52 protein-coding genes (2 of these 52 running past the window's edge) are annotated in these 55,877 nt (G+C 69.0%); 27 read left to right on the top strand and 25 right to left on the bottom strand.

The genetic code is table 11. The features are described from left to right. Window positions 1-350, bottom strand: the 5' end (the start) of a protein-coding gene (gene gpmA, locus P6166_RS09485; protein ID WP_057646566.1) for a 2,3-diphosphoglycerate-dependent phosphoglycerate mutase. The gene continues 400 nt to the left of window position 1, outside the view; the window shows 350 of its 750 coding nt (coding positions 1-350); its start codon is at window positions 348-350; the stop codon falls past the left edge of the window. A gap of 105 nt (window positions 351-455) precedes the next feature. On the opposite strand from gpmA, the gene nfi reads away from it, so the two are divergent. The 4 genes from nfi (at window position 456) to aqpZ (ending at window position 3,681) form a co-directional block, all read left to right on the top strand. Next, window positions 456-1,154 (top strand): deoxyribonuclease V, encoded by a 699-nt coding sequence (nfi, locus tag P6166_RS09480; protein ID WP_277764214.1) that lies wholly within the window; start codon window positions 456-458, stop codon window positions 1,152-1,154. Window positions 1,155-1,247: 93 nt separating this feature from the next. Continuing rightward, window positions 1,248-2,138 (top strand): pirin family protein, encoded by an 891-nt coding sequence (locus P6166_RS09475; protein WP_277764213.1) that lies wholly within the window; start codon window positions 1,248-1,250, stop codon window positions 2,136-2,138. Between the two features lie 231 nt (window positions 2,139-2,369). After that, the gene (locus tag P6166_RS09470; protein ID WP_277764212.1) at window positions 2,370-2,822 is read left to right on the top strand and encodes a hypothetical protein; all 453 of its coding nucleotides are present in this window, start codon (window positions 2,370-2,372) and stop codon (window positions 2,820-2,822) included. Between the two features lie 115 nt (window positions 2,823-2,937). Beyond that, entirely contained in the window at window positions 2,938-3,681 is a 744-nt protein-coding gene (aqpZ, locus tag P6166_RS09465; RefSeq protein WP_277764211.1) for an aquaporin Z, read from the top strand. Window positions 3,682-3,745: 64 nt separating this feature from the next. Here aqpZ and P6166_RS09460 read toward each other — a convergent pair whose 3' ends face one another. Continuing rightward, the gene (locus tag P6166_RS09460; RefSeq protein WP_277764210.1) at window positions 3,746-4,147 is read right to left on the bottom strand and encodes an OsmC family protein; all 402 of its coding nucleotides are present in this window, start codon (window positions 4,145-4,147) and stop codon (window positions 3,746-3,748) included. Beyond that, a complete protein-coding gene (locus P6166_RS09455) occupies window positions 4,147-5,007 on the bottom strand; it encodes a pirin family protein (protein WP_277764209.1) in 861 nt (286 codons plus the stop codon). The genes P6166_RS09460 and P6166_RS09455 overlap by 1 nt, the downstream gene beginning before the upstream one ends. Window positions 5,008-5,213: 206 nt before the next feature. Here P6166_RS09455 and P6166_RS09450 point away from each other — a divergent pair, with 206 nt between their 5' ends. Both P6166_RS09450 and P6166_RS09445 read left to right on the top strand, forming a co-directional pair. Further along, on the top strand, window positions 5,214-7,286 hold the full coding sequence (locus tag P6166_RS09450; RefSeq protein ID WP_277764208.1) for a carbon starvation CstA family protein: 2,073 nt from the start codon (window positions 5,214-5,216) through the stop codon (window positions 7,284-7,286). Further along, the gene (locus P6166_RS09445) at window positions 7,286-7,510 is read left to right on the top strand and encodes a CstA-like transporter-associated (seleno)protein (protein WP_057646572.1); all 225 of its coding nucleotides are present in this window, start codon (window positions 7,286-7,288) and stop codon (window positions 7,508-7,510) included. Before P6166_RS09450 ends, P6166_RS09445 begins: the two co-directional genes overlap by 1 nt. Before the next feature lie 18 nt (window positions 7,511-7,528). Here the strand turns inward: P6166_RS09445 and P6166_RS09440 are convergent, their stop codons facing one another. From P6166_RS09440 to P6166_RS09425, 4 genes are all read right to left on the bottom strand, one after another. Continuing rightward, on the bottom strand, window positions 7,529-7,789 hold the full coding sequence (locus P6166_RS09440; protein ID WP_277764207.1) for a hypothetical protein: 261 nt from the start codon (window positions 7,787-7,789) through the stop codon (window positions 7,529-7,531). Between the two features lie 11 nt (window positions 7,790-7,800). Next, complete coding sequence (locus P6166_RS09435; RefSeq protein WP_277764206.1) at window positions 7,801-8,652, bottom strand: oxidoreductase; 852 nt, start codon at window positions 8,650-8,652, stop codon at window positions 7,801-7,803. 163 nt (window positions 8,653-8,815) lie between these two features. Then, a complete protein-coding gene (locus tag P6166_RS09430) occupies window positions 8,816-9,802 on the bottom strand; it encodes an AraC family transcriptional regulator (RefSeq protein ID WP_277764205.1) in 987 nt (328 codons plus the stop codon). A 272-nt stretch (window positions 9,803-10,074) separates the two neighbouring features. Continuing rightward, entirely contained in the window at window positions 10,075-10,836 is a 762-nt protein-coding gene (locus P6166_RS09425) for an SDR family oxidoreductase (RefSeq protein ID WP_277764204.1), read from the bottom strand. Window positions 10,837-10,947: 111 nt separating this feature from the next. On the opposite strand from P6166_RS09425, the gene P6166_RS09420 reads away from it, so the two are divergent. Further along, window positions 10,948-11,862 carry a LysR family transcriptional regulator gene (locus P6166_RS09420; protein WP_277764243.1) on the top strand — a complete coding sequence of 305 codons (915 nt, stop codon included), beginning with the start codon at window positions 10,948-10,950 and terminating at the stop codon, window positions 11,860-11,862. A 23-nt stretch (window positions 11,863-11,885) separates the two neighbouring features. On the opposite strand, the gene P6166_RS09415 is transcribed toward P6166_RS09420, so the two are convergent. Beyond that, window positions 11,886-13,034 (bottom strand): serine hydrolase domain-containing protein, encoded by a 1,149-nt coding sequence (locus P6166_RS09415; protein WP_277764203.1) that lies wholly within the window; start codon window positions 13,032-13,034, stop codon window positions 11,886-11,888. Window positions 13,035-13,181: 147 nt separating this feature from the next. Between P6166_RS09415 and P6166_RS09410 the strand changes: the two genes are divergently transcribed. The 4 genes from P6166_RS09410 (at window position 13,182) to P6166_RS09395 (ending at window position 17,024) form a co-directional block, all read left to right on the top strand. Further along, window positions 13,182-13,610 carry a nuclear transport factor 2 family protein gene (locus tag P6166_RS09410; protein WP_277764202.1) on the top strand — a complete coding sequence of 143 codons (429 nt, stop codon included), beginning with the start codon at window positions 13,182-13,184 and terminating at the stop codon, window positions 13,608-13,610. A gap of 137 nt (window positions 13,611-13,747) precedes the next feature. Next, window positions 13,748-14,782 carry an ROK family protein gene (locus tag P6166_RS09405; RefSeq protein WP_277764201.1) on the top strand — a complete coding sequence of 345 codons (1,035 nt, stop codon included), beginning with the start codon at window positions 13,748-13,750 and terminating at the stop codon, window positions 14,780-14,782. Window positions 14,783-14,853: 71 nt separating this feature from the next. Beyond that, the gene (locus tag P6166_RS09400; protein ID WP_277764200.1) at window positions 14,854-16,518 is read left to right on the top strand and encodes a DUF6438 domain-containing protein; all 1,665 of its coding nucleotides are present in this window, start codon (window positions 14,854-14,856) and stop codon (window positions 16,516-16,518) included. Window positions 16,519-16,688: 170 nt separating this feature from the next. Then, a complete protein-coding gene (locus P6166_RS09395) occupies window positions 16,689-17,024 on the top strand; it encodes a carboxymuconolactone decarboxylase family protein (protein ID WP_057646584.1) in 336 nt (111 codons plus the stop codon). Window positions 17,025-17,066: 42 nt separating this feature from the next. Here P6166_RS09395 and P6166_RS09390 read toward each other — a convergent pair whose 3' ends face one another. From P6166_RS09390 to P6166_RS09380, 3 genes are all read right to left on the bottom strand, one after another. After that, on the bottom strand, window positions 17,067-18,317 hold the full coding sequence (locus tag P6166_RS09390; protein ID WP_277764199.1) for a DUF819 family protein: 1,251 nt from the start codon (window positions 18,315-18,317) through the stop codon (window positions 17,067-17,069). A 64-nt stretch (window positions 18,318-18,381) separates the two neighbouring features. Then, a complete protein-coding gene (locus P6166_RS09385) occupies window positions 18,382-20,445 on the bottom strand; it encodes a S9 family peptidase (protein WP_277764198.1) in 2,064 nt (687 codons plus the stop codon). A 278-nt stretch (window positions 20,446-20,723) separates the two neighbouring features. After that, window positions 20,724-22,694: an oligopeptide transporter, OPT family gene (locus P6166_RS09380; RefSeq protein WP_277764197.1), complete on the bottom strand. Its 1,971-nt coding sequence runs from the start codon at window positions 22,692-22,694 to the stop codon at window positions 20,724-20,726. A 159-nt stretch (window positions 22,695-22,853) separates the two neighbouring features. On the opposite strand from P6166_RS09380, the gene P6166_RS09375 reads away from it, so the two are divergent. Further along, window positions 22,854-24,614: a peptide MFS transporter gene (locus tag P6166_RS09375; protein WP_277764196.1), complete on the top strand. Its 1,761-nt coding sequence runs from the start codon at window positions 22,854-22,856 to the stop codon at window positions 24,612-24,614. Window positions 24,615-24,712: 98 nt separating this feature from the next. Here the strand turns inward: P6166_RS09375 and P6166_RS09370 are convergent, their stop codons facing one another. The 6 genes from P6166_RS09370 to P6166_RS09345 form a co-directional block, all read right to left on the bottom strand. After that, on the bottom strand, window positions 24,713-26,686 hold the full coding sequence (locus tag P6166_RS09370) for a S9 family peptidase (RefSeq protein WP_277764195.1): 1,974 nt from the start codon (window positions 26,684-26,686) through the stop codon (window positions 24,713-24,715). 84 nt (window positions 26,687-26,770) lie between these two features. Further along, entirely contained in the window at window positions 26,771-28,738 is a 1,968-nt protein-coding gene (locus tag P6166_RS09365) for a S9 family peptidase (protein WP_277764194.1), read from the bottom strand. 157 nt (window positions 28,739-28,895) lie between these two features. Next, on the bottom strand, window positions 28,896-30,518 hold the full coding sequence (locus P6166_RS09360; RefSeq protein WP_277764193.1) for an ABC-F family ATP-binding cassette domain-containing protein: 1,623 nt from the start codon (window positions 30,516-30,518) through the stop codon (window positions 28,896-28,898). Window positions 30,519-30,720: 202 nt separating this feature from the next. Next, window positions 30,721-31,863: an MFS transporter gene (locus tag P6166_RS09355; protein WP_277764192.1), complete on the bottom strand. Its 1,143-nt coding sequence runs from the start codon at window positions 31,861-31,863 to the stop codon at window positions 30,721-30,723. Between the two features lie 453 nt (window positions 31,864-32,316). Next, the gene (locus tag P6166_RS09350) at window positions 32,317-32,802 is read right to left on the bottom strand and encodes a single-stranded DNA-binding protein (RefSeq protein ID WP_277764191.1); all 486 of its coding nucleotides are present in this window, start codon (window positions 32,800-32,802) and stop codon (window positions 32,317-32,319) included. A 214-nt stretch (window positions 32,803-33,016) separates the two neighbouring features. Beyond that, entirely contained in the window at window positions 33,017-33,430 is a 414-nt protein-coding gene (locus tag P6166_RS09345; RefSeq protein ID WP_277764190.1) for a g-type lysozyme inhibitor, read from the bottom strand. 280 nt (window positions 33,431-33,710) lie between these two features. On the opposite strand from P6166_RS09345, the gene P6166_RS09340 reads away from it, so the two are divergent. After that, on the top strand, window positions 33,711-34,709 hold the full coding sequence (locus P6166_RS09340; protein ID WP_277764189.1) for a polyprenyl synthetase family protein: 999 nt from the start codon (window positions 33,711-33,713) through the stop codon (window positions 34,707-34,709). Between the two features lie 133 nt (window positions 34,710-34,842). Here P6166_RS09340 and P6166_RS09335 read toward each other — a convergent pair whose 3' ends face one another. The 4 genes from P6166_RS09335 to P6166_RS09320 form a co-directional block, all read right to left on the bottom strand. Then, window positions 34,843-35,643 (bottom strand): dienelactone hydrolase family protein, encoded by an 801-nt coding sequence (locus P6166_RS09335; protein WP_277764188.1) that lies wholly within the window; start codon window positions 35,641-35,643, stop codon window positions 34,843-34,845. Window positions 35,644-36,001: 358 nt separating this feature from the next. Then, entirely contained in the window at window positions 36,002-37,420 is a 1,419-nt protein-coding gene (murD, locus tag P6166_RS09330; RefSeq protein ID WP_277764187.1) for a UDP-N-acetylmuramoyl-L-alanine--D-glutamate ligase, read from the bottom strand. Beyond that, complete coding sequence (gene murL / locus P6166_RS09325; protein WP_277764186.1) at window positions 37,401-38,756, bottom strand: UDP-N-acetyl-alpha-D-muramoyl-L-alanyl-L-glutamate epimerase; 1,356 nt, start codon at window positions 38,754-38,756, stop codon at window positions 37,401-37,403. Before murL ends, murD begins: the two co-directional genes overlap by 20 nt. Before the next feature lie 84 nt (window positions 38,757-38,840). Next, entirely contained in the window at window positions 38,841-41,450 is a 2,610-nt protein-coding gene (locus P6166_RS09320) for a bifunctional aspartate kinase/diaminopimelate decarboxylase (RefSeq protein ID WP_277764185.1), read from the bottom strand. Between the two features lie 82 nt (window positions 41,451-41,532). Between P6166_RS09320 and P6166_RS09315 the strand changes: the two genes are divergently transcribed. Together P6166_RS09315 and P6166_RS09310 are read left to right on the top strand one after the other, a co-directional pair. After that, window positions 41,533-42,384: a PhzF family phenazine biosynthesis protein gene (locus P6166_RS09315; RefSeq protein WP_277764184.1), complete on the top strand. Its 852-nt coding sequence runs from the start codon at window positions 41,533-41,535 to the stop codon at window positions 42,382-42,384. A 33-nt stretch (window positions 42,385-42,417) separates the two neighbouring features. Beyond that, entirely contained in the window at window positions 42,418-43,305 is an 888-nt protein-coding gene (locus tag P6166_RS09310) for a PhzF family phenazine biosynthesis protein (RefSeq protein ID WP_277764183.1), read from the top strand. A 6-nt stretch (window positions 43,306-43,311) separates the two neighbouring features. Here the strand turns inward: P6166_RS09310 and P6166_RS09305 are convergent, their stop codons facing one another. Further along, window positions 43,312-43,935 carry a glycine zipper 2TM domain-containing protein gene (locus tag P6166_RS09305; RefSeq protein ID WP_277764182.1) on the bottom strand — a complete coding sequence of 208 codons (624 nt, stop codon included), beginning with the start codon at window positions 43,933-43,935 and terminating at the stop codon, window positions 43,312-43,314. 442 nt (window positions 43,936-44,377) lie between these two features. Here P6166_RS09305 and P6166_RS09300 point away from each other — a divergent pair, with 442 nt between their 5' ends. Beyond that, entirely contained in the window at window positions 44,378-44,680 is a 303-nt protein-coding gene (locus tag P6166_RS09300; RefSeq protein ID WP_277764181.1) for a hypothetical protein, read from the top strand. A 170-nt stretch (window positions 44,681-44,850) separates the two neighbouring features. Here the strand turns inward: P6166_RS09300 and P6166_RS09295 are convergent, their stop codons facing one another. Continuing rightward, a complete protein-coding gene (locus P6166_RS09295; RefSeq protein WP_130318931.1) occupies window positions 44,851-45,288 on the bottom strand; it encodes an OsmC family protein in 438 nt (145 codons plus the stop codon). 185 nt (window positions 45,289-45,473) lie between these two features. Here P6166_RS09295 and fusA point away from each other — a divergent pair, with 185 nt between their 5' ends. From fusA to P6166_RS09265, 6 genes are all read left to right on the top strand, one after another. Beyond that, window positions 45,474-47,507 carry an elongation factor G gene (gene fusA, locus P6166_RS09290; RefSeq protein WP_277764180.1) on the top strand — a complete coding sequence of 678 codons (2,034 nt, stop codon included), beginning with the start codon at window positions 45,474-45,476 and terminating at the stop codon, window positions 47,505-47,507. Window positions 47,508-47,672: 165 nt separating this feature from the next. Next, a complete protein-coding gene (locus P6166_RS09285; RefSeq protein WP_277764179.1) occupies window positions 47,673-48,071 on the top strand; it encodes an HU family DNA-binding protein in 399 nt (132 codons plus the stop codon). A gap of 129 nt (window positions 48,072-48,200) precedes the next feature. Then, window positions 48,201-48,758: a M23 family metallopeptidase gene (locus tag P6166_RS09280; protein WP_277764178.1), complete on the top strand. Its 558-nt coding sequence runs from the start codon at window positions 48,201-48,203 to the stop codon at window positions 48,756-48,758. A gap of 104 nt (window positions 48,759-48,862) precedes the next feature. Then, window positions 48,863-49,159, top strand: coding sequence for a DUF3861 family protein (locus tag P6166_RS09275; RefSeq protein WP_277764177.1), 297 nt, complete (start codon window positions 48,863-48,865; stop codon window positions 49,157-49,159). 53 nt (window positions 49,160-49,212) lie between these two features. Beyond that, window positions 49,213-49,743, top strand: coding sequence for a hypothetical protein (locus tag P6166_RS09270; protein ID WP_277764176.1), 531 nt, complete (start codon window positions 49,213-49,215; stop codon window positions 49,741-49,743). 71 nt (window positions 49,744-49,814) lie between these two features. Beyond that, on the top strand, window positions 49,815-50,408 hold the full coding sequence (locus P6166_RS09265) for a DUF1439 domain-containing protein (protein WP_277764175.1): 594 nt from the start codon (window positions 49,815-49,817) through the stop codon (window positions 50,406-50,408). Between the two features lie 8 nt (window positions 50,409-50,416). On the opposite strand, the gene P6166_RS09260 is transcribed toward P6166_RS09265, so the two are convergent. Together P6166_RS09260 and P6166_RS09255 are read right to left on the bottom strand one after the other, a co-directional pair. Further along, the gene (locus tag P6166_RS09260; protein ID WP_277764174.1) at window positions 50,417-50,959 is read right to left on the bottom strand and encodes a type 1 glutamine amidotransferase domain-containing protein; all 543 of its coding nucleotides are present in this window, start codon (window positions 50,957-50,959) and stop codon (window positions 50,417-50,419) included. Window positions 50,960-51,045: 86 nt separating this feature from the next. Beyond that, window positions 51,046-51,513: an SET domain-containing protein-lysine N-methyltransferase gene (locus P6166_RS09255; RefSeq protein ID WP_277764173.1), complete on the bottom strand. Its 468-nt coding sequence runs from the start codon at window positions 51,511-51,513 to the stop codon at window positions 51,046-51,048. Between the two features lie 176 nt (window positions 51,514-51,689). Here P6166_RS09255 and P6166_RS09250 point away from each other — a divergent pair, with 176 nt between their 5' ends. The 5 genes in view from P6166_RS09250 to sufD are tightly spaced (at most 42 nt apart) and all read left to right on the top strand, a layout consistent with a single transcriptional unit that may run on beyond the window. Further along, the gene (locus P6166_RS09250) at window positions 51,690-52,148 is read left to right on the top strand and encodes an SUF system Fe-S cluster assembly regulator (protein WP_130318923.1); all 459 of its coding nucleotides are present in this window, start codon (window positions 51,690-51,692) and stop codon (window positions 52,146-52,148) included. A 16-nt stretch (window positions 52,149-52,164) separates the two neighbouring features. After that, window positions 52,165-53,628 carry a Fe-S cluster assembly protein SufB gene (gene sufB, locus P6166_RS09245; protein ID WP_277764172.1) on the top strand — a complete coding sequence of 488 codons (1,464 nt, stop codon included), beginning with the start codon at window positions 52,165-52,167 and terminating at the stop codon, window positions 53,626-53,628. Then, entirely contained in the window at window positions 53,628-54,035 is a 408-nt protein-coding gene (locus P6166_RS09240) for a lysozyme inhibitor LprI family protein (protein WP_277764171.1), read from the top strand. The genes sufB and P6166_RS09240 overlap by 1 nt, the downstream gene beginning before the upstream one ends. 42 nt (window positions 54,036-54,077) lie before the next feature. After that, window positions 54,078-54,839 (top strand): Fe-S cluster assembly ATPase SufC, encoded by a 762-nt coding sequence (gene sufC / locus P6166_RS09235; protein WP_277764170.1) that lies wholly within the window; start codon window positions 54,078-54,080, stop codon window positions 54,837-54,839. Further along, on the top strand, window positions 54,839-55,877 hold the 5' portion of the coding sequence (sufD, locus tag P6166_RS09230; RefSeq protein ID WP_277764169.1) for a Fe-S cluster assembly protein SufD. The gene runs 224 nt beyond the window's last position; only the first 1,039 of its 1,263 coding nucleotides appear in the window; it begins with the start codon at window positions 54,839-54,841; its stop codon lies off the right edge, out of view. The genes sufC and sufD overlap by 1 nt, the downstream gene beginning before the upstream one ends.

The raw sequence follows: 55,877 nt of genomic DNA, 5'->3' as shown, positions 1-55,877 counted from the left end.
GAGCGGCGCCAGACCTTGACCTGCTCCTCGCCGTGCTTGGCGGCGGTCTCGGCCTTGTCCAGACCCTGCAGGCCGCCGTAGTGGCGTTCGTTGAGGCGCCAGCTCTTGTAGACCGGGAGCCAGTCCTGGTCCATCTCCTTCAGCGCGCCCTGCAGCGTGTGGATCGCCCGCTTGAGCACCGAGGTGTGGGCGACGTCGAACTGCAGCCCCTCGTCCTTCATCAGCTTGCCGGCGGCGGCGGCTTCGGCGCGCCCCTGGTCGGTGAGATCCACGTCCACCCAGCCGGTGAAACGGTTGTCCAGGTTCCATTGGCTCTGGCCATGGCGCAGCAGTACGAGTTTGCGGGTCACTACGGGTTCTCCGGCAACAAGGGGAAGACCCGCCGATTGTAGGCCAACCCCGCACGGGTGACGCCCTGCACGCCCGGTATGCGGCGGCTGCGCCATGCTTGGCGCATGGATGCACCACACGATGCCGTACTGCCGCCCTGGGACGGGAACCTAGCCGCCGCGCGCGCCCTGCAGGCGCGCTTGTCCCGCCACGTGCGGCTGGAAGACGACTTCCCGCGGCCGCTGCGCTGGATCGCCGGCTTCGACGTCGGCTTCGAGCAATCGGGCACGCTCACGCGCGCGGCCGCGGTGCTGCTCGACGCCGCCACGCTGGCGCCGCACCAGGCGGTGGTCGCGCGCATTCCCACCGTGATGCCCTACGTGCCCGGGCTGCTGAGCTTCCGCGAATTGCCAGTGCTGCTGGCCGCGCTGGCGCAGCTGGAGCGCGAACCGGACCTGGTGTTCGTCGACGGGCACGGCATCGCGCACCCGCGCAGGCTGGGCATTGCCGCGCATTTCGGCGTGGTGACCGGCCTGCCCAGCATCGGGGTGGCGAAGAAGCGGCTGGCGGGCGAGGCCGGCACGCCGGGGCCGGCGCGGGGCGATCACGTACCACTGCGGCTGCGCGGCGAACACGTCGGCTGGGTGCTGCGCAGCAAGCCGGGTTGCCTGCCGCTGTACGTCTCGCCGGGGCATCGCGTTTCGGTGGACACGGCGCTGGCACGCACGCTGGCGTGCCTGCGCCACTACCGCCTGCCCGAGCCCACGCGGCTGGCCGACCGCCTCGCCTCGCGGCGCGGCGAGGTGCCACTGGCCTGCGGATGAGCACAACGATGCATGTCGCCGATGGCGCTGCCGCTGCCATCCTCGCCATGCGATGCTCCCGCGCATCCCCGCTTTCGCCAGGAACCTGCCGCCATGACCACGATCATCGCCCCACGCGTCCACGACATCGGCGGCCTGCAGGTGCGCCGCGCCGTGCCCACCCTGCAGGCACGCAGCGTCGGCCCGTTCGTGTTCGTCGACCACATGGGCCCGGCGATCTTCGAACCCGGCCAGGGCATCGACGTGCGCCCGCATCCGCACATCGGCCTGGCGACGGTGACGTTCCTGTGGTCCGGCGAGATCGGCCATCGCGACACGCTCGGCTCGGAGCAGGTGATCCGCGCCGGCGACGTGAACTGGATGACCGCCGGACGCGGCATCGCCCATTCCGAGCGCACGCCGCCGCCCGAGCGCGGGCGCGAGCATGCGTTGCACGGCATGCAGACCTGGGTCGCGCTGCCGCGTAATTTCGAGGAAACCGACCCGGCCTTCTACCACCACGGCGCGGCAACGCTGCCGCAGCAACGCCGCCCGGGCGCGTGGCTGCGGGTGATCGCCGGGCGCGCATATGGCGAGGAGTCGCCGGTGAAGGTGTTCGCCGATACGCTCAACGTGGCGATCGACCTGGACGCGGATGCCGAGATCGACCTGGACACCGGCCACGTGGAGCGCTCGCTCTACATCCTGGAAGGCCAGGCGCAGCTGGATGGCGTGGACGTGCCCGAGCGCCACCTCATCATCCCCGAGCCCGGCGCGCGCGGCCGCCTGCGCGCCAAGACGCCGCTGAAGGCGATGCTGATGGGGGGCGAACCGCTCGATGGCCCGCGCCACCTGTGGTGGAACTTCGTCTCCAGCTCCAAGGAGCGCATCGAGCAGGCCAAGGACGATTGGCGCGAGGGCCGCTTCGGCACGATTCCCGGCGACGACAAGGAGTTCATCCCGCTGCCGGAAACGCCGGCCCCGCCGACGCCCAACTACCCCTGAAAGCCATCTGGCACAAAGGTTTCCGATGGAACCATCCGCCGGCGCACGGTGGATTTGATCCGGCGCCCACCCTTGGTTATGGTGGGGGCGTCTACCCGCATCTTGTGACGGGTGGCACGCCGGGGTCGCGCATGGGGATGCGCCTGGCGGGCGGTCGGGAGGCGCCCGTTGGCGGACCAACCCAGGCGATGCGCGTCCACCGCATTGCATTCCACTGCCAGGGGAAAACCGATGAAGTCCGCACGCTGCCTGTTTGGCCTGTTGCTGTTGTCCGCCGGCGGAACCGCCGCCGCGCAGCAGGCGCCCACCTGCCCCACCCTGCCTCCGGCCGCCGGCCTGGAATGGAAGCAGCTGGCGGGCGCCGATTATCTTTCTTGCAAGGCGCTCACCGCCGACGGCCGCGAGGTGCTGGGGGTGATGTTCACCACCCGCGACCCCGGCCTGAGCCTGCCGCGTGACCGCCGCGAGGAAAAAGGCCAGCTCGCCGAGGAAGCCTTCTACTGGTACCGGCCCGACCTGGGCGGGCGCGAGCTGGTGAACCGCCGCGTGGCGGTGATCGAGCTGGGCAAGAAGCGCTATGCGCAGGTGTGGATCGACGCCGGCGACACCCAGGAGCTGGGCAGCCTGCAAGGCCTCACCCAGCGCCTGGACCTGCAGCCGGCCAGCCTGGCCCTGGGCCGCTGACGGCCGGGGCCGGCACGCCCGGCCCTAAGCAAAACTACCGTTGCCAAGCCGCCACGGCGGGCATTGAATGCCGCCATCCCGCCCTTCCCGGGCGGGCATGCGCAGGAGGTGCGTCATGTCACTGGCGAAGCGATTGACGGCGGAGTTCCTCGGTACGTTCTGGCTGGTGCTGGGCGGCTGCGGCAGCGCGGTGATGGCGGCCCATTTCGGCGGCGATGGCAATCCGCTGGGGATCGGTTTCCTCGGCGTCTCCCTGGCCTTCGGCCTGACCGTGCTGACCGGCGCCTACGCGTTCGGGCATATCTCCGGCGGGCATTTCAATCCAGCGGTCAGCCTGGGCCTGGTCGCCGGTAGCCGTTTCCCCGCGCGCGACCTGCTGCCGTACTGGGTCGCGCAGGTGCTCGGCGGCCTGCTGGCGGCGGCGGTGCTTTTCCACATCGCGCACGGGCAACCGGGTTTCTCCATCGACCACACCGCGGCCGGCGCGTTCGCCAGCAACGGCTACGGCGCGCTGTCGCCGGGCGGCTATTCGCTGGCCGCCGCGTTCCTGTGCGAGGTGGTGCTCACCGCGGTGTTCCTGCTGGTGATCATGGGCTCGACCCACGCCAGCGCGCCGGTGGGCTTCGCGCCCATCGCCATCGGCCTGGCGCTCACCTTGATCCACCTCATCAGCATCCCGGTCACCAATACCTCGGTGAATCCGGCACGCTCCACGGCCGTGGCGGTGTTCGCCGGGGCCGGCGCGCTCGGGCAGCTGTGGCTGTTCTGGGTGGCGCCGCTGATCGGCGGCGCCATCGGCGGGGCGATCTACCAGGTGCTGGGGCGCCCGGATCCCAGCATCGTGGGCACCGGGCGCTGAGGCCATCGCACGCCTGGGCGAGGCGTGGCCGCGCCGCTGGCAGGCGCGGCCACGCACACAGCGGTCATTCGCTGGCGCCGGCCGCTTCGATCAACACTTCGCCGGTCAACAGCCGGTGGATCGGGCATTTGTCGGCGATTTCCAGCAGGCGCGCGCGTTGCGCCTCGTCCAGCGCGCCAGTCAGCACCACTTCGCGGGCGATGGTGGTGCCGGTGCCGTCGCGCCGCGTGTAGTGCAGGCGCACGTCCACTGCTTCCAGCGGCCATTGCTTGCGCGCGGCGTACATGCGCACGGTGATCGCGGTGCAGGCGCCAAGCGCGCCGAGCACCAGCGATTCGGGATCCTCGGCGGCATCGGCGCCGCCGTTGGCCGGCGCCGTGTCCGAACGCCAGAAGTGCACCCCATCCGTCAATTCGGTGAGATACGGCACACCCGCGCTGCGCGCGATTACCTGCCTGTCGGCCATCAGAAGCGTCCTTCCTGGAAATCGACGAACGCCTGCATGATCTCCTGCTTGGTGTTCATCACGAACGGGCCGTGGCGCACCACCGGCTCGCGCAGCGGGCGGCCGCCGACCAGGATCAGGCGGGCGCCGCGGCTGCCGGCGCGCAGCTGCAAAGCGTCGCCTCCGCCGAGGATGCCCAGCTGCTGCGCCTCCAGCGGCCGCGCCTCATCGCCCTCGCCCACCGTGAGCGCGCCTTCGAAAGCGTAGGCGAAGGTGTTGTGGCCCTCGGGCACGGCGTAGTGCCAGGCAGTGTTCGGCGCCAGTTCGATGTCCAGGTACAGCGGCTCGGTGGCGGGCTGCACGATCGGGCCGACCACCTCGCCCACGCGCCCGGCGATCACCTTCACCGTCACACCGGCGGCCGGCGTGGTGGCGGGAATCTGCTCCGGCGGATATTCCTGGTACTTCGGCTCGGTCATCTTCTCGCGCGCGGGCAGGTTCACCCACAGCTGGAAGCCGCGCATGCGGCCGGATTCCTGCTCGGGCATCTCCGAGTGCACCAGGCCGCGGCCGGCGGTCATCCATTGCACGCTGCCCGGGGTCAGCAGGCCCTCGTTGCCGTGGTTGTCCTTGTGCCGCATGCGGCCGTCGAGCATGTAGGTGACGGTCTCGAAGCCGCGGTGCGGGTGGCTCGGGAAGCCGGCGATGTAGTCCTCGGCCTGGTCGGTGCCGAACTCGTCCAGCAGCAGGAACGGGTCCAGGTCGGGCAGTTCGGGCGAGCCGATGACGCGGGTCAGCTTGACGCCGGCGCCGTCGGAAGCGGCGCGGCCACGCAGCACGCGCTGCAGGCGGGCCGGGGTAGCGGTCGGGGTGGCGCTCATGGCGATGCTCCGGTGAAGTTGCCGCACAGGATGGGTGCGCATACGTTCCGGTCCAATCCGGCCGGACGCAACCTATTGTTCCGCGAATGGCCCTCGCGCAAGCGTTTTCGGCACGCCAATGCCATTCGACCAAAGTCCTAGCGGCCACCATTGACCCCGGCCCGACGCGGGAGGAACCTTGCGGGAGTCTTCCGGGAGGAGCTTGCATGAAAGGCTTTTCGAAACTGGCCTGGGCCGCGCTTGCGCTGCTCGGTGCCTTCTGCCTCGGCACGATTGCCCTGCGCCGAGGCGAGCAGATCAACGCCTTGTGGATCGTGGTGGCGGCGGTGTCGATCTATCTGGTCGCCTATCGCTACTACAGCCTGTTCATCGCCAACAAGGTGATGCAGCTCGACCCGACCCGCGCCACCCCGGCGCAGCTCAACAACGATGGCCTGGACTACGTGCCCACCAACAAGCACGTGCTGTTCGGCCACCACTTCGCCGCCATCGCCGGCGCCGGCCCGCTGGTGGGCCCGGTGCTCGCCGCGCAGATGGGCTACCTGCCCGGCCTGCTGTGGCTGGTGGTGGGCGTGGTGTTCGCCGGCGCGGTGCAGGACTTCATGGTCCTGTTCCTCTCCACGCGCCGCAACGGCCGCTCGCTGGGTGACCTGGTGCGCGAGGAGATGGGCCAGGTGCCCGGCACCATCGCGCTGTTCGGTGCCTTCCTCATCATGATCATCATCCTGGCGGTGCTCGCCATGGTGGTGGTGAAGGCGCTGGCCGAAAGCCCGTGGGGCATGTTCACCGTCATCGCCACGATGCCCATCGCGATCCTGATGGGCGTGTACATGCGCTACATCCGCCCCGGCAAGATCGGCGAGATCTCGGTGGTGGGGCTGATCCTGCTGCTCGGCGCGATCTGGCTGGGCGGCAAGGTCGCCGCCGACCCCACCTGGGGGCCGGCCTTCACCTTCACTGCCAAGCAGATCACCTGGATGCTGATCGGCTACGGCTTCGTCGCCTCGGTGCTGCCGGTGTGGCTGCTGCTCGCCCCGCGCGACTACCTTTCCACCTTCCTCAAGATCGGCACCATCGTGGCGCTGGCGATCGGCATCCTGATCGTGATGCCGGAGCTGAAGATGCCGGCGCTGACCCAGTTCGCCAGCAGCGGCGACGGCCCGGTGTGGAAGGGCGGCATCTTCCCGTTCCTGTTCATCACCATCGCCTGCGGCGCGGTGTCCGGCTTCCACGCGCTGATCTCCTCGGGCACCACGCCCAAGCTGCTCGCCAACGAAGGCCACATGCGCTACATCGGCTACGGCGGCATGCTGATGGAATCGTTCGTGGCGATCATGGCGCTGGTGGCGGCCTCGATCATCGAGCCGGGCATCTACTTCGCCATGAACAGCCCGGCCGCGGTGGTCGGCAGCGATGCGGTGTCGGTGGCGGCCAAGCTCACCGAATGGGGCTTCAGCATCACCCCGGACATGCTCGAGGCCACCGCGCGCGACATCGGCGAGCACACCATCCTGGCCCGAGCCGGCGGCGCGCCGACGCTGGCGGTGGGCATCGCGCAGATCCTGCACCACGTGCTGCCGGGCGAAGACACGATGGCGTTCTGGTACCACTTCGCCATCCTGTTCGAAGCCTTGTTCATCCTCACCGCGGTGGATGCCGGCACGCGCGCGGGCCGCTTCATGCTGCAGGACCTGCTGGGCAACTTCGTGCCGGCGCTGCGCAAGACCGAATCGTGGGGCGCCAACCTGATCGGCACCGGCGGCTGCGTGGCGCTGTGGGGCTACCTGCTCTACACCGGCGTGGTCGATCCGTTCGGCGGCATCCAGACGCTGTGGCCGCTGTTCGGCATCTCCAACCAGATGCTGGCGGGCATCGCGCTGATGCTCGGCACCGTGGTGCTGTTCAAGATGAAGCGCGACCGCTATGCGTGGGTGACCATCGTGCCGGCGGTGTGGCTGCTGATCTGCACCACCACCGCGGGCCTGATCAAGATCTTCGACAGCAACCCGGCGCAGGGCTTCCTGGCGCAGGCGCACAAGTTCCAGGCCGCCATCGCCAGCAACACCATCACCGCGCCGGCCAAGGACGTGCACCAGATGCAGCAGATCGTCACCAATGCCTACGTCAACACCGGCCTGACCGCGCTGTTCCTGTTCGTGGTGGGCGCGGTGCTGGTGTACTCGGTGAAGACAATCGTCATCGCCCGCCGCACGCCGGTGCGCACCGACAAGGAAACGCCTTACGTGGCCTTGACGCCCGCGCAGATGGCGGACCTGTGATGGGTACCGGCCTCGTTCCCGTCGGGCAATACCAGGCGCACCGCCGCGTATGGCGGCGCCTGGTGCAGACCGCGCGGCTGTGCTGCGGCATTCCCGACTACGACAACTACGTGCGGCACATGCTGGAAAAACACCCGGACCGCCCGGTGATGGACTACCCCACGTTCTTCCGCGAACGGCAGGAAGCGCGCTACGGGGGCAAGAGCGGATTCCGCTGCTGTTGAACGCGCCACGAGGGGGCACTAGCCCCCAATAAAGCGGTTTGCCGCTGCTACGGTGGGGTCATGGAAGCCCATGACCCCACCCTCGTCCAACGGGCTTGTCGTGCAGTGATCGAAGGCCTGGTAGCTGAGCGCTTTGTTGTCGCGTGAAGCGGGCAAGACTGGACTCGGCGATCCGCCGCGCACATCCGGTTTAGCGATCAGCTTGGCCACCGCACCGCGCTCGTTCTTTCTCGGCGGCTGATCCGCCGAGGCAGTCAGGCTTGAGGTCTTACGCTTCATCACCGCCTCGTTCAATCCCCGCTTTTCTTCACCGCCTTCGAGATGCCGGTCGCAGCCCACATCATGCTGTCGAAGGCGCGATCAGAGAGAAGGCCGCGCATGAAGATCGTCGGCTTGGCCCCGAAACCGATCGCATAGCGGGTCTTGGGCTTCTTCGCTGTCACGGCTTTGGCAATGGTGTCGGCAATGAGCTGCGGCGACGACTGGCGCTTGACGCTTGCCTCGCCGATCATGGACTCCGCCATCGCATGGGCCTGCGCCGCATAAGGGCCATGACCTGAGGTCTCGCGCAGCTTGTCCGCGGCGATACCGGCCCATTCGGTCTTGATGCCGCCCGGCTCGATCACGACCACGTCGATACCGAAGGGGCGGACCTCCATGCGCATGCAGTCGCTGATCGCTTCCAGGGCGAACTTCGTGCCGTGATACCAGGCACCTAGCGGGGTGTGGATCTTGCCGCCCATCGAGGTGATATTGACGATGGTGCCCGAGTGCTGCGCCCGCATTTGCGGCAGAACCAGCTGGGTCAGCCGCACAGCGCCGAAGACGTTGACCTCGAACTGGGCGCGCGCCTCTTCCATCTGGACGTCCTCGACAGCGCCATAGGAGCCGTAGCCCGCATTGTTGACGAGCACGTCGATACGGCCCGACTCCTCGATGATGGTGTCGATCCCGGCCCGCATGGAAGCATCGTCGGTCACGTCCATAGCAAGAATCTTGATGCCGGATTTGGTCAGGTGATGCATGCGGTCAACACGGCGCGCAGCTCCGTAGACCGTGTAGCCGAGCCCCTTGAGCTTGCGAGCGGCAGATTCTCCGATGCCCGAGGAGGCGCCGGTGACGAGTGCGACTTTGTTGGCCACGATGTGATCCTCGCTTTGAAAGTGGACGCGGCCCGATAGCCGCCTTGTGCCTTCACTTTGGCGGGCCGGAGGTGCCATGTCGCTAGCGTGATGCGCCACGCTCCACGCAAAGCGCGCCACCTGCAGCCGGCGCCGCGCTCGACGGTTCGCATCTTCTCGCTTCTCAGTTCACGCTCGCCTGGATTCGAGCGCTGTCAGGCGTCTGGCCTGTCCATTCGTGAAACGCACGATAGAAGGAGTTGGGATCTTCGAACCCGAGCAGAAACGCAATCTCTCCGCCGGACATGCTCGTATTCTTGAGATAGTGCCTGGCAAGGCTCTCCCGTGTGCCATTGACCAGTGAGCGAAAGCTGTGACCTTCATCTTCCAGGCGACGCTGCAACGTTCGCTTGCTCATGCCCAGCCTCTCCGCCGTGCGTTCAATCGTCGCCGAGCTGGCGGGCAGCAATTCCAGCAAGACTGCACGCACCCGCTCGGAGGTCGTAGCAGCAGCATCGAGCTCATTGAGTCGCCGGCGAAGGTCGGGCTCGAAAACGCGCCACATCCCCTCGTTGAGCGTGAGGAAGGGGCGCCGCAGGTCGGTTGCACTGAACGCGATGCTGGGGCCCGTGCTGCCTCGCACGGCCGTACCAAAGTACTTCTCGTACTGCTGCGCATAGGCACGAGGTGGCGTGATGGGAAGACAGACGCGCAGCGCACGGACGGGCTCACGTGTGGCCAGTCTCGCCAGCTTCAAGAAGAATGCAAGTTCGGCGACCTGCAGTGAGTAGGGCACTTCGGAATGGGCGGACAACCAGCGCGGCGAGATCGTCATAGCGCCGGCCTTGTCAACCTCAACGTCCAGGCTCATGGGGGCGACCAACTGTTTGTATTTCGCCAACCGCTGGACAGCCTGCAGGAGGTTGGCGCTGCAGAGAGCCGCAAACAGAGGCGGATCAAATGACTCTGCGGACACCGTCTCTACGATTCGCAACGCGAACAACGGATCGCGAACTTCATCCTCCAAGGCGCCCCAGAACCGGAAATACTCGGCGGTCGTCAGCGCGTGGTTGTCGCGAGAGAGCGTGTCATCCGGCAGCCCGGCTTTTCGCAGGACATGACCGCCATGAACGCTCAGGTCCGACAGCAGCGCCTGCCATCCAATGTTCAAGCTAAACGTTCCGTTTCTCGCCATCTGCTGATCCTCCTGGTGCCAGACTCCCCGTGCCTGCGAGACGACGGGGCAAGTCAATTTACGACTGCAGGCGTGACACGCCACCGCAGTGTGCGCCAAGAGATATGCAAAGTGCGCCACCTTCGCAGCGCCACAGCCGGCACCCGTCCCAGCTCAGGCAAGTAAGACCTAGGGGCGGTCGAACGCGAAGAGGGCGGCCAGGTGGCCGCCCTCTCGATTCGTGCATCAAAAGATCACTCGGCGCGCGATCAGATCAGCATGCCGCCGGAGGCCTCCACGCGCTGCGCGTTGATCCACTGCGTGGCCGGGTCCAGCAGCGCGGCGATCACCGGGCCGATGTCGTCCGGCTTGCCGGGCCGCCCCAGCGCGGTAACCGAGGACACCATCGCGTTGACCTGCGCATCGTCGCGCACGCGGCCGTTGCCGAAGTCGGTGGCGATCGCGCCCGGGGCCAGTGTGTTGACGCTGATGCCGCGCGCGCCCAGCTCCTTGGCCAGGTAGCGGGTGAACACCTCGATGCCGCCCTTCATCATCGCGTAGGCCGAGCTGCCCGGCATGGCGAAGCGGGCCAAGCCGCTGGAGATGTTGAGGATGCGCCCGCCATCGGCGATCAACGGCAGCAGCGCCTGGGTGAGGAAGTACGGGCCGCGCAGGTGCACGGCGACCATCTCGTCGAACTGCGCCGGCGTGGTGTCGGCGATGGGCGAATACAGCGCGGTACCGGCGTTGTTCACCAGCGCATGCAGGTGGCTGGCCTGCCACTGCGCGAGCTGGGCGCGCAGCGCCTCGACGAAACCGGGCAGCGCGGACGCGTCCGCCACGTCGAACTGCAGAGCGGCGGCGCGGCGGCCCAGCGCCTGGATTTCGGACACCACGGCCTGCGCCTCGTCGGCATGGCCGCGGTAGGTCACGATCACGTCGCTGCCGGCCTTGGCCACCGCCAACGCGCCGTTGCGGCCCAGGCCGCGGTTGCCACCGGTGATCAGGGTGATGCGGGGGGAAGTGCTCATGAGGGTCTCCTGTCAGGCGCGATATTGCGCCTTGGGTGACACGTTATTGGTCTTGACTCGGCAGATAAACCCGGCAAACCTGAGCTGACTGTTCAAGAATCGGGAACAATGATGGACTTCGCCCAATCGCTGCGGGCATTGCAACGGGTGGTCGAGCTGGGCGGGTTCACCCGCGCCGCCGAATCGCTGGGGCTGCCCAAGGCCAGCGTGTCCACCGCCGTGCAGCAACTCGAAGCACGGGTAGGCACCCAGCTGCTCCACCGCACCACCCGCCGGGTGCAGCCCACCGCCGATGGCCGCGCCTTCTACCAGCGCAGCCGCGACGTGCTGGCCGACCTGGAAGAGCTGCAGGGCATGTTCCTCACCGAGGGCCGCCAGCTGCGCGGGCGCCTGCGCGTGGACATGGGCAGCGGCATGGCGCGGCTGTTCGTGCTGCCGCAGCTGCCGGCGTTCCTGGCCGAGCATCCGCAACTGGAGATCGAACTCAGCGCCACCGACCGGCTGGTCGACGTCGTGCGCGAGGGATTCGATTGCGTACTGCGCGGCGGCAACCCGCAGGACAGCTCGCTCGTCGCCCGCCCGCTGGGGGTGATGCACATCGTCAACTGCGCCAGCCCGGCATACCTGGCCCGCCAAGGCACGCCGCAGGGACTGGAGGACCTGGCCACGCACGATCTGGTGCACTACACGAGCGTACTGGGCCAGCGGCCGTCGGGCTTCGAGTATTTCGATGGCGAGGCCTACCGGCTGCTGCCGATGGGCGGCGCGGTCACGGTGAACAACGTGGAGGCCTACCACGTGGCCGCGCTGGCCGGCCTGGGCATCATCCAGGTGCCGCTGCTGAGCGTGCGCGACGCGCTGGCACGCGGCGAGCTGGTCGAGGTGGTGCCCCAACTCAGGTCCGAGCCCATGCCGCTGACCTTGCTCTATGCGCAACGCCGGCACCTGCCGCGGCGCGTGCGGGTCTTCATGGACTGGCTGGCCGGCCTGCTCGCACCGCACCTGGCGCCGCTGCCGCACGGCTGATCCACAGCGCGGCCGGGGGGCGATCAGGATGTGCCGTATTCCCAGTCGTACGGCACGCCGGTCGGGCCGAGCACGAACTCCACCAATTCGGCGAAACCCTTCTCCGCGCGCACGTCGTTGCCCAGCACGAGCAGGCAGCGGCGCTGCCGGCGCAGGCACACCAGCGTGTTGCCGGTGGTGTCGTTGTGGCCGCCCTTGAAGAAGCCGGCGCCCTGCGGCCCTTCGAACGTCACCACGCCCAGCCCGGCGGACAGGTCCTTGCGCCGCTGTGCCGGCGGCAGCTCCGGCTGCAGGGTCGGGAACTGGCTGCGCGTGGTGATGGGCAATTGCGGGCGCAGCATCGCGGCGTGCTCGTGCGCGCCGAGGCCGCGCCCGGCCACCAGCGCAGCGGCGAAGTTCGCCAGGTCGTGGATGGTGGTGTCCATCGAGCCGGCCGCGCGCACCCGCGAACGCTCGTCGTGCGGCTCCGGCTTGCCCTGCGCATCCCAGCCATCGGCCAGGTTGCCGGCGAAATCCGCGCGCCACTGGAGCGCGGTGCGCGTCATGCCCAATTCGGCGAACACCGCATCGGTGCCCTGCTTCACGTCCAGCCCACGGCCTTGCTCAAGCACGAACTGCAGCGTCGCCAGTCCATCGCCGGAATAGGCGTAGCGCGTGCCGGGATCGAAATGGAAATGCAGCTTCTCATCCGGTTCCAGGAAATTGAAGTTGGCAAAGCCGCTGGCATGCTGCAGCAGCATGCGCGGGGTGAGCTGGCGCCAGCGTTCGTCCAGCGCGCTCCAGTCGGTATAGCGATCCACGATGTCCGTGCCGGTGTACTGCGGCAGCGGCTGCGGCAGGTACTGCGCGATGGAGGTGTCCAGCGCGATGCGGCCCTGCCCCACCCAGCGCATCACGGTGTAGGCGAACACGGTCTTGGTGAGCGAGGCGCCGTACATCACCGTGTCCACGGTGAGCGGCTCGCCCTGCGCGTTGCGCTTGCCGTAGGCCTGCACGTAGACCGGCTGGCCATCGTCGATCACCGCGACCGCCATGCCCTGCGCGCCGGTGCGCTGCATCAGCGCCGCGACCTTCGCGTCGATCTGCGCGGGCTCGGGCAGCGCGCGCGCCTGCGCGGGCGCGAGGGCAAGGGATACGCTGGCGCACAGCAGACAGCCGATGACGGACTTCATGTCGCATCCTCCGCAGGTCGGGGGTGATCCCCCGTGGCACCACGCTAACCGCTCGCCTCCCCTCGTGCCCATGCCGCAAGTCACCCGCACTTGTAGGCGCCCGGCCACCGGCCTAGGCTCGCGACCGAATCCTCCGCTGGAATGGCCATGCCTGCCCGCACGCCCTTCGACGACTTCCTCGCCGGCTACGCCGACGCCGTGCGCGCGCGTGACATCGAGGCGTTCATGGCGCTCTACGATCCGGCATTGCACGTCTTCGACATGTGGCAGGCGGCGCCGCTGGAGGGGCTGGCGTCCTGGCGCGCGATGGTGGCCGGCTGGTTGGGGGGCCTCGGCGCGGAGACCCTGGTAGTGACCTGGCGACAGGCCCGCGCGCAGGTGCATGGCGACCTGGCGACCGGCCACGCCGTGCTGACCTTCGCCGCCCAGGCCCCGGACGGCCGGGTGCTGCGCCAGCTCGACAACCGCCTCAGCGTGGCGATGCGCCGCAGCGAAGCCGGCTGGCGGGTTTTCCACGAGCACACCTCCGCGCCGGTCGCGCACGACAGCCTGCGGGCCGTCCTGCAGCTGCCCTGAAGAAAGTCAGCACCCGCGCCTTCGGCGGCCCGCCTTCGCGTCCCCTGCACCGCGCGCGCGGCACGCTCGCGGCGGTCCTCATGGAATGCCGCCATGCGCCCTCCTTGTCCCTCGCACCGCGCCGCAGTCGCCACCGCATGACGACGCCCACGCATCCGCCGCATGGCGCGCTGCAGGCACAGGGCCTGCGCGTGGACAGCTACAACCTCGCGCTGGTGCGCGCCGACGGCGACGGCTTCGTGGGCGACCTCGCCAGCCAGACCGCCTTCCGCGCGCTCCTGGACGAGGCGCGCAGCCACCAGCGCACCGCCAAGGACCCCTTCGGCAAGACCCCGACGGCGGACGTGGGCAAGCGGGCGATCGACATGGTGCTCGTCGGTGGCGATGCCGATGCCGCGCACCTGGTGCATATGGCCGTGGAGGCGCATGCACAGCGGCTGGTCGAGGTGACCCGCTGCTTCCTCGCGCAACCCGAATGGCAGGACGTGGAGGCCATCGTGCTGGGTGGCGGCTTTCCCGAAAGCCATTTCGGCGCGCTGGCGATCCGCCGTGCCGACCGCCTGCTGCGCAACGCGCGGGTGAAGGTGCGCCTGCGCATCCTGGACCGCGACCCGGACAAGGCCGCGCTGCTCGGCTGGAGCAGCCTGCTGCCCGAGCCGGTACGCCGGCATGACGCATTCCTGGCCGTGGACATCGGGGGCACCAACATCCGCTGCGGGCTGGTCGAGCATCGCCTGGAAAAGGCGGGCGAAGGCCAGAAGGCGCGCGTGCTCGAACACATGCAATGGCGGCATGCCGACGACGCGCCCGCGCGCGGCGAGGCGATCGCGCGGCTGGCCGGCATGCTCAACGGCCTCAACGCGCAGGCGCGCACGCTGGGCGTGGACCTCGCGCCGTTCATCGGCATCGCGGTGCCGGGAAAGATCGAGCCCGACGGGAAAATTTCCCAGGGCGCGCAGAACCTGCCGGGCGACTGGGAGATGCCGTTCGACCTGCCGGCCGCGCTCGGCGCGCACCTGGACCGCATTGGCCGCCGCGCACCGCAGGTGCTGTTGCACAACGACGCCGTGGTGCAAGGCCTGAGCCAGCGCCATGCGATGCGCAAGCACAAGCGCTGGGGCATCTTCACTATCGGCACGGGGCTGGGCAACGCGAGTTATTCGCGGGTTTGAGGCGCGCCTTGCAACACGCGCGGCACTCGCTGAAGCTGGCGCTCTTACCGACTGCCACGCGAAGCACCAGGATGACGCGCTTTCCCCTTGCGATGGCAAGCCTGCTGCTCGCGCTCACCGCTTGCACGCGACCTCCTGCCACCCTAGTTGCCCAGCCCGCATCCGTGCGCGTCTGTATGCCAGCGGACGCCACCCAGATTGCCCCTTCGCCCGAGGCTACCGCTGCCCATCTGCAGTCGGAGGTCCCGGCCATCCGACTCCCGTTCGGGACCGAGCGTGAACACACCTGGCATAGCCAACTGTCGGTGCATGTCGATACGCGCGGGAACGTCAGCTGCTACGTGGACGAGGATCAGTACGGCCATGCGCTCCAGCTGGATGCAGACGAGCGCCAGGCATTGGCGCAAGCGCGGTTTGCCCCCTTCGAACACGAGGGCACGCCGGCCAACGCATGGGTGCGGATTGACCTGCGACGCGAAGAATCCCCGCAGCGCCATCGCCCCCTGCCGGAAGTGCCGCTGGACCAGGTTGTCATGACACTTTCCCGCAGCGGGTGCTACGGCACCTGCCCGAGCTATCGCGTCACCGTGCGGGGCGATGGGCGCGTTGAATATGAGGGCGGCCGCTTTACCGATGTCGCGCAGAAGGTGGCCTATCGCATTCCCGTGGAGCGCGTGGCACGACTGGTCGAGCAGGTGCGCAAGGCCGACTTGTGGTCCTTGCGCGAAACCTATCGAGCGCCCATCACCGACAACCCCAGCTATCAGTTGCGCCTGCAATTCGGCAACGAAGCGCACTGCATCGTCGACTACGCGGGCGAATGGGTCGGCATGCCACGCTCGGTGAGCGACTTCGAAGACGAACTGGACAGGGTCTCCGGCGCCCGCGGCCTGGTTTCGCTCGACATGGAAGGCGTGCAGCGACTACACGATGGCGGGTTCGATTTCGCCTCACCCCAAGGTGCCGCGATTCTTCAACGTGCCAGCGCCAATGACGACGTGCAGGACGAAGTCGTGGTAGCGCTACTGCGAGCAGGCGCACCCGTGGAAGGCGCACCCAAGGAGAGACCCTCCTTCTTCGCAGCGCCGCCGCTGCTTCGCAGCGCCGCGCTGAAGGGACGCGCAAGCGTACTGCCCCTGCTGTTCGCCAAGGGCGTATTCGATACACACGGCCACCGCGACCCGGAAAAGATCAACGAAGCCTTCGAAGTGGCCATCATCTCCGGGAATCTCGCCACTGTGGAAGCGCTGTGGACACTCTCGGGCGGAAGTGCACGTCCCTCGTTGATGGTGTGGGATGAGTACGAGGACGAGGAACTACGACGCCACCGCAAGCGCGTGCCGATCGTGCTGAAGCTTTCCGGGAACCATCATTTCGGGCCACACCCCTGGCAGGGCATGCAGATCGCCCAATGGCTGGCCCAGAAAGGAAACGACCTCAAGGCCAGGGGCGCGGATGGACGCACCCTGCTCTCGGTGGCCGCCGAGGCCGACGACGTCGCTTTCGTCCGCTTCCTGCTGGCACAGGGATTGAATCCCGCCGCCAGCGGGCAATACGGAACGCCGTTGGGCGCCACGCAGGACGATGACGTCGCCGTGGCCTTGCTTGAGGCAGGCGCCCCTCTCAGCGACTGGAAGGACCGCAAGGAATTCCGGGATTACGCGTGGGAGCACCACTGGCCCCGCGTCCTTGCTTGGCTGGACGCGCATCCGGAGAAGATGACGTCCGGCAGCTGAAGATCCGCGCCCACGGCGCAACGCGGGAAATCGGTCGCACCGGCCACTCAACAGCCACTTTCACCGCCTCACACATTCCTTCCCCTCGCATGACGCGGCATGAATGATGCCCCGGCACAGAATCCGCTGCCGCGCTCAGGCGGCGAGTCGTCATCCGGGAGTGACCTGTCATGTTGGACTGGAACGAATACCGCAAGGAACTGGGCGGGCGCATCGGCGAGATCGGCAAGCTCAGCCCCGATACGCTGCGCGGCTACCAGACGCTGTCCGGCGCCGGCGCCAAGACCGGCCATCTGGATGCCAAGACCCGTGAGCTCATCGCGCTGGCCGTGGCCGTGACCACGCGCTGCGATGGCTGCATCGCCGTGCACACCGCGGCGGCGAAGAAGGAAGGCGCCACCGTCGATGAGGTGGCCGAAGCGCTGGGCGTGGCGGTGGCGCTGAATGCCGGCGCCGCGCTGGTGTATTCGGCGCGCGTCATGGACGCGTTGGCCGATACGCCGTGAGACGCAGGTCCGTCGGCACGGCGGTGCCGGCGGACGGCCGCCTCATCCCGCGCCGGCCATCGCGCGCAGCGTGATGCCCACGACATACGCCAGGTACGTGCCCGTCGCATAACCCAGCGTGCCGAGCAGCACACCCACCGGCGCCAACGCCGGATGGAACGCCGCGGCCACCACCGGCGCCGACGCCGGCCCGCCGATGTGCGATTGCGAGCCGATGGCGAAATAGAAGAACGGCACGTTGAGCAGCCGGCCCAGGCCCCACAGCAGCACGATGTGCACGCCGATCCAGATGATGCCCAGCAGGAACAGCCACGGCCGGTCGAGCAGCGCCAGCAGGTCCATCTGCATCCCGATGCACGCGATGAGGAAATACAGCAACAGCGAGCCGATGCGCGAGGCGCCGGCGCCTTCCAGCGTGCGCGCGCGGGTGAAGCTCAGGCCCAGCCCGCAACTGGTGGCCAGCACCACCACCCACACGAACGGCGAGTCCAGGCTGAAGCGCGACGCCCACGACACATTCGCGCCGAACCACGCCGACAGCGGCGTGGCGATGGCATGCGCCAGGCCCACGGCGCCGAACGCGACGCCGACGATGATCATCAGGTCGGTCAGCGTCGGAATTCGCTCGTGCTGGGCCTGGAAGGCGGCAATGCGTTCCTTCAATTCGTCCAGGGCGCGAGTGTCCGCACCGCTGCGGGCATCGATCTTCTGCGCGCGACCGGCCAGGAAAATGAGCGCGGCCATCCACACGTAGCCCACGCCGACATCCACCACCGCGAACTGGCCGAACGTGGTGGCATCGACGTTGAACACCTCGCGCATCGCCAGCATGTTGGCGCCGCCGCCGATCCAGCTGCCGGCCAGCGCGGCCATGCCGGCCCAGGTATCGCCGGCCACGGTGGACGGGTGGATCCAGCGCATCACCGCGAAGGCGACAAACGCGCCGAGCATGATGCTGGCCGAGGTGCCCACGTACATCAGCACCAGCTTGGGCCCCAGGCGCAGGATGGCCTTGATGTCCACCGCCAGCGTCAGCAGCACCAGCGCGGCCGGCAGCAGGATGTCGCGCGCCACCGGGTTGTACAGCGAGGTGTGCTGGCCGTCGATCAGCCCGACGGTGTTGTAGATGCCGGGAATCAGGTAGCACAGCAGCAGCGCCGGCACGAACGTATAGAAGCGCTTCCACAGCCCCTTCTCCCGCGAGGCGGTCCAGAACACTGCGCCGAGGGTGGCGGCGATCAGGCCGAAGACGACGATGTCGTTCTGGATCAGGGCGGTGCGGGCTTCGTTCATGCGGTATCCGGGCGCGGGGCGGGAAACGACGCGGGGCCGGCAATGCCGGCCCCGCGCGAAGGTCTTACTCGCCGATGTGCTGCTTGAGCCAGGCGTTGACCGTGTCGTGCCACAGGATCGAGTTCTGCGGCTTGAGCACCCAGTGGTTCTCGTCCGGGAAGTACAGGAACTTCGACTCCACGCCCTTGCGCTGCGCGGCGGTGAACGCGGCCAGGCCCTGCTCCACCGGAATGCGGAAGTCCTGCTGGCCGTGGATCACCAGGATCGGCTTGCTCCAGTTGGCGACATGGTTGACCGGGTTGAACTTCTCGTACTTCTCGGCGTTGTTCCAGGGCGTGCCGCCGTTCTCCCACTCGCTGAACCACAGCTCCTCGGTGCTGTAGCCCATCATGCGGTTGTCGAACACGCCGTCATGGTCGACCAGGCACTTCCACGGCTCATTCCAGTTGCCGGCGATCCAGTACGTCATGAAGCCGCCGTAGCTGGCGCCAAGCGCGCAGGCCTTGTCGCCGTTGAGGAAGCCGTACTGCTGCTGCGCCGCCGCCCAGCCCTTCTGCAGGTCTTCCAGCGGGCGGTCGCCCCAGTGCTGGCTGATGGCGTCGGTGAACGCCTGGCCGTAGCCGGTGGAACCGTGGAAGTCGATCATCACCACCGCGTAGCCCTGGCCCGCATAGGTCTGCGGGTTCCAGCGGTAGCTCCAGCCGTTGCCGAAGCTGCCCTGCGGGCCACCGTGGATCAGGAACGCCACCGGGTACTTCTTGCCCGGCTGGTAGTTGTACGGCTTGACCACGTAGCCGTGCACGGCCTCGTTGTTCCAGCCCGTGAACTGGAACTGCTCGAAATCGCCGAACTGCACGTCCGGCAGCGTTTCGCCGGTGCTCGGGGTGATCGCGCGCAGGTTCTGCGCGGCGGTATCGGCCACGAAGATTTGGTCGCCGCTCTTGAGCGAATTGCGGGTGAAGGCGAGCGTGGGGCCAGCCAGCACCGGCGAGCCGACGCTGCCCTCGCCCACCAGTTGGGTCGCCTTGCCGGTGGCGATGTCGATCTGGAACAGCGGGTGCTGGCCCAGGTCGTCGGCGCCGGTGAGGATGGACTTGCCGTCGGCGCTGAGCACGATCTCGCCGGCCGAGCGGTCCCACTGCGGGGCGATCTCGCGCGTCTTGCCGCTGGCCAGGTCCATCGCCATCAGCGCGAAGCGGTCGGCCTCGAAGCCCGGACGCTTCATCGCGCGGTAGTACAGGGTCTTGCCGTCGGCGCTGAACACCGGGCCGGCATCCCAGGCCGGGTTGGCCTTGGTGAGGTTCACCGCGGCCTTGCTGCCGGCGGCGTCGAGCTTGTACAGGTCGAAGTTGGTCGACCACGGCTCCTCGCGGCCGGCCACGCGGATGCTGGCGACCACGCTCTTGCCGTCCGGCGCCCACTCGTAGTCGTCGTTGCCGCCGAACGGCTTGGACGGTGCGTCGCCGGCGATCTTCGCGCTGATCGCGGTGGCGGTGGTGGCCTTGGCTTCGCCCTTCGGCAGCGGCGCCACGAACAGGGTGTTGCGGCGGCCGTCGTTCCAGGTGTCCCAGTGGCGCACGAACAGCGAGTCGAACACCTTGCCGGTGGCCTTGGCGTTTTCGGCGGCGTCGAGCTTCTTCTTCGTGCAGGCCAGGTCGGAGGCGCAATCCTGGAACACGCCGGCGCTGAACACGATGCGCTCGCCCTGCGGGGAGAGCTTGAAGCTGTCCACGTCCACCGGGAAATCGGTCAGCTGGCGCGGCGTGCCGCCTTCGGCCGGCATCGCGTACAGCTGCTGGCTGCCGTTCTTGGCACTGAGGAAGTAGACGGTCTGGCCGTCGTGCGAGAAGGCCGGCGAGTTGACGTTCCAGCCTTCCGGGGTGATCTGCTTGGGCGGGGCCATGTCGCGGGTGCGCAGGTCGCGGCGCCACAGGCTGCTGCTGGCCTTGGTCTTGTTCTCGTCCATCACGCGCTTGGAGAACACCAGCACGCCGCCATCCGGGCTCAGGGTCGGGGCGGACACGCGGTCCAGGGCGACCATGTCGCGGACATCGAAACCGCGCGCGGTGGCCAGCGTGGGCAGGGCGGCCAGCAGGCACAGGGGCAGCAGGGCGTGGCGAAGCTTCATGGAGTCTCCGGGCAGGACGGCAAACCCCCGATGGTAGGCGGCCACGGCCGCGCCGTGCAAAGGAGGGAAGTCATGGCTGCGGCGGTGCCCGCACCCTCGGGCGCTCCCCCCTGTAGGAGCGGCTTCAGCCGCGACGGGGCCATGCCTGCGGTCGCGGCTGAAGCCGCTCCTACAAGGCGGGCACGGCACCGCAGAGGGCGCCCCACAGCACCTCACGCCGCCGCAAAAAAGAAGGCTGCCCGCAGGCGGCCTTCGTTGCGATGCAGCACGCTTCGGCGTTACGCCTTCTCGCCGCGCTTGCCGGTGCGGTACAGCAACCAGCCCACCAGGGCCAGCACCACCAGGCCGATCCACTGGTTCAGGTGGAAGGCTTCCGGCAGGGCCAGCACGTCGGCGCGTTGCGTCACCACGATCGGCACCGCGATGGCGATGCCCAGCAGCGCTTCGCCGGTGATCAGGCCGGCCGAGAACAGCACGCCCGGGCGGTGCACGCGGTCGCGCGCCTCTTCGTCGTCCGGGTTGACCTTGTGGAAGCGTTCCACCAGGTGCGCCAGCAGGCCGCCGAGGAAGATCGGCACCATCAGCTCCAGCGGCAGGTAGATGCCGATGGCCGCGGCCAGCACCGGCACGCGGAAGCGCGCGCCGCGCGACTTCAGCCATTCGTCCAGCGCGATCACCGCCGCGCCGACCACCGCGCCCAGCGCGATGAACGACCACGGCAGCTGCCCGCCGAACAGGCCGCGCGCAACCGACGCCATCAGGTTGGCCTGCGGCGCCGCCAGCGAATTCGGGTGCGCCGGGGTCGGCGCGCCGATGCCGTAGGCATTGGCCAGCAGGTTCAGCACCGGGGCCATGATCAGCGCGCACGAGAACGCGCCGATGCCCAGCATCAGCTGCTGCTTCCACGGCGTGGCGCCGACCAGGTAGCCGGCCTTGAGGTCCTGCAGGTTGTCGCCACCCACCGCCGCCGCGCAGCACACCACCGCGCCGATCATGATCGCGGCCACGGCGCCCAGCGGTGCACCGGCCGCGCCCACCGGGTTCAGGCCGCTCTTGCCCAGCAGCAGCACCAGCACGGCCGAGGCGAACAGGATGGTGGAGATGGTGATGCCCGAGACCGGGTTGTTCGACGAGCCGATCAGGCCGGCCAGGTAGCCGGACACCGACACGAACAGGAAACCGGCGGCGATCATGATGATCGTCATCGGGATCGACACGTGCCACTGCTGCACGATGGCCTGGTACAGGCCCAGCAGCGGCAGGGTGAAGGCCACCAGCGCGACGAGCATCCACTTCATCGGCAGGTCGCGCTCGGTCTCGGCGACGACGGTATTGCCGGCGCTCTTGCGCGCGGCGGCAAAGCCGCTCTTGATGCCCGACAGCAGCGACTTGCGCAGCGAGAACAGCGTCCAGATGCCGCCGATGAGCATCGCGCCCACGCCCAGGTAGCGAATCTTCGCGCTCCAGATGGCGTAGGCCGCATCGGCCGAGGACGCATCGGCGATGGCCGTGGCCAGGGCCGGGTCGCTGTTGGCGAAGAACGCCTGGTACAGCGGGATGGCGATGTGCCAGGACAGGATCGAGCCGGACACCACCACGATGCCGACGTTCAGGCCGACGATGTAGCCCACGCCGAGCAGCGCGGGCGACAGGTTGGTGCCGATGAACGCGGTCACCTTGGAGCTGCCGACGTAGGCCGACTGCACCCAGGTATCCGGGATCACGCGCAGGCCGCTGGCGGCCGAGAGCTTCACCAGCGCGCCGATGGCACCGGAAACGGCCAGGATCTTCAGGCCCGGCCCGGGGTTCTCACCGGCCTTGAGCACTTCGGCCGCAGCCTTGCCTTCCGGGAACGGCAGCGGATCCTCGACGATCATCGAGCGGCGCAGCGGCACCGAGAACAGCACGCCCAGCAGGCCGCCCAGGCCGGCGATGCCCAGCACCCACCAGTACTTGAAGTCCGGCCAGTAGCCCATGATCACCAGCGCGGGGATGGTGAAGATCACGCCGGCGGCGATCGACGAGCCGGCCGAGGCGCCGGTCTGGACGATGTTGTTCTCCAGGATCGTGCCGCCGCCGAGCAGGCGCAGCACGCCCATCGAGACGACCGCCGCCGGAATGGCGGTGGCGATGGTCAGGCCGGCGAACAGGCCGAGGTAGGCGTTGGCTGCCGAAAGCACCATGGCCAGGACAATCGCCAGCACCACGGCACGGAAGGTGAGCTGGCGCGGCTGTGCGGCTTGGCTCATGGAAACCCCCTGGGTAAGGAATGACAAAAAATCCGGGCCACGCTAGCCGCTGGCCGATTTCCTGTCCAGTTGCAGGTGAAAGTGCCTCCCGCGCCGCGCCGGCAAACCCGGCACATCCGGCCCTTCTATACTCCCGCCCTTTCGCCCGCCGCCGCCCGCATGACCGCCACCGCCGCCCTGCCCCGCTCCGACGATTTCCTCGGCCACCCCAAGGGCGTGTACGTCTGCTTCTTCACCGAGATGTGGGAGCGCTTCTCCTTCTACGGCATGAAGGCGTTGCTGCTGCTCTACCTCACCAAGCACCACCTGTTCGGCGATGCCGCCGGCCTGGACCTGCTCGGCGCCTACGGCGGGCTGGTGTACTGCATGCCGGTGATCGGCGGCCTGCTGGCCGACCGCTGGCTGGGCATGCGCAAGGCGGTGACCTTTGGCAGCCTGCTGCTGGTGCTGGGCCACGTCGGCATGGCGGTGGAAGGGCATGCGGCCACGCGTGTGGCCGGCGCGGTGGTGCGCGACGAGGGTGCGCTGTGGGTCACCTACCTCTCGCTGGCGCTGATCATCGCCGGCGTCGGCTTCATGAAGCCGAACATCTCCACCATCGTCGGGCGGCTGTATGCCGAGAACGACCCGCGCCGGGATTCGGGCTTCTCGCTGTTCTACGCCGGCATCAACCTCGGCGCGCTGTTCGCCTCGCTGGTGTGCGGCTTCCTCGGCGAGGCCTACGGCTGGAAGTACGGTTTCGGCGCGGCCGGCATCGGCATGCTGCTGGGCCTGGCGATGTTCCTGTGGGGCCAGAAGTACCTGCACGGCCATGCCGAACCGCCGGCGCCGGCGACGCTGCGCGAGCGCGTGTTCGGCCTGCCGCGCGAATGGCTGATCTATGGCGGCGCGGTGCTCTCGGTGTTCCCGATTGCCGCGCTGATGTGGGCTGCCGCCAACGGGGTGGCTTCCATCGGCGGTGAAATCAGCCTGGCGCTGGTGCTCATGCTGGTCGTGCTGGGCGGCGTGCTGCTGTGGTTCGCGTGGTTCACCGGCGCCCGCTGCACGCCAGTGCAGCGCGGGCAGATGTGGGCGCTGCTGGCGCTGATCTTCATGGCGCTGGTGTTCTTCACCCTCTACGAGCAGACGTATGGCTCCTGGGTCACCTTCACCGACCGCTTGCTGACCAAGGACGTCGCGCCGAGCCTGGTGATCCGCGACGGCACGCCGCTGCCGTGGTCGATCGCCTCGCTGCTGCTGGCCCCGCTGGGCTTCGCGGTGGCCGCCACGATGTCCGACCGCCACGCCGCTTCGCGCGCACCGCGCATGCTGTTCGTCGGCGTCACCGCGCTGATGCTGGTGTTTCTGGTGCGCGACTGCATCGTGCTGCCGCAGACCGCCGGCTCGCTCACCTACCTGGGCGCGTTGTTCCTGGTGCTGCTGGCGCCGCTGTTCGCCGCGCTGTGGGCCTGGCTGGACCGGCGCCGCGCCGATCCCTCCAAGCCGGTGAAGTCGGCGCTGGGGCTGATCTTCGCCGGGTTGTCGTTCGTGCCGTTGGCGCTGGCCGCGCAGCAGGTCGGCGCGACCGGCGCGATCGCCAGCGTGTGGTGGCTGGTGTTGGCCTACCTGGTGCTGGAAGTCGGCGAGATGTGCCTGGCGCCGGTGGGCCTGTCGGCGGTGACGCAGCTGGCGGTGCCGCGCGTGGTCAGCCTGATGATGGGCACCTGGTTCCTCGCCACCGCGTTTTCCGAGGCGCTGGCCGCGCTGTTCGGCAAGCTCGCCGCCATCGACGTGCCCGAGGATGGGCAGATGGACCTGGTGCAGGCGTCGGCCAGCTACGCGCACCTGTTCTGGCTGATGATGTGGATCGGCCTGGCGTGCGGCGTGATCGCGCTGCTGTGCGCGCCGTGGCTGCGGCGCGCGATGCATGGGGTTCGGTAGCCGAGCGCCTCGCCGCGACCGGCACGTGCGCGGTCGCGGCTGAGCGTTTCCGCCCGGGAGTGCGCAGGGGCGCCCGAAGGCGCCCTACTCCGGTGTGCTCAGGGCTGCGCGCCCGCGGCCTTGGCCGGCTGCCCGCCCAGCGACCTGGACAGGAACGCCAGCAGCTGCGTGTAGTACTCGCGCTGGTGGTCCGGGGTGTAGAAGCCGTGGCCTTCGGTCGGGTAGTACAGCGTCTGCACCGGCACGCCGGCCTTGCGCAGGGCCGCTTCCATCTTGCGGCTGTGCTCGATGGGCGCGCGCTTGTCCTCGCCACCGGCCGCCAGAAAAACCGGCACCTTGATCTGCGTGGCGAGATTGACCGGGGAGACCTTCGACAGCTGCGCCGGGTCGCCGATCCACTCGCGCAGGTAGGTTTCACCGCGCAGGGTTTCGCGCACGTCGCCGCCGGAGAACATCATCGACAGGTCGTAGATGCCGACGTAGCCCGCTGCGCACTTGTACAGGCCCGGCTCCTTCGCCACGCCCATCAATGCGGCGTAGGCACCGTAGCTGGCGCCGTAGATGCAGATCCGGTTCGCGTCCGCATAGCCCTGCTGGATGGCCCACTTCGTTGCGTCGGTCACGTCGTCCTGCATCGTGCCGCCCCACTGCTGGGCGCCCGCGTTCTCGAACGCGCGCCCGTAGTTGCCCGAGCCACGGAAGTTGACCTGCAGCACCGCGTAGCCGGCGCTGGCGAGCATCTGCGCCTCGCCATCGAACGCCCAGCCATCGAAGACGCCGAACGGGCCGCCATGCGGCATCATCACCATCGGCAGCGCCTTGCCCTGGCTGCCGGCGGGCCGGGTGAGGTAACCATGCAACACCAGGCCATCGCGCGCCTTCAGCGCGATCGGCTCGGCCTGCGCCATCTTTGCCGGGTCGAACCAGTCGCGGCGCCCGACCACGTGCTCGGCTTTCTTCGCCGCCTTGTCGAACAGGTAGAAGTCGCCCGGATTACGGTCCGTCCAACTCTGCACCAGCAGCAGGTTGCCGGCCTTGTCGGTGGAGGTGACATGCACGGCGCTGCCGAAGGCGGCTTCGAGGCTGTGGTACAGGCGCGCGTCGGCGCCTTCCGGCTCGAAGAACACCGACTTGGTCTTGTCGCCAGTCACCAGCGCACCCACGGGCACCTGGCTGTTGGGTCGATAAAGGATCGTACCCGGGTCGGCGACGGCATCCTGCAGCACGACCTTGCGCGTGTCGGCGGCGATGTCCCACGCCACGATGGCGTCGGGGCCCTTGCGGTTCTCCACTTCCAGGTAGGCAATGCGGTTGTCCTCGGAGAAACCGAGCGGCATGGCCTGGCCGCCCGCCTCGATCTCGCTGTGGATCATGCGCCACTGCGCGCCGTCGCCGTCGCGGTAGTACAGCAGCTGGTTGTTGCTGACATCGCTGCCCCAGGCGAAGCGCACCACGCCGGCATTGTCGGTGGCGAACTGGCTGTTGCGCACCGGCGAGCGGGTGATCGGCGAGCGCCGCCCGCTTTGCAGGTCGAGTCGCTCGGCGCTGGTATAGCGTGCCTCGCCCGGCTCCAGCACGTTGATGACGGCATAACGCTCGTCGTCCGGCAGCAGGTCCACGACCTGGGCGCCGACATAGGCGGTGGTACGCGCAGCCTTGTGCGCGTCCGTGGCCTTGTTGGCCTTGCCCACGCCGATCAGGATGTCCGGGCTGCCGTCCACGTCCAGCTTGTAGAGCTCGTAGGTCTTCTGCGGCGTATCGAGCAGGCCGGACTTCTTGTTCACGTCGAACACCACGCGGCGGTCGCCTGACCAGTCGAACGCGCCGACGTGCCCGTTCTTCTCCGGCGTGAACTTGCTCGATACCGAATTGTCGGCGCGACGGAGGATCACCAGCACGGTGCGGTCCTCCAGCGGCAGCGTCGCGGCAAGGTATTCGCCCGTGGGCGAGAGCTTGATGTTGGTGAACTTGTCGCGCTTGATGTAGGCGTCGATGTCTACCTGCGCGTGCGCCGCACCGGCCGCAAAAGCCAGCGAGCACAGCAGCGCGAGCGCTGGAATCGAATGCTTCATGGGAATCCCCGTGGAGTGCGAAGAAAGCTCGGCGGCATCTCCCGATGCCGCCGCCTGGGACTGCTCAATCGCCGGGTGCGCGGCTCAGGGCTGCGCGCCCGCGGCCTTGGCCGGCTGCCCGCCCAGCGACCTGGACAGGAACGCCAACAGCTGCGTGTAGTACTCGCGCTGGTGGTCCGGGGTGTAGAAGCCGTGGCCTTCGGTCGGGTAGTACAGCGTCTGCACCGGCACGCCGGCCTTGCGCAGGGCCGCTTCCATCTTGCGGCTGTGCTCGATGGGCGCGCGCTTGTCCTCGCCACCCGCTGCCAGGAAAACCGGCACCTTGATCTGCGCGGCGAGATTGACCGGGGAGACCTTCGACAGCTGCGCCGGATCGCCGACCCACTCGCGCAGGTAGGTCTGCCCGCCCAAGGTGTCCTGGATGTCGCCCCCGGAGAACATCATCGGCAGGTCGTAGATGCCGACGTAGCCCGCCGCGCACTTGTACAGGCCCGGCTCCTTCGCCACGCCCATCAATGCGGCATAGGCGCCGTAGCTGGCGCCGTAGATGCACACGCGCGATGCGTCGGCATAGCCCTGCTGGATGGCCCACTTCGTTGCGTCGGTCACGTCGTCCTGCATCGTGCCGCCCCACTGCTGCGCGCCGGCCTGCCGGAACGCACGCCCGTAGTTGCCCGAGCCGCGGAAGTTCACCTGCAGCACCGCGTAACCGGCGGCGGCCAGCATTTGCGCGTCCGTGTCGAAGGCCCAGACATCTTCCTCGCCGAACGGACCGCCATGCGGCATCACCACCATGGGCAGTGCCTTGCCGGCACTGCCGCGCGGGCGGGTGATATAGCCATGCAACGTGAGGCCATCGCGCGCTTTCAGCGTGATCGGTTCCGCCTGCGCGGTCTTGTCCGGATCGAACCAGGCCTTCCGGCTGGCCACGTGGCTGGCCTTCTTGGCCGCCTTGTCGAACAGGTAGAAATCGCCGGGGTTGCCGTCCGTCCAGCTCTTCACCAGCAACAGGTTGCCGGTCTTGTCGGTGGAAGTGATCAGCACCGCGCTGCCGAAGGCCGCCTCAAGGCTGTGGTACAGCCGCGCGTCCGCGCCTTCCGGCTCGAAGAAGACCGACTTGGGTTTCTCGCCACGCACCAGCGCGCCCACCGGCACCTGGCTGTTGGGCCGATAGAGGATCTCGGCAGGGTCGGCCACGGCATCCTGCAACACCACCTTGCGGGTGTCGGCTGCGATGTCCCAGGCGACGATGGCATCGGGCCCCTTTGGGTTCTGCACTTGGAGGTAGGCAATCCGGTTGTCCTCGGAGAACCCGACCGGCCATTCGATTGTGCCTGCCTGCCCCTCGTCGTGCACCATGCGCCACTCGCCGCCCTCGCCATCGCGGTAGTACAGCTTGTTCACGTTGTCCGAGGCGCTGCCCCAGGCGAAGCGCACCACCCCGGCGTTGTCGGTCGCAAATTCGCTGCTGCGCACCGGCGACTTGACCAGCGGGAAACGGCCACCGGTCGTGGTATCCAGCCGCTCGGCACTGGTGAAGCGCGCTTCGCCCGCGCCCCACACGTTGACGATGATGTTGCGCTCGTCGTTAGGCAACAGGTCGACGATGCTGGCACCGACCAGCTCGGCCTTGCGCGTCTGGATCCGGGTGCCCAGCCCGCTGCCTTCGGCGCGGTAGCCGATCAGGATCTGCGGCTTGTTGTCGTCCGCGTCGATGGCATACAGCTCGCCGGTCCCCTGCGGCCGTTCGAGCAGGCCGTACTTCTGGCCGATCTCGATCACCACGCGCTTGTCGCTCGACCAGCTGAAGTCCTGCACGTGCGTATTCTGGCCGAGGCCGAACTTGGCGGTCATCGCATTGTCCGAGCGGCGCAGGATCGCCAGCATCGTGCGGTCCTCCAGCGGCACGGTGGCGGCGATGTACTCACCGGTCGGCGAGAGCTTGATGTCGGTGAACTGGTCCTTCTTGATGTACGCGTCCACGTCGACCTGGGCGCTGGCAGCACCCGACACGGCGAGCAGGACCGCTGCGCCGAGATTCCACTTCTTCATTCGATCCCCCGGATTCTCTTCCGTCTCCCACCGGCATCCGCCGGTGCCCCCCCGCCTCCTGGCGTGGCCGGTGAACGCTAGCAAGTCCCCGTGCGGCCGCCAAGCGCCGAACGGACGCGCACCCGCGTGATCGTGATGCACGTCGCCGGGCGCGGGCTCAGGCGCGCTCCCGCAACTTGCCCTCCGCCAGCCACCACCGCCGCGTGACCCCGATCGCATCGAGGAAGGCGTCGTCATGGCTGGCCACCACCAGCGCGCCCTCGTGCGCCCGCAGGCCCTGCTCCAGTTGCGCGACGGTCTCCAGGTCCAGGTTGTTGGTGGGCTCGTCCAGCAGCAGCAGCTGCGGCGCCGGCTCGGCATGCAATACGCACAGCAGCACCACGCGCAGACGCTCCCCGCCGGAGAGGGCGGCCAGCGGCAAGCCGGTGCGTTCGCCGCGAAAGCCCAGGCCCGCGAGCAGGCGCGCGCGTTCGCCCGGCGCCATGCCGGGCGCGGCGGCGGCGAAATGTTCGGCCACGCTCGCCCGCGGGTCGGGGAGTTCGAGGCGTTGCGACAGCGTGGCGATGCGCCCTGCGCCGCGCCGCACGCTACCCGCGGCGGGCGGCAGGTCGCCGGCGAGCAGCTGCAGCAGCGTCGTCTTGCCCGCCCCGTTGTCGCCCTGCAGGGCAATCCGCTCGGGCCCGCGGATCGTCAACGCAAGGCCGTCGCCGGCAAACACGGCGCGGCCATCGCGGTACACCTGCACGCCCTGCCCATGGAACAGCACGCGATCGGCGGGTACCCGCGTGGCCGGCAACGGCAGGGCGAGCGGCGTGGCGCCCTCCAACGCCTGCGCCGCTTCGCGCAGGTGCGCGCGGGCCTGCGCGAGGCGATCGGCATGCACCTCGTCGGTCTTGCCGGCGGAGACCTGCGCGGCGCGTGCCCGCAGGCCCGCGACCAGGCGCGGCAGGCCCGCATCCGCCACGCCGTGCGCGGCGCGGGCGCTGCGCCGTTCGGCCCGCTCGCGGGCCTGCTGGCGGGCCTGCTGCTGCCGGCGCACTTCGCCGCGCAACTGGCGCACGCGCTGCTCGGCGGCCTGCTGGCCGGCTTCGGCCGCCTCGCGGTACTCGCGCCAGCCGCCGCCATGCAACGCGAGGTGGTCCGGATGCAGCTCGGCGATCTGGTCCATGCCATCAAGCAACCTGCGATCGTGGCTGGCGATCAACACGCAGCCGGGCCAGTCGGCCAGCACGTCGCACAGGCGGCGGCGCGCGGTGGCGTCCAGATGGTTGCTGGGTTCGTCGAGCAGCAGCACGTCGGGACGTTGCAGCAGGCGCGCCGCCAGCGCCAGCGACATCGCTTCGCCACCACTGAGCGTGCGCATCGGCCGCTGCAACGACAGGCCGTCCAGCCCGAGCCGCGCCAGCGTGGCCGCGATGCGCTCGCGAAGATCCCAGTCGGAGCCCACGCACTCGAAATCCTCGAGCGTGCCGGCGCCCGCATGCACCGCCTCCAATGCGCGCAATTGCGTGGCCACGCCCAGTACGTCGGCCACCTGCAGGCGGGGATCGAGGGCAAGTTGCTGCGGCAGCCAGGCCACCCGGCCGTGCAGCGCGATGCGCCCGGCAGCCGGCGCCAGCTCGCCGGCCAGCAACCGCAGCAGGGTGCTTTTGCCGGCGCCGTTGGGCGCCACCAGGCCGGTGCGCGTGGCGCCGAGGGTGAAGGACAGGTCGTGCAGGACGGGCGTACCGTCCGGCCAGGCGAAACTCAGGTGCGATACGCGGATATGCGCGGAAGCCATGGGGATTCTCCGTGAGGTGCGGCGCGCACGGCGAGGCCGGCGCGGCGGGAACCGGTGCGGCACGCGCCCGCCCTCGGGCATCGCGGCGACCGGGTCTACGGGGAATCGAGGCTCACACGGGCGGAAGGTCTCCTGGCTGGACGGATACTCTAGCGCGGGTTGGCTGAAGCATGGCGCCAGGCCGGCCTCCCCAACGCGCCGACTATTCCGCCTGGCCGCGCAGCCAGCGCGCCGACAGCGCCACGCCGAACAATGCAACCGCCACGCACAGGAAGGCGAACACCAGGCTGGAGGCATGCGCGACAAAGCCGATCAACGCCGGGCCGGCGAGCACGCCGGCATAGCCCAGCGTGCTCATCCCCGGAATCGCCATCGCCTCGGGCATGGCGCGCTGGTTGCCCGCCAGCGAAAACAACACCGGCACGATGTTGGCGCAGCCGATGCCCACCAGCGCGTAGCCGAGCAAGCCGGGCAGCCAGGCGGGCACCACCGTGACGAGCAGGAAGCCGGCGGCCGCGAGCAGGCCGCCCACCAGCACGGTGCGCTGGCGGCCCAGGCGCTCCACCACGCCGTCGCCGAGCAGGCGCGCCAGCGTCATGCTCAAGGCGAATACCACGTAGCCCGTGCCCGCGCGGCTGGGCTCGACCCCGCGCACCTCGCTCAGGAACACCGCGCTCCAGTCCAGCATCGAGCCTTCGGCCAGGAACACGACGAAGGCGAGCACGCCGAGGAACAACACGAAGCCGTGCGGCCACGCCAGCAGCGGGCCGTCGTGGTCGATGCGCTCGCGATGCCAGTACGGCACCGAGCACGCCGCCAGCGCGATGAGCGCGACCACCGCGCCGGCCGCGGCCCACACGGGCGGCACCGCCGCGGCCAGCAGCGCGGTCATCGCCGCCGCGCCGCAGAAGCCGCCGATGCTGTAGAACGCATGGAAGCCGGACATCATCGCGCGCCCGGCGTGGCGCTCCACCGCGACCGCCTGCAGGTTCATCGCGCAATCCATCGCCCCCACGCCCGCCCCGAACACGAACAGCACCGCGCCCAGCCACCAAGGCGAGCCGGCCAGCGCGAGCAGCGGCAGCGTCAGGCACATCAGCAGCAACGAGCCCAGCATCACCTTGCGGCAGCCCTGGCGCGCGGTGAGCGCACCGGCCAGCGGCATCGCCAGCAGCGAACCGGCGCCCAGGCACAGCAGCACCAGGCCGAGCATGGCCTCGTCCAGGCCGGCGCGCGCCTTGGCGAAGGGCACGATGGGCGCCCAGACCGAGACGGCGAAGCCGGGCATGAAGAAGGCGGCGCGGGTGGCGTGCTGTTCGGCGCGGGCGCTGTGGCGAGGGGTCATGAAGATCCTTGGACGGGGTGCAAACGGGTCAGGCGGGCGCGCGTGTGGACTGGCGTGCCAAGAGCGCGTGGGCCACGGCGACATCGCGCGGCGCCACCGGCCCGGCGGCCGCCCGCGTGGTCATGAGCAGGTCGATGGCGATCATGGCAGGCGTGGTCGCGCGGATGCAGTCGCTGGCGCCCACCGATTGGCTGGCGGATGACGGTGACCGGCGGCCAGGCGCGGCGTGCAGCGGCGGCGGTGTCGATCCGCCAGCGACCTCGTGCCTGCCGCTAGCGGGCGGGCGTCGGCATGGCGGACGGCGCTTGGAGAACGGGGAGCTCATCCCGGCGCCGTTGACGCTGCGCGCGAGCATCGGACCAAACGAAGCGGACCTGCCGGCGCACTGGCCGCACGGAGCCACCAGCGCCTGAAATAAAAAGCCCCGGTTTCCCGGGGCTTCTCGCGGCCGGCTCAGAACGGAATATCGTCGTCGGCGAAATCGTCCATCGGCGGCGCGGACTGCTGCGGTGCCGGCGCCTGGCGGCGCGGCGCGTATTCCTGGCGCGGCGCGGACTGGCGCTGCGGGCGATCGCCGCCCATGCCACCACCGCCACCGCCTTCACCGCGGCCGCCCAGCATCTGCATTTCGTCGGCGACGATGTCGGTGGAGTACTTCTCCACGCCATCCTGGCCGGTGTACTTGTCGTAGCGGATCGAGCCTTCGACGTAGACCTGGCTGCCCTTGCGCAGGTATTCGCCGGCGATTTCGCCGAGCTTGCCGAAGAACACGACGCGGTGCCATTCGGTGCGCTCCTGCTGGTTGCCGTCGCGGTCCTTGCGCACGCTGGTGGTGGCCAGGCTGCAGCGGGTCACGGCCATGCCGCTCTGGGTGTACTTGACCTCGGGGTCGTTGCCGAGATTGCCGACGAGGATGACTTTGTTGATGCCGCGGGCCATAGCGTTTCCGTCTGAATGAGGCGATTGGGGCGTGGCGGGCCGCGGGCGTGACGCCGGGCCGGCCAGGGAGGCTGCCCTGGGGCAGCCCGATGGTCCCCATCTTACCAGCACCTCCCCGGATGACCGCCCCCGCCGGGCGCGGCGCGGGGTCAGGCAGACGGCCTGGCAGATGCCGCCGCCAGGCACGGCGCGGCGGGCCGCGGCGCGCGCCGGATCAGCGCGCGGCGAGCTCGATGGCGAAATCCACCTTCTCGCCACGCCGCGCCGAAGCGCGCATCTGGTACACCTGCACGATGTACTCGCCGCTGGCCGGCAGCTGGCCTTCCCACGGCGTGCCCACGCTGCCGCTGCCGATCGCCTCGGCCGCGCCCGGTTCGTCGCCCGGCTTGAAGACGTTGAAGCTGGCGTTGCTGCTGCCGTCCAGCTTGACCGTGGCCGTCTGGCCCGCGTTGGCGTCCAGCGTGTAATGCACGCTGTCGTAGCCGGTGAAGTGCCCCTTGAGCTTGGCGCTGCTCGCGCCCTTGGCGAAGTGGACAGGCACCGTGGTGACCTGGTCCGCGCCCGAGGCGGAGACCGCCAGGCCGATCAGCAGACAGGCGAGCGCCAGTACGGCGATGACATGCTTCATGCTTTCCCTCCGGGTTGAAAGAACAGCGCAGCAAAACCATTCGCCGGCCGTGGGGACCGGTGTGCAACGGTGGAACGCGTGTTTCCCGAGAAGCGCGACCGCCGCGCCGATCCCCTCATCCCGGCAGGCAGGCGGTCGGGCGAAGCCTATCCGATCCGGGCAGGGGCGCATCCTGCAGCGCAGCACGGTGCACGGGCGCGGAACGCACCCTCCGGGGACCGGCGCCGACGGAAGGACGGGCAGTCGCCTATAATTCGGCCACGCTTCCAGCCCGATCCGCATGAGCCTCGCCGAAGACCTCCGCCCCGCCCTGGGCCTGCCCCAGATCCAGCAGCTCGCCGCTCCCGACATGGCCGCGGTCGATGCCCTGATCCGCAGCCGCCTCGCGTCGGATGTCGTGCTGATCAACCAGATCGCCGATCACATCATCTCCGCCGGCGGCAAGCGCCTGCGGCCGATGCTGGTGATGCTGGCCGGCCGCGCGGTCGGCGGCGGCGGCCCGGAGCACCACCAACTGGCGGCGATCATCGAGTTCATCCACACCTCCACGCTGCTGCACGACGACGTGGTGGACGAATCGGACCTGCGGCGCGGCCGCAGCACCGCCAATGCCCTGTGGGGCAACGCGCCGAGCGTGCTGGTGGGCGACTTCCTCTATTCGCGCAGCTTCCAGCTGATGGTCGAACTGGACCGCATGCCGGTCATGCGCATCCTGGCCGATACCACCAACCGCATCGCCGAGGGCGAAGTGCTGCAGCTGCTGCACGTGCACAACCCGGACACCGACGAAGCGGCCTACCTGCGCGTCATCGAGCGCAAGACCGCGGTGCTGTTCGCCGCCGGCACGCGCCTGGGCGCGCTGGCCAGCGGCGCGAACGAGGCGCTGCAGGCGCGCCTGTACGACTACGGCATGCAGCTGGGCTACGCGTTCCAGATCGCCGACGACGTGCTCGACTACGCCGCCGACGCCGCCGACCTGGGCAAGAACCTGGGCGACGACCTGGCCGAGGGCAAGGCGACACTGCCGCTGATCCATGCCATCGCGCATTCCGACGCCGGCACGCAGGCGCGCCTGCGGGAGATCGTCGAGCAGGGCGATGCGCAGGCGATGCCCGAAGTGCTGGCGGCGATCCACGCCACCGGCGGGCTGGAGTACAGCCGCCGCCGCGCCGCCGAATACGCGCAGGCCGCCGAGCGTGCGCTCGACGGCCTGGAAGAGAACGACGCCGTGGCCGCATTGCGCGGCTTGGCCCGCTATGCGGTGGCACGCACGCACTGAGGCCCGTTCGGGCTGAAGCTTCTCCTGCGAAGAGACGCGTCCAGGCCACGACGCCGCCATGGCCCGCGCCGCAGGAGCGCGGAATCTTCCGGGCCAGGCACGCCGCCTGCACCCGGAAGCCTTCGGCCCGATCTCAATCCCCGAACCGCTCCTCGAAGAAATCTTCCAGCATGCGGTAAGCGCGCTTGGCCGCGCGCGGGTTGTACAGGCACCCCGGCGGGCTGTTCGCGTCGGCCTCGGCGAAGCAATGCACCGCCCCGCTGAAGTTCACGAACTGCCAATCCGCCCCGGCCGTGTCCATCTCTTCCTGGAATGCGGCGATGTCCTGGGCGGTGACGCTCTTGTCGGCCGCGCCGTTGAGCACCAGCACTGGTGTCTTCACCGCGCCGGCCTTGGCCGGCAGGTCGGTGGAGATGCCGCCGTGCAGGCTCACCACGCCACCCAGCTGGGCCCCGCTGCGCGCCAGCTCCAGCACGGTGGTGCCGCCGAAGCAGAAGCCCACCGCGCCGATGCGCGCCAGATCCACCGGCGCCTTGCCGGCCTGCGCCTTGAGCACCTCCACGGCCTTCTGCGCGCGCAGGCGCAGGGTCGGGCGGTCGCCGCGCAGCTTGCCGGCCACCTGCCCCGCTTCCTGGTCGTCCTTCGGGCGCACGTTCTTGCCGTACACGTCGGCGACCAGCACCACGTAATCGTCGCCGGCAAGCTTCTTCGCCTTCTCCACGGCCGAGTCGTTGACGCCCCGCCAGTTCGGCACCATCACCAGGCCGGGGCGCTTGGCGTCCCCCGCATCGTCATAGACCAGCACGCCGCTGAAGGTGTCCTGCCCGATCTTCCACTCCACCGGCTTGGCCTGCATCGCCGCCGAGGCCGATAGCGGCATCGCCGCCAGGACCAGCATGCCCACCGCCCACTGCCAAGGATTGCGCCTGCTCATCGGACCTGCCTCCGGCTGGATAGTGGAGGCGAGTGTAGCCCGCCCCGCGCCGCCGGTGCGGTTGTGCACACTGCATGTGGATGGCCGCGGGAGAAGCCTGTGGACAACCGTGCGAGCGCCTTGCGGCGCAAGCCTCGCCACCACGATGGCGAAAATTTCACCGCAGCGAAAACGCTTCTCCACAGCCCATGTGGATGATCCCCGGAGAAGTTTGTGGATAACCGTCCACGCCGCTTGTGCCGCAAGGCGCAACGATACATTGGCGAAGAAATGACCACCCACTTTTGATCGCGCTTCGATCGCCGATCCGCCGCTGGAAACCCTCGGGCGTCCGCGCGAGGAAACCAAACCGCCGACCTCAGGCGACGCCCAACCCCGGGATCGCACTGATTGCCTCCGGATCAAACCCGGCAAGCGAAGCGAAGTGGCGCCCACGCGCCACGTAGTCGGTGTATGCACCGAAGCTCGGCGCGCCCGGCGAAAGCAGCACCACGCCGCCGGCCTCCCCCAGCGCCGCTTGTGCCAGCGCCACCGCCTCGGGCAGGTCCGCGGCCGCATGCAGCCCGAAGTGCCCGGCCTGCGCCGGCCCTTGCAGCAACGCATGGATACGCGGGCCGTTCGCGCCCATCGTGACGATTTCCACCGGCACCTGCGCATCGCCGGCCATGTGCGCGGCGAAGTCGTGCCAGTCCAGCCCGCGGTCGTGGCCGCCGACCAGCACCGCCACCCGCTGCCCCGGGAAGCAGGCCAGCGCGGCCAGCGTGGCGTGCGGCGTGGTGCTGATGGAATCGTTGACGTAGCGGATGCCGTCGCGCACGCCCATCGTCTGCAGGCGGTTGGGTAGCGGCTGGAACGTCAGCGCCGCCGGTGCCAAGGCCGCCGCATCCAGCCCCAGCGCCTCGATCGCCGCGAGCACGGCGCACAGGTTGCCGCGGTTATGCCGGCCCGGCAGCGGCACGCGCGCCGTATCGAACACCGCCACCTCGCCGCGATGCACCACATCACCGCGCAGGTGCCAGCCTTCGGCGTGGTTGAACCACCGCACCTCGCTGGCGGTCAGGCTGGGGGCCAGTGCCACCAGGCGCGGATCTTCCGCGTTGAGCAGCGCGATGCGCGGCGCCGCCTCGGTGACCAGCGACAGCTTGTCGGCGATGTACTGCGCCTCGCCACCGTGCCAGTCCAGGTGTTCGGGGAACAGGTTGAGCACCAGCGCCAGCTGCGGGCGCACGCCGCTGCGCGCGACCTCGCGGGTCTGGTAGCTGGACAGCTCGATCGCCCAGTACTGCGGCGGCGGCACCGGATCGAACAGGTCCAGCAGCGGCAGGCCGATGTTGCCGGCCAGCGCGGTGCGATGCCCGCCAGCCCGCAGCAGGTGCGCGAGCAGCGCCGTGGTGGTGCTCTTGCCCTTGGTCCCGGTGATGCATACCGCCCCCGGCACCACGCCGCCCGGCTGGGCATGCGCGCCGAACCACAACGCGGTGCCGCCCACGAAATGCGTGCCGGCTTGCGCCGCGGCCTGCGCCTCGGGCCGGTTCGGGCTGATGCCCGGCGATTTCACCACCACCGCGAAACGCGACAATGCCGCGGCGGTGGCTTCGGTCTCGACCGACAGATTCGCATCATCCAGTGCCTGCGCCTCGGCGACCTCGTGGGCGCCGCAGAACAGCGTCAGCGGCTGGGCCGGCAGCGCGGCGCGGATCGCGCGGTAGGCCGAGCGGCCTTCGCGACCCCAGCCCCACAGCGCGACCGCCTGACCCTCAAGCTGCGAAATTCGCACGCACGCGCTCCCACAGCGCCGCGGGAATGCGATGTTCGCCGCCCAGTTCCAGCTGCGGCGCCAGCGCCAATTCGTCCGCCGGCAGCTGGGGCTGGATCTCGCGCGCGAAACGCTTCACCAGCACGTCTTCCTTCCATTCCGGCCGCGCCGCCAGCGTGGCCATCGCCGCGCGCGATTCGCGCCCCTCGCCCACGCATTCGAACGGCTTGTGGTCCTGGAACTCCAGCAGCGCGTCGAAGCCGCCGGCCTGGCTGGCGTCGTCGAGCAGGTTGCGGCCGAAGATCTTGACCAGCCGCGTCTTGGGCATGAACGGCGCCAGCGCCAGGAACACGAAGTGGCACTTCGGGCACACGCCGCACCAGCGGTTCACCGGGCGCTCGCCCATGATGTGGAAGTTGCGGTTGCAGCTGGAGAAATGCGCGTCGTAGTGGTCGGTCTTGGCGAACTGCCGCGCCACCGCCAGTTCCGAGAGCGGACGCAGCAGCGAGTAATAGTGCAGGTCGGCGGCGACGTGGCGCTCGACGTATTCGCCCAGCGCCTGCTCCAGCGCCCAGCCCTTGGACCACTGGTGGTTGACCTCGCCGGTGCCCGGGATCTGGCTGCCGTAGCTGGCCGAGCGCTCGTTGGAGAACACCACCTGGTCGGCACCGGTGAGCAGGGCGGCGAGCAGCATGATCACCGAATTCACCGCCGTGACCGGGATATGCCCGTTATAGGCGCCCTGGCGGTTGAGCTCGAACAGCTCCGGCGCCAGGGTGCGGCCGAGGTTGAGCGTCGGCAGGCCGGTGCGCTCGGCGCAGGCGCGGATCAGCTGCGAGCCGCCGATCCACGTCACCGTCTGCGCGACCCCGGCCGCGCGCAGTGCCTCGATGCTGACCAGCGAATCCTTGCCGCCGCCGATGGCGACCAGCGCATGCGCCGGCAAGCCGACCTTGCGGGCGACCGGCGCGGGCGCCGCGCCGACCGGCAACTTGAAGCGGCCGCGCAGGTTCAAGCCATTGCGATAGGCGAACTCGCCCAGGCCATGCAGGTACAGGTCTTCGACCAACGCGGCGGTGGCCGCGTCGATCTCGTAGTCGTCGATGGCCACCTGCGACGGGACCGCCGCCTTGTAGTAGCTCACGCCGGCGAACAGGTGCAGCAACCGCAGGGCGCGCTGCACCGCTTCGGCGCGGGCGCCATCCAGCTGGAACGGCGCGCCCGGCACGGTGATCGTTTCCACCATTTCCGGGCCCTGGTCGAAGGCGTAGACCAGCGAGGCGACGCCGCTGGCGGCATCGAGGCCGCAGCGGACGAAGCGGAAGCGGGAGACCTGGGTCTTGTCGAAAGCAGTCATGGAATTTCCGGGGACGGACAGCCCGGTTTTCGCGCGCGGGGGTGCGCGGCCGGGCGGATCATGTGGGGGGTATGGAAGGAAGGCTCAAGCGGCCGGCGCATCGATCACATCCTCGCGCGGGAGTTCGCGCTGGTTGTAGGTGCTGGCCATCGAATAACCATAGGCGCCGGCATCGGCCACCAGCATCACGTCGCCCGGCGCGGTCGCCACCGGCAGCTGGCGGCGCTTGCCGAACACATCGGAGGATTCGCAGATCGGGCCGACCACATCGAACGGCCCACGCGCGGCATCGTCCAGCCGCGAGAGGTTCTCGATGTCGTGCCAGGCGTCGTACAGCGCCGGGCGGATCAGCGTGTTCATGCCGGCATCCAGGCCGACCCGGTGGATACCGTCCTTCTCGATCACCTGCGTCGCGCCGGCCAGCAGCACGCCGGATTCGGCGACCAGGAAACGGCCCGGCTCGATCGCCAGGCGGAACGCCGGATGCACCGCGCGCACCTCGGCCAGGCCGGCGCCCCAGCGCTCCAGGTCGAACGGCTCGTCCTCGGCGCTGTAGGGAATCGGCAGGCCGCCGCCGATGTCGATGACCTCCACCGTGCCGATGCGGCGCGCGAAGCCGGCGAGCTCGTCGAACATCAGCCGCCAGTGCTGGCTGGTCTCCACGCCGCTGCCCAGATGCGCATGCAGGCCGGTGATGGTGATGTCCAGTGCGCGCGCGGCATCGACGAACTCGTCCACGCGCGAGGCCGACAGGCCGAACTTGGACTGCTTGCCGCCGGTGTTCACCTTCTCGTGGTGGCCGTCGCCGTGGCCCAGGTCGATGCGCAGCCAGATCTGCTTGTGGCGGAACACCTCTGGCCAATGGCGCAACGCCTCGACGTTGTCGAGCGTGACGGTCACGCCCAGCGCGAAACCCGCCTCGTACTCGGCCTTCGGCGCGAAGCTCGGGGTGAACAGCACGCGGCGCGGCGAAAGCTCGGGCAAGGTGTCGAACACGCGGCGCAGCTCGCCGTGCGAGACGCATTCCAGGCCGAAGCCTTCCTGCACCAGCGCCTGCAGGATGGCCGGGTGCGAATTGGCCTTGATCGCGTAGTAGCGCTGGTCGATGGCGGGGATGGCCATCAACGCGCGCGCACGTTCGCGCACCGTGGGCAGGTGATACACGTAGCGCGGCGTGCCGGCCTCGGCCAGGCGCAGCAGGTGCGCGCGCTCGCCATGCCACCACGGCACCGGCCGCGGCCGCACCGAACCGGTGATCTCGCGCCAGCGCGGGCCGAACACTTCGCCCTCGCCCACCGGCATCGCGCCGCTGTCGATCAGCTCGGCGTGCAGGATCGGCAGCAGGCCGTCGGCATCGCTCTCATCGATCACGAACGTCAGGTTCAGGTCGTTGGACGACTGCGAGATCATGTGCACGCGCTCCTTGCCGAACGTGGCCCACACGTCGGAGAGCTTGTGCAGCAGCGAGCGCATGCCGCGGCCGACCAGCGTGATGGCGGCGCACGGCACGATGATCTTGACCCGGCAGATTTCCGACAGGTCCGCCGACAGCGCCGAGAGCACGTCGGTGTTGACCAGGTTCTCGGACGGGTCCAGCGAGACGGTGACGTTGGTCTCGGCCGAACCGATCAGGTCCACCGACAGGCCGTGCTTCTTGAACAGGTTGAACACGTCGGCCAGGAAGCCGACCTGCTGCCACATGCCGATGCCTTCCATCGACACCAGCACGATGCCGTTGCGGCGGCTGATCGCCTTCACGCCCGGCACCGGCTCGGCGGTGCCGTCGATGCGCGTGCCCGGCAGGTCCGGGCGCTCGGTGTCGAGGATCGCCATCGCCACGCCGGCGTCGCGGCAGGGCTTGATCGAGCGCGGGTGCAGCACCTTGGCGCCGGTGGTGGCGATTTCCTGCGCCTCGTAATAGTCCAGGCGCGTGAGCAGGCGCGCATCGGGCACTTCGCGCGGGTTGGCGCTGAACATGCCGGGCACGTCGGTCCAGATCTCCACGCGGTTGGCGCCCAGCAGCGCGCCGAAGTAGGCGGCCGAGGTATCCGAACCACCGCGGCCGAGGATGGCGGTGCCGCCATCGCCATGGCGCGAAATGAAGCCCTGGGTGATGAGCATGCGCGTGGGCTGGGCATCGAAGCGCGCCTTCCAGGCCGCATCGGACTGCCACTGGCACGACACCGACAGGCGCCGCGACCACTCGCTCTGGTTGGGCTGCGGCGGCAGCGCGTCGAGCCAGTCGCGCGCGTCGGCCCAGCCGATGTCCAAGCCGCTGGCGTGCAAGTAGGCCGCGCCGAGGGTGGAGGACAGCAGTTCGCCCTGGCCGAGCACTTCGGCCTGCCAGTCCAGCGTGCGGGTGGCCGCGCGCGGGTCGTCGAGCAGGCCGCGCAGCGCGGCCAGGCGTTCGCCCAGCACGGCCTCGGCATCGAGTTCGAGCTCGGCGAGGAAATCGCGGTGGCGCTGTTCCAGCGCCGCCACGCGCGCGCGGCTGTCAGCGGCGCCGTCGGCCAGGGCCGTGAGCTCGTTGGTCACGCCCGACAGCGCCGACACCACCACCAGCACGCGCGCGCCGGTTTCGTCCGCGCGTTTTTTCGCCAGTTTCCCGATCGTGTCCCAGCGATGGCGACGCGACACCGAAGTGCCGCCGAACTTGAGGACGATCCAACGATCCACGGAAGGGGAAGCTGACATGGTTAAAGGTTGTCTACGATAGGGGGATGCCGCGCCGCGAATGGACGCGGAACCCCCGATTCTACTGCCACAGGCCCCGATCATGACCGTTCGCCGATACCTCCAGCTCGATGTCTTCGCCGCCCGCCCCGGGGCGGGCAATCCGCTGGGGGTGGTGGTGGACGCCGACGGGATGTCGGAAGCGCAGATGCAGGGCCTGGCGGCGTGGCTGAACCTGTCCGAGACGGTGTTCTTCCTGCCACCCGACGAGGGTGCCGATTACCGCATCCGTATCTTCACCCCGGTGATGGAGTTGCCGTTCGCCGGCCATCCCAGCGTAGGCGCGGCCTGGGCGGCGGTGCACCTGGGCCTGGCCACGCCGCGCGGCGGCGCGCTGGTGCAGCAGTGCGCCGCGGGCTTGCTGCCGGCGCAACTGAACGGCCCGCGCCACGATCTGCGTGCCCGCGTGCGCAGCCCGCGCGCCCATCGGCGCGACGTGGCGCCGCCGGCGTTGCCGGCCGCGCTGGCGGCGATTGCCGGCAAGCGGCCGGCGGAACTGTGGAACAACGGGCCGGACTGGTGGCTGCTGGAAGTGCGCGACGAAGCCTCGCTGCGGGCGCTGCGGCCGGATTTCGCCGCGATCGCCCAGCTGCCCGGCAACGGCAAGCTCGCCGCGTTCGCGCTGTGCGACGGCAGCGACGGGTACCAGGTGGCGGTGCGCGGGTTCGCACCGGGCGTGGGCGTGCCGGAAGATCCGGTGACCGGCAGCGCCAACGCGCTGATCGGCGCCTACCTGGCCGCGCAGGGTCGCGCGCCCGGCGAGGGCCGCTACCTCGCCAGCCAGGGCCGCGAGATGGGGCGCGATGGTCGCGTGCGGGTGGAGATCGATGCCGAGGGCGAGGTGTGGATCGGCGGGCAGGTGCAGTCGGTCATCGACGGGCGGATCGACTGGTAAGCTGCGCGGCCCCGCTTTTTTGAGCCCTCGCCAATGACTTCGCGCCGTTTCCTGCAGCTGGACGTGTTTTCCGCGAGCGCCGGCGGCGGCAATCCGCTGGCGGTGGTGCTGGATGCCGAGGGGCTGGACGAGACGGCGATGCAGGCGATCGCCCGCTGGACGCGGCTGCCGGAGACGACGTTTGTGTTCCCCGCCCAGGATGCGGCGGCCAGCTATCGCCTCCGCATGTTCTCGCCGCAAAAGGAAGTGCCGTTTGCCGGCCACCCCAGCGTGGGCACCGCGCACGCGGTGCTCGAACTGGGGCTGGCGCACGCGCGCGACGGCGTGTTGGTACAGGACGGTATTGCCGGGCCACTGCCGCTGCGGCTGCACGAGGATGCGGACGGGCGCAGCATCGCCATCCGCACGCCGCGCGCGGCGGTGGGCGAAGTGGCGGCAGCCGACGATGCGCGGCTGGTCAATGCGCTACGCGGCTGGCGCCTGGGCGCCTTGCCGCCGGCGTTGATGGAAGGCGGCCGGCGCTGGTGGGTGGTCGAGCTGGCCGACGAAGCGACGCTGCGTGCGCTTGCGCCGGACTGGGACGCCATCGCCGCGCTCGCCGACCGCACGCAGGCGATGGGCGTGTTCGCCTACGCGAGCGCCGAGGCGGGCGCACCGTGGGACCTGGCGGTGCGGGCGTTCGTGGGCCTGGGCCGTCGTTTCGAGGATGCCGCATCCGGCGCGGCGAACGCCGTGCTCGCGGCGTGGCTGCACCACCGCGGCGCCCTGCCCGGCCGCGACGGCCGCTACCGGGTGAGCCAGGGACGCGAGATCGGCGCGGACGCGCGGTTGTCGTTGTTCGTCGATGCGGACGGCGAGGTGTGGTCCGGCGGACAGGTGCAGACGGTGATCCGCGGCACGCTGGACTGGCCGTCGGCCTGAGCCGGCTTATTCCGGCGCGGCTTCCACGCGCACGCGGATGCGGTCGCCGGGGTTGTAGTCGCTGTGGGTGCGGTACGTGCGGCCACCGTATTCGTAGGTGACGTCGTAGCCGTCGACGCTTTCGCGCGGCTCCGGCGCGGGGTCGCAGACGCGCACGTAGCCGCTGCGATCCTGCGGATGGTTGGCGTCGTAGACGGACTGGCCGGCCAGGCCACCGGCGACGGTGCCTACCGCGGTGCCGAGGATCTGCCCGCTACCGCCACCGAAGCGGCTGCCGACGACGGCGCCGGCGACGCCGCCGATCACCGTGGCGAGGTTGCGGCCGGCGGGATTGGCCGTCGAGGCGCCCCCGTAGCCGCCGCCGTAATAATCACCACCGCCGCCGTAGCTGCCCTGCGCGGGGCGGTCGTAGCAGCGCGGGGCCTCGCGCGCCGGGTCGCGCACGATGACCGGATCGACGCGAACCACGCGGGCGTAGTCGTAGCCCACGTCGCCGCTGTTCCTGTCGTCGTAGTAGCGGCTGTCGTCGCGATAGCCGGCATCGTCGCGGTAGCGCTGCGCCTGGGCGCCGCCTGCGGTGACCAGCCCCAGCACCAGCATGCTGCCCATGACCCAAGGGGTGGTTTTCATCGCGGCTTACCGGTGCGGGGGGAGTTGCTGCGGATGCTGGGGTTGGGGGGGTGAAACGGCACTGAATGGGGTTTGGTTTTTTTTTTGGCCTGCGGCCGGCTTTTTGGGGGTCCGGGTCGGGGGTGGGTTTGGTTGGCCTTCGATGTGGGGCGGCTGTTTGGGGTTTTGTGCACGGCCTGCGGGTGGGGGCCCATTTCGGGACACGCCGTGAACCCATCCATGGGGGCTCGTAGGCGACATCCATGTCGCCTACGGTCCCGAAAGGGGCCCCCACCCGCAGACCCGACAGATTCCCGCAATCGGACAACAACAGCAAAAGCGCACGCCCGCACTCGCACCCGCCCTGCAGGAGCAACTTCAGCCGCGATCGAAGGAATGAAAGCGAGGGGAGATTTGGAGAGTAAGAGAAGATCAGGCGAGGGCTAGGGCTGTGGCTAGGGCTGTGGCTGTGGCTGTGGCTGTGGCCTTTGCTTTGGCTGTGGCCTTTGCTTTGGCTTTGGCCTTTGATTTGGCTTTGGCCTTTGATTTGGCTTTGGCCTTTGATTTGGCTTTGGCCTTTGATTTGGCTTTGGCCTCTGCTTTGGCTTTGGCCTTTGCTTTTGCTTTTGCTCTTCCCCCTACCCACCCTCCGGCGCGTCCCAAACGAAGCGTGAAAGACAAAGCGCCTAGCGCCGGTCTGGCGGGTATGGGCGTCAGCGGGCCATGGATGGCCCGCGGCGGCGAATCGGACATGGATGTCTGCTGAGCCGTGACGACCATACCCGCCAGACCGGTGCCCGCACCGTAAGACAACGCAACAAACCGCCCAAACACGAGCGCGCCCTAAAAAAAACCACCCACAAAAAAAGAAGCGGCGCCCAAAAAATCGAGCGCCGCCAAAAAAATCCCCGCCCAAAGCGCAGGCAGAAAACAAAGTCACCCGTTAGAAAACTCACTTTCCAAAGAAATCGGCACAGCACTCAGCGCCTTGGACACAGGACAATTCTTCTCCGCCTTATGCGCCAACTCGCGAAACTTTGCCTCGTCGATCCCCGGCACCACCGCCTTGAGCTTCAACCGGATCTGCGACAGCTGCGGCCCGCCTTCCATCGACAGATCGACCTCCGCACGCGTATCCAGCGATGCCGGCGGAAAACCCGCCTCCGTGAGCTGCGCCGACAGCGCCATCGTGAAGCAGCCCGCGTGCGCGGCGGCGATCAGCTCCTCCGGATTGGTGCCCTTCTCGTCGCCGAAACGGCTGTTGAACCCGTAGCGCGTATTGTCTAGCAGCCCACTCTGCGGCGTGCTCAGCTGGCCCTTGCCGGACTTCAGGTCGCCTTCCCAGTGGGCGGTGGCGTGGCGCGAAATACCCATTGCCGAATCTCCTGCGAGGATGAAAGGAACAGCAGCATAGCCCGCCTTTCGTGACGGGTTTGTGCGTCGCAACGGGGAACACGCGCCGGAAGCGCTACATTGCGTGGGCCATGACCCCGCCCCGGCCCGCTCCGTGGCCAGGCTTCCGGACGCCATGACGCCTTCTCATCCTGGAGGAAAGGCTCATGTCCCACAGCACACGCGATATCCGCAACGTGGCCCTCGCAGGCCACCCCGGCGCCGGCAAAACCACGCTCTTCGAAGCCCTGCTGCTGGCCGGCGGCGCCCTGCAGGCGGCAGGCAGCATCGAGCGCGGCAACACCATGTCCGACCACGATCCGGCCGAACGCGAGCGCGGGCATTCCATCGACAGTACGCTGGCGTCCATCGACCAGCCCGGCCTGCACCTCAACCTCATCGACACCCCCGGCTACCCGGATTTCCGCGGCGCCGCGCTGCCGCCGCTGGCGGTGGTGGAAACCGCGGCGGTGGTGGTCGATGCCGGGCGCGGCGTGCAGCACGGCACGCGCCGTTTCATGCAGCGCGCGGAAGGACGAAGGCTGTGCCGGATGCTGGTGGTCAACAAGATCGACCAGGAAGGCGTGGATGCCGCCGCCCTGTTGGCCGACCTGCGCGACGCGTTCGGCCCGCAGGTGCTGCCGCTCAACCTGCCCGCCGAGGGCGGCCGCCGCGTGGTGGACTGCTTCGCGCATGAGCAAGGCGACAGCGACGCCGGACCGGTCGCGCAGTGGCACCGCGCCATCGTCGACCAGGTGGTGGAGATCAACGAAACCGTCATGGAGCATTACCTGGACGACGGCGAGGCGGGCCTGTCCGGCCAGGAACTGCACGAGGCGTTCGAACAGTGCCTGCGCGAGGGCCACCTGGTGCCGGTGTGCTTCGTGTCCGCACGCAGCGGCGTGGGCATCGCCGAATGGCTGCGCATCTGCCGCGACCTGCTCCCCAGCCCGTCCGAAGGCAACCCGCCGGCATTCACCGCCGACGGCGAACAGGTGACGGTGAACGCAGACCCGACCGCGCCCGTGGTGGCCGATGTCTTCAAGATCGTCAACGATCCCTTCGTCGGCAAGATCGGCGTGTTCCGCCTCTACCAGGGCACCGTGCGCAAGGACATGCCGCTGCTGGTGGACGATGCGCGCAAGCCGGTGCGCGCGGCGCACCTCTACCGCATCCAGGGCAAGGAGCACGTGGCAGTGGAGCAGGTGGTGGCCGGCGACATCGCCGCGATCGCCAAGGTCGAGGAAATACATTTCGACGCGGTGCTGCACGACCGCCACGAGCAGGACCACCTGCACCTGGCACCGACCCAGTTCCCGCGGTCCATGTTCGGCCTGGCGATTTCGCCGGCCAGCCGCGGGCAGGAGCAGAAGTTGTCGGCGGCGCTGGACAAGTTGTCGCAGGAAGACCCGGCGCTCCTGGTCGAGCACGATGCCGAAACCCACGAGACGCTGGTGCGCGGGCTGTCGGACCTGCACCTGCGGATCATGCTGGACCGCCTCACCCAGCGCCACGGCGTGGAAGTGACCACGCGGGTGCCGCGCATCGCGTACCGCGAAACGATCGGCAGCGCGGCCGAGGGCCACCACCGGCACAAGAAACAGACCGGCGGCGCGGGCCAGTTCGGCGAAGTGTTCCTGCGCGTGGCGCCGCTGCCGCGCGGCAGCGGCCTGGAATTCGTGGACGAGGTCAAGGGCGGCACCATCCCGGGGCAGTTCATGCCGGCGGTGGAAAAAGGCGTGCGCCAGGCGGTGAGCGCCGGCGCCATCGCCGGCTTCCCGATCCAGGACGTGCGCGTGGTGGTGTACGACGGCCGCCACCATCCGGTCGACAGCAAGGAAGTGGCCTTCGCGGCCGCCGGGCGCAAGGCATTCCTGGATGCGGTGTCGCGCGCCACGCCGCAGGTGCTGGAGCCGATCGTGGAACTGGAAGTCAGCGCACCGGAGGCCCAGGCGGGCGATATCACCGGCGGCCTGGCGTCCAAGCGCGCGCGCATCCACGGCACCGACAGCCGCCACGGCGAGATCGTCATCCGCGCCCAGGTGCCGCTGTCGGAACTGGAAGGCTATGCGGCGGAATTGAAGTCCGCCACCGCCGGGCAGGGTCGCTACACCCTGGATTTCAGCCATTACGAGCCGGTTCCGCCCAACGTGCAGCAGCGCCTGGTCGCCGCGCACCAGCCCGGCGCGGAGGAGGATTGAGCCGCGGGAAAAGCGCTCATGCCGATGGCCACGGCGGGTGCATCGCATTTTTTATGGCTTTTTTTGTCGATGCCCTATTGGCGGCGCGCGGCACTTGCCCTACATTTCGCGTTGCCGACGGGGTCGGCGCGACTCCACAACCCACCGTTCACGGAACAGGAAACCATGGCAAAGACCGCTAAGAAGGCTGCCCCGAAGAAGGCAGCAAAGAAAGTCGCCACCAAGGCCGCCGCCAAGCCGGCCGCTCCCAAGCCGATCAAGGAAGCCCTGAGCAAGTCGGGCCTGGTCGCCCACATCGCCGAAACCACCTCGCTGGCCGCGAAGGACGTCCGCGCCGTGCTGGCTTCGCTGGAAGGCGCCGTGCACGCTTCGATCAGCAAGAAGGGCGCGGGCAGCTTCACCCTGCCGGGCCTGCTGAAGATCACCGCCGTCAACGTGCCGGCCAAGCCGAAGCGCAAGGGCATCAACCCGTTCACCAAGGAAGAGCAGTGGTTCGCCGCCAAGCCGGCCACCGTCAAGGTGAAGGTGCGCCCGATGAAGAAGCTCAAGGACGCCGCGGTCTAATCGCCGTCCCCCAGTTTCCGCAGTACCCGACGAGACGGCCTTGCGCCGTCTCGTTGTTTTTGGGGAATGCTCATCCCGCGTGGAAGCGCCACCTGTCATGCTGGCCCGGCCATCTCACCACGGGACACCATGACGTCTTCCCCCCCTGCCTCCGGCTGGCGCAAGTCGCTGGTCACGCTGTGCACGCTGGCCGTGCTGGTGCTGCTTGCGCTGTGGGCGTGGCGGCAACCCGTCGCCGCGCAGGCGCGCATGCTGTGGACGCTCTCGCGCATGCCCGCGCCGACCGCGCTGCCGATGCCGGTGGAGGGCGTGCGTGCTCGCCAGGTAGCCGATACCTTCGGCGCGCCGCGCGGGCAGGACCGCCGCCACGCCGGCGTGGACATCTTCGCCAAGGCCGGCACGCCGGTACGGGCCACCACGCCGGGCATCGTCGTGGCGATCAGCGACCGCGGCCTGGGCGGCCGCCAGGTATGGGTGCTGGGCCCGGCGCGGGAACGCCACTACTACGCGCACCTGCGCGACTGGGCGCCAGGCTTGAAGGAAGGCGACATCGTCGCGCCGGGCACGCCGCTGGGCAGCGTCGGCAACACCGGCAACGCGCGCACCACGCCGCCGCACCTGCATTACGGGGTGTACGCCGCCGACGGCGCCCGCGACCCGCTACCGCTGCTGCGCGCAACGCACTGAACCGGACACAGAGGCTGGAACACTCCGTCATGGGGGTCCGCCTCGTGCGCATGCCCGCTCGGGCCTATCTTGGCGCTGCCTCCCCCGCTCCCATCGCCGCCGCCATGTCCAAGCAACGCTACCGCATCACCGTCACGCCCCTGGAACTCGACGGGCGCCCCGCCAGCGGCAATGCGCTGGAATTCGAGCAACGCTCCAGCGACAACTGGATGCGCACGCTGGAGAAGTTCGAGCGCCAGCGCGGCTTGTGCGGCGATCGCTGCGCCGCCTTGGCCGTGGGCATCGAACTGCTGAAGTCGGTCTCCGCCGAACCGCATGCCGAGGACCGCGCCATCGCCCACCTGCGCCCGCACCTGGACAGCCTGCTGGCCGCCGCCGCGCGCCTGCCCAAGGAGGGCTGAGGCACGCAGGCCGGCGCGCCGTTACACTGCGCTCCTCGACCGGGGAGCGTGCGATGACGATCAAGCAGGGCGTGATGCTGTGTGCGTTGCTGTGCCTGGGCGGCTGCAGCTGCCATCGCACGCCGGATGCGGAAAAGCCGGCCGCCGCCGAGGTGGCCGATGCTGCCACCCCCGAACAGGGCGAGATCGCCGACGATCCGCAGCAGGCCCAGGACGCCGCCGCGCGGCGCGCGCGCAATGCGGCGTTCTCCGCCGCGGTGTCGGTGGTGCACCAGTACCTGGCCGCACTTCCCGCGCGCACCGGCGAAGCCGACGCGATGTGGACCGGCGGACGCCCTTCCCCGGTACCGGACGATGCCAACCTGCGTTCGGTGGAGGGCTTGAACAGCCTGCGCGTGGAGACCGATGAGCCGACCGCGCTGGACAAGGCCTCGCCGCCGGAAGCGGTGGAAGTGCCGGTCCGGCTGACCGCCCGCCTGGCGGGCGGCAACCGCCACTACACCGGCTGGTACCGGCTGCGGCCGCGCGTGGACGGCAGTGGCTGGGAGATCACCTCCGCCTCGCTGCAACCCACGCTGGACTGAACGCGCCGCTCATAGGTGATTCACGGCGCGGCGCTAAGGTGGTGGCCTCACCGCCCGCACCGGATGCACCGATGAACACCCGACTGCCCTTCGCCCTCGTCCTGGCCTGCGCCCTGGCGCTGCCGCCCTCCGCCTTCGCGGCGCCCAGCGTCAAGGGCTCGCAGGTGAGCGTGGAAGCCAGCGACGTGCAGCAGTACCTGGGTGGCAGCTTTCCGCAGACCCACGATGCGCTCGGCGGTTTGCTTGAACTGACGGTCAGCCATCCGCAACTGAAGCTGCCGCCGGGCAACCGCCTCAACCTCAGTTTCGACCTGGCCATGGCCACCGCCGGCGGCGCGCCGACCCCGGTCGGCAACGTGGCGCTGAGCAGCGCGCTGCGCTACGACACCGCGCGCCAGGGGTTCTTCCTGGACCAACCGACGGTGGATGATTTCCGGCCCGCGCAGGCAGGTGGCAAGCTGGACGCGCGCACGCGCGAACTGCTCAACGTCTGGCTCACCGACTATGCGCGCCGCGAGCCGATCTACACGCTCGATCCGTCACTGGCGAGCCTGATGGGGACCCTGCAGGTCGAGTCGGCGGCCGTGGAGAACGGCCGGCTCGTGGTGCACTTCAACCAGAACGTGGAAGCGCTGGTGCCTGCCTCGTTGCTGCAGGCGAAGTAAAGCCGCTATCAGCCCGCCAGGGCCTTGGCGACGGCATCGGCGAAGGCCGGAATATCGTCGGGTTTGCGGCTGGTAATGAGCTGGCCGTCCACCACGACTTCCGCGTCCTTCCAGCGCGCACCGGCATTGGAAAGGTCCGTCTTCAGGGAAGGCCAGGAAGTGACCTCACGGTCCTTCACCAGGCCACTCTCGGCCAGCAGCCAGGGGCCGTGGCAGATCGCCGCCACCGGCTTGCCCGCCTCGGCGAACGCGCGCACGAAACCCACCGCCGCCGGCTCGCGACGCAACGTATCGGGATTCATCACCCCGCCCGGCAGCACCAGCGCGTCGTAGGCATCCTGGCGCGCGCTGCCCAGGGCGACGTCGACGGGCGTGTCATCGCCCCAGTCGGCGCTCTTCCAGCCGCGGATCTTCTGCTTGTCGTCGGGCGCGATCACATCGACCTGCGCGCCCCAGGATTCCAGCAGCCGCTTGGGCTCCTGCAGCTCGGACTGTTCGAAACCATCGGTCGCCAGGATGGCGACCTTCTTGCCGCGCAATTGGTGGGCCATGTCGGTCCTCCAGTGGAAAGGGAGGACCGAGGCTCGCGCAGCGGGCGTTGTTCACGCGTGAGCCGCGCGTGTGCGCGGCGTCGCCGTCAGCGCTTGGGCTGCAGCATCGTGCCAGTGCAGTTCTTCGAACCGCAGCGGCATTCCCAGATCTTCTTCAGCCGCGGCGTGTGGCGCTCGGCCAGGGTGATACCGTAGTTGTAGGTCAGTTCCTCACCCGGCTTGATGTTGCGGATCGCCTCGATGAACACCTTGTCCTGGCGGCGGTCGTCGCCCTCGGCTTCCTCGATCACCGCCTCGCAGTTGGGCGAGCAGCTGTGGTTGATCCAGCGCGCGTCGTTGCCCTCGTAGTTGGCGTCGATCACGTAATCGTCGCTGAGGGTGAACAGGAAGGTGTGGCCGGTCTCGACATCGCCCGCCTCGTCCGCGTCGACTTCCTGGTGGGTGCGCCGGCGGCCCTTGTACTCGATGACGCGCTCGCCCTTCTTGAGCGCCTGCACGGCGAACACGCCATTGCCGTGGATGCGGGATTTGCGGGCGGCGATCTTGCGCGTCATGAAAGCTTCCATCGGAGGGGTCGGGCATTGTGGCCCGGCAGCGCCGCCACGCCAATCCCGGTGCGTACTTGTCCTACGCCGAGCCAGGCGGTTGGCCCACCCCTGAATACGAGGGTTGGCCTGCCCGGCATGAAAGCGTACAATTTCAGTCCGCTTTCCCCCACCCGTCGCCCGCCATGCTCCGCGTCACCAAGCTCACCGACTACGCCACCGTCGTGCTGACGGTGCTCGCCGCGCGCGCCGGCGCCGTGCTCAGTGCCAGCGAGTTGGCCGAACAGGCCGGCCTGGAGACCACGACCGTCAGCAAGTTGCTCAAGCCGCTGGCCCAGGCCGGGCTGGTGGAGGGCCTGCGCGGCGTGCACGGCGGCTACCGGCTGGCGCGGCCGGCCGACCGGATCACCCTGATCGAGATCGTCGAGGCGATGGAAGGCCCGCTGGCGATCACCGAGTGCAGCCAGGACCACGGCCAGTGCGGCATCGCCCAGCAATGCGGCGTGCGCTCGAACTGGCGGCTGATCAACGACGTGGTCGCCGACGCCCTGCGCGGCGTGACCCTGGCGCAGATGCTGCATCCCCTTTCCACCACCGGCGACGGCCGGCGACGCCTGATCGCCGCCCACGTCGCCGCTTCCTGAAACGTAGGCAGCCCCCATGGCCACCGAAGAAGTCACCATCCCGCCGCAGAACGCCGAGATCCTCGAACGGCTCGGCCGCCGCTACGAGGCGGGATTCGTCACCGACATCGAGTCCGATTCGCTCCCGCCCGGCCTGGACGAGGACATCATCCGCGCGCTGTCGGCCAAGAAGCACGAGCCGGAGTGGATGACCGAATGGCGCCTGTCGGCCTACCGGCACTGGCTGACCATGCGCGAGCCGCACTGGGCCAAGCTGGAGATCGCACCGATCGACTTCCAGGCCTTGAGCTACTACTCCGCGCCGAAGGGCCCGAAGTACAAGTCGCTGGACGACGTGCCCAAGGAACTGCTCGACACCTACGACAAGCTCGGCGTGCCGCTGCACGAGCGCGCCAAGCTGGCGGGCGTGGCGGTGGACGCGGTGTTCGACTCGGTCTCCGTGGGCACCACGTTCCGCAAGGAGCTGGCCGAGAAGGGCATCATCTTCTGCTCGATGTCCGAAGCTATCCAGGAGCATCCTGAGCTGGTGCGGCAGTACCTGGGCAGCGTCGTGCCAGTGGGCGACAACTATTTCGCCGCGCTGAACTCGGCCGTGTTCTCCGATGGCAGCTTCGTGTTCATCCCCAAGGGCGTGCGCTGCCCGATGGAGCTGAGCACCTATTTCCGCATCAACGCCGGCCACACCGGCCAGTTTGAGCGCACGCTGATCGTGTGCGAAGACAAGGCCTACGTCTCCTACCTGGAAGGCTGCACCGCGCCGATGCGCGACGAGAACCAGCTGCATGCCGCGGTGGTGGAACTGGTCGCGCTGGAAGATGCCGAGATCAAGTACTCGACCGTGCAGAACTGGTACCCCGGGGACGAGGAAGGCCGTGGCGGCATCTACAACTTCGTGACCAAGCGCGCCGAGTGCCGCGGCGCGCGCGCCAAGGTGACCTGGACGCAGGTCGAGACCGGCTCGGCGATCACCTGGAAGTATCCCTCCTGCGTGTTGCTGGGCGACGACTCGATGGGCGAGTTCCACTCGGTGGCACTCACCCACCACCGCCAGCAGGCCGACACCGGCACCAAGATGATCCACGTCGGCAAGCGCACCAAGTCGAAGATCGTCAGCAAGGGCATCAGCGCCGGCCGCGGGCAGAACACGTATCGCGGCCTGGTGAAGGTGGACCGCAACGCCGACGGCGCGCGCAACTACACCCAGTGCGATTCGCTGCTGATCGGCAAGAAGTGCGGCGCGCACACCTTCCCCTACATCGAGGTGAAGAACCCGGGCGCCACCGTCGAACACGAGGCCACCACCTCCAAGATCAGCGAAGACCAGCTGTTCTACTGCCGTGCGCGCGGCATCAGCGAGGAAGACGCGGTGTCGATGATCGTGGACGGCTTCTGCAAGCAGGTGTTCCGCGAGCTGCCGATGGAATTCGCGGTGGAAGCGAAGAAGCTGCTGGAAGTGAGCCTGGAAGGGTCGGTCGGATGATGCGCGCCGCCGCTTTCCTCGCCCTGGCGCTGTCGGCCGCTGCGCCCGCCGCGGCGCAGTCCATCGCCTGCAATCCGGCCGGCAACCAGGCCGAAATGAACCAGTGCGCGTTCGACGACCTGCGCAAGGCCGACGCCGAGCTCAATGCCACCTATGCCCAGGTGCTGGCCAAGCTGAAAGGCCAGACCGTGGCGCTGGCCCGGCTCAAGACCGCGCAGCGCCTGTGGGTGCAGTTGCGCGATGCCGACCTGGCCGCGCAGTTCCCCGTCGCCGACAAACAGGACCCGCGGGTGACCTACGGCTCGATCTATTCGATGGACCGCGCCGGCGCCCAGGCCGAATTGACCCGCCAGCGCACCGCCTACCTGCGCAAGCAGTTCCTCGCCCCCGCGGGCGAAGGCCGCTGACGCACGCCCCGCCTTCTCTTTCCGCATTGCGAAGCAAACATCATGTTGAAGATTGAAGACCTCCACGCCAGCGTCGCCGGCAAGGAAATCCTCAAGGGCTTGTCGCTCGACGTGCAGCCGGGCCAGGTGCACGCGATCATGGGCCCGAACGGCGCCGGCAAGTCCACGCTGGGCAACGTGCTCTCCGGTCGCGATGGCTATGAGGTCACCGCGGGCACCGTCGAGTTCGACGGCAAGGCCCTGCTGGACCTGGAGCCGGAAGAACGCGCCGCCGCCGGCCTGTTCCTGGCGTTCCAGTACCCGGTGGAGATCGCCGGCGTGAACAACACCTACTTCCTGCGCGCCGCGCTCAACGCGCAGCGCAAGGCGCGGGGGCAGAAAGAGCTGGACTCGATGCAGTTCCTGAAGCTGGTCCGCCAGAAGCTGGCCGTGCTGCACCTGAAGGACGAACTGCTGCATCGCGGCGTCAACGAAGGTTTCTCGGGCGGCGAGAAGAAGCGCAACGAGATCTTCCAGCTCGCCGTCCTGGAGCCGAAGCTGGCGATCCTCGACGAGACGGACTCGGGCCTGGACATCGACGCGCTGAAAACCGTGGCCGATGGCGTCAACGCGCTGCGCTCGGCCGACCGCTCGTTCCTGGTCATCACCCACTACCAGCGCCTGCTCGACTACATCAAGCCGGACGTGGTGCACGTGCTGGCCGATGGCCGCATCGTGCAGACCGGCGGCCCGGAACTGGCGCTGGAGCTGGAGAAGCACGGCTACGCCTGGCTCAAGGACCGCGTGGCGCCGGAGACCGTCTGATGAGCGCCCTGCTCGACTCCCTCGCCGCCGGCTTCCATGGTGATGCAACGCGCCAGGCCGTGCTGGACGAAGCGCTGCGCGACGGCCTGCCCGGCGCGCGCAGCGAAGCGTGGAAGTACACCCCGCTGCGCGCGCTGGAGCGCCGCAGCTTCACCGCCTCGCCGGCCGAGGTCGCCGCGGTCGATCCGCAGCGCCTGGCCGACATCCCGGCGCCGCGGCTGGTGTTCGTCAATGGCCGCCATGCACCGGCGCTGTCGCAGCTGGAGGGCCTGCCGGCGGGCGTGACCCTGCAGCCGCTGTCCGCCGCGCTGGCCGGTGGCGAGGAAGCCGCGCGTTTTCTCGGCCGCCGCTACACGCAGGCCGACGAGGTCTTCGCGCGACTCAACGCCGCGCTCGCCGAGGAAGGCGTGCTGCTGCGCGTGGAGGAAGGCGTGCAGGTCGAAGCGCCGGTCCACCTGGTCTTCGTCAGCGCCGCCGGTGCGGGCGACCTGGCCTGGCATCCGCGGCACCTCGTCGAGCTGCGCCGCGATGCCGCCCTCTCGCTGCTCGAGCACCACCTGCAGGCCGGCGAGAACGCGCACCTGGGCAATGTGGTCGCCCATGTCCATCTCGCCCAGGGCGCGCGGCTCTCGCATGCCCGCGTGCAGGAGGAGAGCGCGGCGTTCACCTCGCTGCTGCGCACCGATGCGGTGCTGGCGCGTGACGCCGTGTACCGCCGTATCGACCTGGAACTCGGCGCCGGCCTGAGCCGCCATGAACTCAACGTGCGCCTGGAAGGCGACAACGCCCGTCTCGACGCCAACGGCGTGCTGCTGGGCAATGGTCGTCGCCATATCGATACCCGCCTGGGCATCGAGCACATTGCACGCGATACCTCTTGCGGGCTGCTGTGGCGCGGCGTGGGCACCGACCGCAGCCGCGTGGTCTTCCACGGCGGCATCCGTATCCGCCCGGGTGCCGATGGCACCGATGCGCGGCTGTCGAACAAGAACTTGCTGTTGTCGGCGAACGCCGAGATCGATACCCAGCCGGTGCTGG

The organism is Stenotrophomonas sp. HITSZ_GD, from assembly GCF_029543105.1.
Taxonomy (GTDB): Bacteria; Pseudomonadota; Gammaproteobacteria; order Xanthomonadales; family Xanthomonadaceae; genus Stenotrophomonas_A.
The sequence above is the reverse complement of the archived record's forward strand: the minus strand, read 5'-3'. Positions and strand labels throughout refer to the sequence as shown.

Coding starts and splice junctions, on each gene's coding strand:
- nfi (WP_277764214.1), top strand. CDS start 456: ATGGATGCACCACACGATGCCGTACTGCCGCCCTGGGACGGGAACCTA.
- P6166_RS09475 (WP_277764213.1), top strand. CDS start 1,248: ATGACCACGATCATCGCCCCACGCGTCCACGACATCGGCGGCCTGCAG.
- P6166_RS09470 (WP_277764212.1), top strand. CDS start 2,370: ATGAAGTCCGCACGCTGCCTGTTTGGCCTGTTGCTGTTGTCCGCCGGC.
- aqpZ (WP_277764211.1), top strand. CDS start 2,938: ATGTCACTGGCGAAGCGATTGACGGCGGAGTTCCTCGGTACGTTCTGG.
- P6166_RS09460 (WP_277764210.1), bottom strand. CDS start 4,147: ATGGCCGACAGGCAGGTAATCGCGCGCAGCGCGGGTGTGCCGTATCTC.
- P6166_RS09455 (WP_277764209.1), bottom strand. CDS start 5,007: ATGAGCGCCACCCCGACCGCTACCCCGGCCCGCCTGCAGCGCGTGCTG.
- P6166_RS09450 (WP_277764208.1), top strand. CDS start 5,214: ATGAAAGGCTTTTCGAAACTGGCCTGGGCCGCGCTTGCGCTGCTCGGT.
- P6166_RS09445 (WP_057646572.1), top strand. CDS start 7,286: ATGGGTACCGGCCTCGTTCCCGTCGGGCAATACCAGGCGCACCGCCGC.
- P6166_RS09440 (WP_277764207.1), bottom strand. CDS start 7,789: ATGAAGCGTAAGACCTCAAGCCTGACTGCCTCGGCGGATCAGCCGCCG.
- P6166_RS09425 (WP_277764204.1), bottom strand. CDS start 10,836: ATGAGCACTTCCCCCCGCATCACCCTGATCACCGGTGGCAACCGCGGC.
- P6166_RS09420 (WP_277764243.1), top strand. CDS start 10,948: ATGGACTTCGCCCAATCGCTGCGGGCATTGCAACGGGTGGTCGAGCTG.
- P6166_RS09415 (WP_277764203.1), bottom strand. CDS start 13,034: ATGAAGTCCGTCATCGGCTGTCTGCTGTGCGCCAGCGTATCCCTTGCC.
- P6166_RS09410 (WP_277764202.1), top strand. CDS start 13,182: ATGCCTGCCCGCACGCCCTTCGACGACTTCCTCGCCGGCTACGCCGAC.
- P6166_RS09405 (WP_277764201.1), top strand. CDS start 13,748: ATGACGACGCCCACGCATCCGCCGCATGGCGCGCTGCAGGCACAGGGC.
- P6166_RS09400 (WP_277764200.1), top strand. CDS start 14,854: ATGACGCGCTTTCCCCTTGCGATGGCAAGCCTGCTGCTCGCGCTCACC.
- P6166_RS09395 (WP_057646584.1), top strand. CDS start 16,689: ATGTTGGACTGGAACGAATACCGCAAGGAACTGGGCGGGCGCATCGGC.
- P6166_RS09390 (WP_277764199.1), bottom strand. CDS start 18,317: ATGAACGAAGCCCGCACCGCCCTGATCCAGAACGACATCGTCGTCTTC.
- P6166_RS09385 (WP_277764198.1), bottom strand. CDS start 20,445: ATGAAGCTTCGCCACGCCCTGCTGCCCCTGTGCCTGCTGGCCGCCCTG.
- P6166_RS09380 (WP_277764197.1), bottom strand. CDS start 22,694: ATGAGCCAAGCCGCACAGCCGCGCCAGCTCACCTTCCGTGCCGTGGTG.
- P6166_RS09375 (WP_277764196.1), top strand. CDS start 22,854: ATGACCGCCACCGCCGCCCTGCCCCGCTCCGACGATTTCCTCGGCCAC.
- P6166_RS09370 (WP_277764195.1), bottom strand. CDS start 26,686: ATGAAGCATTCGATTCCAGCGCTCGCGCTGCTGTGCTCGCTGGCTTTT.
- P6166_RS09365 (WP_277764194.1), bottom strand. CDS start 28,738: ATGAAGAAGTGGAATCTCGGCGCAGCGGTCCTGCTCGCCGTGTCGGGT.
- P6166_RS09360 (WP_277764193.1), bottom strand. CDS start 30,518: ATGGCTTCCGCGCATATCCGCGTATCGCACCTGAGTTTCGCCTGGCCG.
- P6166_RS09355 (WP_277764192.1), bottom strand. CDS start 31,863: ATGACCCCTCGCCACAGCGCCCGCGCCGAACAGCACGCCACCCGCGCC.
- P6166_RS09350 (WP_277764191.1), bottom strand. CDS start 32,802: ATGGCCCGCGGCATCAACAAAGTCATCCTCGTCGGCAATCTCGGCAAC.
- P6166_RS09345 (WP_277764190.1), bottom strand. CDS start 33,430: ATGAAGCATGTCATCGCCGTACTGGCGCTCGCCTGTCTGCTGATCGGC.
- P6166_RS09340 (WP_277764189.1), top strand. CDS start 33,711: ATGAGCCTCGCCGAAGACCTCCGCCCCGCCCTGGGCCTGCCCCAGATC.
- P6166_RS09335 (WP_277764188.1), bottom strand. CDS start 35,643: ATGAGCAGGCGCAATCCTTGGCAGTGGGCGGTGGGCATGCTGGTCCTG.
- murL (WP_277764186.1), bottom strand. CDS start 38,756: ATGACTGCTTTCGACAAGACCCAGGTCTCCCGCTTCCGCTTCGTCCGC.
- P6166_RS09320 (WP_277764185.1), bottom strand. CDS start 41,450: ATGTCAGCTTCCCCTTCCGTGGATCGTTGGATCGTCCTCAAGTTCGGC.
- P6166_RS09315 (WP_277764184.1), top strand. CDS start 41,533: ATGACCGTTCGCCGATACCTCCAGCTCGATGTCTTCGCCGCCCGCCCC.
- P6166_RS09310 (WP_277764183.1), top strand. CDS start 42,418: ATGACTTCGCGCCGTTTCCTGCAGCTGGACGTGTTTTCCGCGAGCGCC.
- P6166_RS09305 (WP_277764182.1), bottom strand. CDS start 43,935: ATGAAAACCACCCCTTGGGTCATGGGCAGCATGCTGGTGCTGGGGCTG.
- P6166_RS09295 (WP_130318931.1), bottom strand. CDS start 45,288: ATGGGTATTTCGCGCCACGCCACCGCCCACTGGGAAGGCGACCTGAAG.
- fusA (WP_277764180.1), top strand. CDS start 45,474: ATGTCCCACAGCACACGCGATATCCGCAACGTGGCCCTCGCAGGCCAC.
- P6166_RS09285 (WP_277764179.1), top strand. CDS start 47,673: ATGGCAAAGACCGCTAAGAAGGCTGCCCCGAAGAAGGCAGCAAAGAAA.
- P6166_RS09280 (WP_277764178.1), top strand. CDS start 48,201: ATGACGTCTTCCCCCCCTGCCTCCGGCTGGCGCAAGTCGCTGGTCACG.
- P6166_RS09275 (WP_277764177.1), top strand. CDS start 48,863: ATGTCCAAGCAACGCTACCGCATCACCGTCACGCCCCTGGAACTCGAC.
- P6166_RS09270 (WP_277764176.1), top strand. CDS start 49,213: ATGACGATCAAGCAGGGCGTGATGCTGTGTGCGTTGCTGTGCCTGGGC.
- P6166_RS09265 (WP_277764175.1), top strand. CDS start 49,815: ATGAACACCCGACTGCCCTTCGCCCTCGTCCTGGCCTGCGCCCTGGCG.
- P6166_RS09260 (WP_277764174.1), bottom strand. CDS start 50,959: ATGGCCCACCAATTGCGCGGCAAGAAGGTCGCCATCCTGGCGACCGAT.
- P6166_RS09255 (WP_277764173.1), bottom strand. CDS start 51,513: ATGACGCGCAAGATCGCCGCCCGCAAATCCCGCATCCACGGCAATGGC.
- P6166_RS09250 (WP_130318923.1), top strand. CDS start 51,690: ATGCTCCGCGTCACCAAGCTCACCGACTACGCCACCGTCGTGCTGACG.
- sufB (WP_277764172.1), top strand. CDS start 52,165: ATGGCCACCGAAGAAGTCACCATCCCGCCGCAGAACGCCGAGATCCTC.
- P6166_RS09240 (WP_277764171.1), top strand. CDS start 53,628: ATGCGCGCCGCCGCTTTCCTCGCCCTGGCGCTGTCGGCCGCTGCGCCC.
- sufC (WP_277764170.1), top strand. CDS start 54,078: ATGTTGAAGATTGAAGACCTCCACGCCAGCGTCGCCGGCAAGGAAATC.